Consider the following 57671-nt stretch of genomic DNA (forward strand, 5'->3'; position numbering starts at 1 on the left):
CGGTAGGTGAACTTCCTCCAGCTCTCCGCGTGGTCGTTGCCCGCCGGAGGGCCCCATTCGGCATAGGCGCCGGTGCCGGCGAAGGGCCCCATCTGCTCGGTCAGGTCGCGGCCGTTGTGGGCGCGGAAGCCCGGCTCGCCCGGCGTGCCGGGGTGGAAGAGGCCGTTGTAGTAGGCCGGCGTGGAGCCGTCCCAGCCGCCGAAGACCTGGCCGCCCCGGTCGGTCTTCTTGTCGCGGCTGAAGCGGCCGCCCAGCGTCGCCGTCCAGGTCGGTGCGAATTTCCAGTCGGCCTGGGCGAAGACGGCCTTGGCGTCGATCTGGCGGTCGGGCTGGTGATAGAACTGGCTGGTCGGGAAGCCGTAGGGCGCCGTGACGAGCTGTTCCTGCGCATAGTCGATGGCGTTCTTCTCGTGCATCCAGAACAGGCCGGTGACGAGTTGCAGGCTGTCGTTGTGGTGCTTGAACTGCAGCTCGTGCACGCTGGACTTGTAGGTCGAGCCCAGCGTGATGGAGGTCTCGTCGCGGACAGGCCAGGTGCCCCAGTCGCCGTCCGGGCCTATGGGCTGGGTGACCGTCACCTGGCGGGACAGCGGGTGGTAGCCGGCGTCGTCGTCGGACTGCTGGGAGCGCTTCTGGTTGGCCAGTGCAAAGCCGTATTCGATGCTGCTTCGCGGGCCGAGGTTCCAGACCAGGTTGGAGCGCAGCGTGGCGATGGACATGTCGGTCTTGCCGGGCACGTTGATCTTCACGTCCCATTTGCCGCCGGTGCAGGCCCAGTCGGTGCCGGCGGCCTGGTCGCAGTCCTTCAGCGCGATGTCGCCGGCGCTGTTGTTCTGGAACTTCTCGTAGGCGAGCAGCCATTCGACATCGTTCGTCAGCTTCAGCCGGCCGGCGATGCGCGCCGCCCACTCGTCACGGTTGTAGTAATAGCGGCTCTTGGACACCAGAGTGTTGCGGCGCTGGTCCACGTCGGGAATGCCGTCGGCATGGAAGCCATGCTCGGGCATGTCGACGTCGGTGAAGTCCTGCTGCTGGTTGATCCAGCCGTCGCGCTTGATCTTGCTGACCGTGGCCCGCAGCGCGAGCTTGTCGTTGATCGCGATGTTCTGGATGAGGTTGAGTTGCCGCTTGCGGTAGTTGCCGAAGTCGACCTCGGCATTGCCGTAGGTGGCGCCGAATTCGGGCTTGGCCGGGATGATGTTGACGCTGCCGCCGGTGGAGTTGCGGCCGAACAGCGTGCCCTGCGGGCCGCGCAGCACCTCCACCTGTTCCAGGTCGAACATCAGCGCCAGCGCGCCCTGCGGTCGCGGCGAATACAGGCCGCCCACGTGCAGGCCCACGGCGGGGTCACCGATCTCGGTGAAGTTGGTGGAGCCGACACCGCGGATGTTGATCTGTATGCCCGAGTCGGCGCCGGAAGAGATCTGCAGATTTGGCACGGTGCCCGACAGGCCGCGCATGTCGTGGATGCCCTCGCGGCTCAGGGCTTCCTGGGTGATGGCGGTGACGGCCACGGGCGTCTTCAGGAGGCTGGTACTGACACGGGTCGCGTTGACGACCACGGTGGGTAGCTCGTTCTTGGCGTTGTCCTTGTCACCGGCGGCTTCCTGGGCCAGTGCGGGACCGCAGGCCATCAAGGCGGCGGCCGCCGCGGTCATGGTTCGGTGGCATCCTGCTCGGTTCGATCTCTTCACGCTTGGCTCCTTGTTTGTAGTTTGGGCGGCCGCCGTCCTGGCATGGCCGCCATGACGGGGTTGAGTCGGGAAATCAGGCGCCCGGTCTGGGCTTGGTCGGGGACAGCAACTGCGCCAGCGATACCGTCTCGTTGCGCACGAGAGGCCTTGCCCAGCCGCTGACGCCGAGGATGTAGGCGAGGGTCAGGAAGACCGTGGACATGGCGGCGCGCAGGCCGAACTGGTCGCCCAGCACGCCCACGAGCAGCGGCATGACGGCGCCGCCGAGGATGCCTGTGCACAGTACCCCGGAGAGCGCGCCGTGATGGCGTGGCACGGAGTTCAGCCCCAGCGACGAGACGACCGAGAACATCACGGACAGGAAGAAGCCCGACGCCGGGAAGGCCCACAGTGAAACGCCGGCCGGCCCGAACAGTGCCAGCCCCGCGCAGGCCAGGGCCAGCGTCGTGAAGGCGGCCAGCACGACGCGCGAGTCCAGCAGCTTCAGCAGCAGCAGGCCCAGCAGGCAGCCCAGCGACATCAGGCCCCAGAAGCCGCCCACCGCGTCGGCGCCGTCGCCGGTGGCCGAGATGCCGTGGTAGGTGGCGAGGAACTGCGACATCCAGTTCGCCAGCGTCTGTTCGGTGCCGACATAGGCCATGACGCCGAGGAAGAACAGGCGCACGTCGCGGCGGGCCAGCAACTCCTTGTAGGCGGCCCAGCCGCCGCTGCGTTCTTCGTCCGTCAGTTCGACCTCGGGCAGCGGCAGGGTCTGGTTGGCGACGACCAGCGCGATGAAGCCCGCCGCGAACACCCAGTAAAAGGGCACCCAGGCCAGGCCTTGCGCGGCGGCCCCGGGCCGCTCCATCAGCAGCTTGAAGGCCAGCGGGCTGAGGAAGGACGCCAGGCCGAAGATGAGCTGGCCCATCACCGAGAAGAAGGCGAAATGCGCCTCGCCGCCTGCCGTGCGCATCAGCGGGATGATGACGACCTGCAGCAGCGCCATGCCCAGGCCGATGACGAACAGGCCGCCGATGGCTGTGGCATAGCCGGGCCACAGCGCGATAGCGAGCGAGCCGCTGAAGTTCAGCGCGAAGGCGACCAGGATGGTCAGCCGCGAGCCCCTGGCCTCGACCAGCATGCCGCCGGGGATGGATACCAGGCCGTAGGCCAGGAAGAAGGAGAAGGGCAGGAAGCCCGCCATCGCCAGGCTGAGCTTGAAGTCCTGGATGATGATGGGCATCAGCGGCCCGATCAGGTTGGTGACGAACGAGATCACGAACCAGATCACCAGGATGTAGCCGACGATGAGGGCGCGGTGCTTCATGTTGGGCTTCAGGCGGCGACGCAGTCGGCGAACTCGCCGGCGCGTATGGTCTTGCGCGGGAAGCGCGACAGGATGGCGCGGGCCGTGCGGCAGCCGGCGGCCAGGCCCTGGTCCAGCGTGCCGCCGCGCAGGCGGGCACTGAGGTAGCCGGCATTGAAGGCGTCGCCCGCGCCGATGGTGTCGAAGATGTTGGCCGGCTCGGCGCCATGCTCGGTGCGCCGGCCGGCCTCGAAGCCGATGGCGCCGCGGGCGCCGACTTTGACGACGAGGCTGGCGCCGGGCTTGAGCTCGCCGGCGATGAGCGCCAGCGCCGCGTCCAGGTCCTCGGTGCCCGCAATGCTGCGCGCCTCCAGCTCGTTGATGAGCAGGTGGTCGCAGTGCTGCAGCCAGCCGCGCACCTCAGCGAGGGTGTCCGCATCCCAGCCCTCGGGTGGCCAGCCGGTGTCCAGCGCCACCCGGTAGCCGCGCGCCGAAGCCTCGGCGAGCAGGTCTTCATAGCGGGCGCGCAGGCCGGTCAGCAGGAAGGGGGCGGTGAAGAGGGCGATGGCCGGCACCTCGGCGGGCTGCAGATGCTTCAGCACATGCTGGGCCGACAGCTGCTGCAGGTGGCCGTGGGTGGTGAAGAAGTTGCGGTCGCCGCAGGCATGCATCAGGCCGACGGAGATGGTCGTCTCGACGTCGCAGACCTCGAGGTGGGTGCGCAGGCCCGTGAACTGCTCGGCCAGCCAGCGGCCGAAGTGGTCGTGGCCGACGGCGGAGATGAGCTGGGTGCGCTGGCCGATGTGGCGGCTTGCCAGCGCGGCGTTGGCGCCGGAGCCGCCGGCCCGCAGTTCGCTGCGGGGCATCAGCAGCTCGGTGCCGATGGTGGGCCAGCCGTCCAGGGAGCCGAGTACGAGGTCGGCGCCGACGTCGCCGACGATGCTGAGCTGGGGGCTGAAAAGTGCGCGATCCGTGTCCATGGGCGGCGACTATAGGAGCCCATCGGACGGTGTGTCAATAAATAAATCCAGTGGATTGAAATATTTATCCGGCCCGCTTTGGCGGTGGCCGGTGGCCCAGCAGTTCGGCCACGTCGGCGTCGCCGCGGCGGTCCTGCTGTAGCACTTCCAGACGTGGCGACAGCATCTCGTAGATGGGCAGCACGGCGGCGCCGAGGAGGGAGCTGTCGTCCTGGCGGTCGGACAGCACGATGCGGGTCTCGGGCGCCGCCATCCCGCCGCGCACCGAGCGGTGCCAGGGCAGGGCCAGGCTCACCAGGTGCTCGACGAGGATCTTGGGCGCCGAGCCGCCGATGACGATAGAGCGCGGGTCCAGCATGTTCTCGATCATGCAGACGGCATCGCGCAGGCGGTCGGCGGCCTGGCGGCACCAGCGGTGCAGCGCCGTGTCGCCGGGCTGCTGCAGGCGCTGTGCGAGGTCGACGGTCCAGACCTCGTGGTCGCTCACACCGATGGCCTCGGCCAGCGAATGCATGGACAGGTAGCGCTCAAGGCAGCCGCGGTTGCCGCAGTAGCAGGGCGTGCCGCCCGGCATGACCGGCACATGGCCGATCTCGGTCGCGTTGCCGTCGGCGCCCGGGTATGCCGAGCGGCCGATGACCAGGGCGCCGCCCAGGCCCAGGCCCAGGTGGAGGTAGAAGAAGTCGTCCAGGTGCCTGGCGACGCCGAACAGCGTCTCGCCCAGGGCGCCCGCAACGCTGTCGACGCGGTAGAAGAGGGGCAGGCCGGTGGCTTCGTGGAGTTCGTCGAGGACGGACAGGTCGTGCCAGCCCTCCAGGGCCGTCGGACCGACGAAGCTGATCTCGGTATGGCCGAGCGGGCCGGGCAGGGCCACGCCTATGCCCCACAGCCGCTCGTTCGACTCGCGCCGCAGCCGGGCCACCAACTGCAGCATGGCGGCCAGCATCTGCTGGCGATCGCCGGTGTCCATCTCCACCTCGCAGCGGTGGCGGATCTCGCCGACGAGGTTGACGAGCGCGGCCGACGCGCGACCGGGCTCCAGGCTGATGCCGATGGCGTTGCCGGCCTGGGGATTGAGCTCGAAGGCGATGGGCGGCTGGCCCCGGGATTTGTCGACCTTCTGGCGCCTTGACACGATGAGGCCGATGGACTCCAGGTCGTTGGTGATGTTGGCCACCGTCTGCGGGCTCAGCGACACCATGTCGGCGATGTCCTTGCGCGAGGCGGCGCCCTGCTGGCGGATGAAGTCCAGCACCACGCGGCGGTTGTAGGGGGCGCTGGACTGTTGGGTGGCTCCTCGGCCGGTGGTTCTCATGCGTGCGGATGGCGCCCTGGATGGCGCCATGATGATAGTGGGCAGGCTGCTGCCGGGTCGGTGGCCGCGCGTGGACGGCCGATGCCGGCATTGTGTCCGAGCCGCATGTCAGGGCTTTGAAATAAATATATATAGCCACTGGATTTAAGTATTGACGACGCCGGGTGAGCCCTCCTACAGTCGCGCCGCTCGTGGGCACGACCCTCCCGTGGCGCCAGCCACTGACTTCTGTCGAGGCGAACATGCAATCTCCCCGTCTTTCCCGGATCGGCTCCTGCACGCTGCTGGCGTTGCTGGGCGCTTCATCGATGGCCCTGGCGGACGGCAGTGCCCGCCACGCGGAGAAGGCCACGGCCTTCGTGCGCGACGGCTGGCTGTACACGAACACAGAGACCGCCAGTGGCCAGGCCCTGGTGACGGCTGTCCAGCCGGCGGTCGCCAGCGGTGTCATCCCGGTGGGCGATGCGCGCGTCTACGGCAAGGTCTTCGACAAGAACCGCAAGCTGACGGTGGCGCAGTGGCAGGCGGTGCTCAGCATGGACGCCTACCCCGAGAACGGCACCACCAACTATCAGGACGTCGGGCCCTGGCGCTACTGCGAGGTGGACTACGAGGCCAGTGTCGGCATCTCCGACTACCGCGGCAACACCTTCGGGCCGGTCGGCGTGACGACGGTCGGCGACTTCCCCGCCTACTTCAAGAACGCCTTCGCGCCCTATGTACTGGGCAAGATCGGCGCGACCAACGCGGACATGAAGAACTGGGGCGTGCAGGTCACCGGCGTGTCGGCCGGCAATTTCAAGGCCGACGACACGGCGCTGGACCCCTATCCGAATCTGAGCCGTGGCAACGCGACCAAGCGCGCGGCCCTGACCAAGATCTGCAAGGCTCTGCAGTCGACCTTCGACACCCAGCAGGACCAGTATGTGATGAGCCACTACGCGCACATCAACAACGACAAGCTGCTGCCGGTGCTCGACGCGCTCAAGGGCCTGGGCTTCACGGCTTTCGACAAATACAACCTCGTCGGGCTGGCCTTCCAGGTCCAGGTCAACACCGGCTCGATCGCCAGCGTCTCGTCGTTCGGCGCGGTCCGGTCGGCAGGCAACTGCGGCAGCCTGAGCGCGGAGACCTGCCTGGCCACCTATCTGACAGACCAGTACATCCGCTGGCTCAAGTCCGCGAGCCTGGGCGACGATGCGGGCAACTGTTGGCGCGCCAGCATGGCCCTGGACATCTACAAGAAGAATCCGGCCATGGACAGCGTCGGCGTGGTCAATCAGGTCATCAACAGCAGCTACCCGAACAACAGCGGCAAATGCCCGACGTCGGGGATCAAGTGGTCCAGGAACATGGCATGGCAATGAAGCGACATCCCATCAACAGGCGGCAGGCCGTCGGCCTGGGCGCGGCGCTGCTCTCGAGCGCCCTGCAGGCCCAGGCGCCCACGCCGGTGACGACGGTCTCGGTGCAGCTGCCGACGCAGCCGCTGCTGGTGCAGATGAACCAGGTGGCGTTGGAGCGTGCCGGCCCCAAGCGCGCCATCGTCGAGTACACGGGCCCGGCCCAGGCCGGGCGCTACCGCGTGCTGGCCGGCGGCCGGGTCGTCGCGCAGGGCGAGCTCAGCGCCTTGCCGGAGTTCTCTGCCTGGGGAGGCGGCAGGCGCTACTTCGAGGTGGACTTCTCCGCCTTGCAGCAGGCGGGCGTCTACCGCGTCGAGGCCACGCTGGGCGGCGCCCGCGTGCTGTCCGCGCCGGTGCGCGTGCAGGACCAGGCGCTGTTCACCACGATCGCCGACAAGACGCTGGACTACTTCCGCCGCAGCCGTCACACCGGTGCCGGCGACAAGCGCATCCGCGTCTTCGAGACCGATCGCTTCGTCAACGTCTGGGGCGGCTGGAAAGACGCCGGCGGCGACGCCGGCAAATACCTGTCCCACCTCGGCTATGCCAACTTCTTCAACCCGCAGCAGACCTCGATGGCGGCCTGGGTGCTGGCCTATACGGCGCAGACCTCCGGCGATCTCTACCGGCGCGCCGGTCTGCTCGGACGGGTCCAGGACGAGGCCTTCTGGGGTGCGGACTATCTGCACCGCATCCTCGACGCCGACGGCTATTTCTACACGACGGTGTTCGACAAATGGGGCGACGAGAAGGCCGAGCGCATGGTCGTCGGCTACGAGGGCGAGGAGGGCACCTACACCCGGCTCTACCGCTCGGCCTACCGCGCCGGCGCCGGCATGGCCATAGCATCGCTGGCCCGGGCCTCAATGCTGGCGAAGCAGTCGGGCCGGCAGGGCGAGTTCGGCGGCGCCACCTATCTGGCCGACGCGGTGCGTGCCTTCGAGCACCTGGAGCAGGTCAATGCGCAGTACACCGCCGACGGCGTCGAGAACATCATCGACGACTACACGGCGCTGATGGCCGCCGTCGAGCTGTTCCACGCCAGCGGCGAGCCGCGTTTTCTCGAGGCCTCGCGGCTGCGCGCCGGCCGCCTGATGGGCCGGCAGGGAGCCGACGGCGGCTTCATCAGCGATGGCGGCAAGCGCCCCTACTACCATGCCGTCGAGGCTGGCCTGCCGGCGCTGAGCCTGGCCCATTACCTCGCTGTCGAGCCTCAGCAGGAGCGCCGCGACCGCGTGGCCACCGTGCTCGCCGCGGCCCTGAAGCATGAGCTGGACATCACCGGGCGCGTAGCCAACCCGTATGGCTATGCGCGCCAGGCCTTCCAGCTCGCCGGCAAGGACGGCCGCGCCGAGGGCGAGGTGATGGAGGGCTTCTTCATCCCGCACCGCAATGAGACCGGCTACTGGTGGCAGGGCGAGAGCGCCCGCTTGGCTTCTCTGAGCGCGGCCATGGTCGTCGCCAGCCGCCAGCTGGGTGCGGCCATGCCGGTCGGCTGGGCCGGCTATGCACAGAGCCAGCTCGACTGGACCCTGGGCCGCAACCCCTATGGCATCTCCATGCTCTACGGCTTCGGCAAGCGCAACCCCCCGGCCGTGCCGTCCAGCGCTGGCGACATGTTCGCCGGCGGCATCTCCAACGGCATCACCGGCGCGGCGGACAGCGACACCGGCGCCGGGATCGCTTTCGGGCCGGGGCCGGACGACGCCCAATGGCGCTGGGTGGAGCAGTGGCTGCCGCATTCGTCCTGGATGCTGCTGGCGGCGGTGGTGACGGCGCGCTGATGTCACAAACGCGCGAGCCGTTGCGTCTGGCTGAGGATGCCACCCGAAACTCCCGCCATGACCGACGACCTCTCGCCCGCGGCCCGCGCCCGCCGCTTCGACTCGGACCATGCCCGCCGGCTGCGGGCGCTGGCCTACCGCATGCTCGGCTCGCGCGCCGAGGCCGAGGACATCGTGCAGGAGGCCTGGCTGCGCTGGGCCGAGGTGGACGAGGTCACGGTCGGGCAGGCGGGCGCCTTCCTTTCGCGGCTGGTGACCCACCTCTGCCTGGACCGACTGCGCTCCGCCGCCGCGCGGCGCGAGCAGTACGTGGGCGTCTGGCTGCCAGAGCCGCTGCTCGAGGACGAGTCGCTGTTTGGCTGGGCGCCCGATCCCGAGCAGCAGGCCGAGTTTGCGCAGGACCTGTCCATCGCCTTCCTGCTGGCGCTGGAGCGGCTGTCGCCGCTGGAGCGCGCGGCCTTCCTGCTGCATGACGTCTTCGACCTGGATTACGGCGAGATCGCCCGCCACCTGGACCGCGGCGAAGCCGCCTGCCGCCAGCTCGTCAGCCGTGCGCGCAAGAACGTCAAGGCCGACTACGCGCGGCGCGAGGTGGCGCGGGAGGAGGGCGAGCGTCTCGCCGAGGCCTTCATGCAGGCAGTGCGCAGCCGGGACGTGACGGGCTTGGCGCGCCTGCTGGCCGCGGACGCCGTCATGCTGGCCGACGGCGGCGGCAAGGTCAGCGCCGTGCCGCGCCCCTTGCAGGGCGGCGCGCTGATCGCGCGGACTTTCATCGGCTTTGCGCAACTGCCCACCAGCCGCGGCTGGCGCCTGCTGCCGGCCACGGTCAACGGCCTGCCGGGCCTGCTGGTCGTCGACGCCGCCGCTGGCGGCCGCCTGGTGCAGACCATTGCGCTGGCGCCAGGCAGGCAGCCGGGTCAGGTCGCTGCCGTCTACATCCAGCGCAATCCCGACAAGCTGGCCGCGCTCGAGGGCCGTGTCACAACCGGTGCGGCCGATTCGTCTTGAGGGTGAGGCCGGCGTTTCCGCCGGCCCGCAACTCCAAGGATCGCCATGAGCACCCACCCCTCCCGCCTCGACTACTCCCGCCAGTCGCCCGAGCTCTTCAAGAAGTACCTCGACTTCGGCATGGCCTTCAAGATGGACGAGGCCCTCGCGCTGCTGGTGGACATCCGCGCCTCGCAGCTCAACGGCTGCGCCTTCTGCCTGGACATGCACGTCAAGCAGGCCCGGATCCATGGCGAGCGCGAGTTGCGCCTGCACCATGTGGCCATCTGGCGCGAGTCCCCGCTGTTCACGCCTCGCGAGCGCGCGGCCCTGGCCTGGACCGAGGCACTGACGCGCGTCGCGCCCGAGGGCGTGTCCGACGCGCTCTACGCCGAGGCGCGCGAGCAGTTCTCCGAGGAGGATCTGTCCACGCTGACCTGGCGCGTCGCCGCGATCAATGGCTGGAATCGCATGAACGTGGCCTTTCGCAATCCGCCTGGTTCCAAGGACAAGATGTTCGGCCTCGACAAGGCGGGGCTGACCTGAGGCGGTGGGCGGGGTGGCTGGCCTATGCTGGTGCCATGAGACCCACCATCTTCTCCCTGCTGCTTGCCGCCCTCTTCGCCGCGCCGGTTGCTGCCCAGGACGCCGACCCCGTCGCCACCCTCGTCGACCACCTGGAGCTCGAGAGGTACAAGGCCACCATCAAGGGTCTGACGCAGTTCGGCGACCGACGCCAGGGCACGGCGCGCAACCGCGCGGCGCTGGACTGGATCGAGGCGCAGCTGAAGAGCTACGGCTGCAGTAACACCGAGCGCCTGCGCTATGACTTCACCGAGCCGGCCAAGCGCGGCCCGGTGCAGTTGCAGCCGCGGCGCGCCGGCGGCCCTGCGGCCCAGGGCGGCGGCACGCTGTTCGGCCGGCGTGCGCCCACGGGCGTCAACACCGACCCCATGGCCCAGCCCGACGAGAGGCTGCGCGCACTGAACGCGGAGCCCACGCCGCTGGGCACGTCGCCGCGCGAGAGCCTCTACTGCACCAAGGTCGGCGCCACCCGGCCCGACGAGATGTACATCGTCTCCGCCCACATGGACGGCATAGGCTTCGGCGAGGCGGCCAACGACGATGGCTCGGGCACGGCCCTGGTCATGGAGTTGGCGCGCATCTTCAGTGGCCCCGGCGTGACGACCGAGCGCTCCATCCGCTTCATCCTCTGGAACAACGAGGAGACCGGCCTGAACGGCGCCTATGCCTACGTGGCCCAGCGCCAGGACCTGCAGGGCATCGAATCGCCCAAGGGCTCGGGCCGCTACCCCGAGCCCAGATGGCTGGGCATGATCCAGCATGACATGCTGCTGTTCGACCATGGCATGCCCGTGCCCAAGCTGGACGAGGCCGGCAGGCCCGTGCTGGATGCTCGCGGCCAGCCGGTCTATACGGCGCCCAAGGAGCAGCGCGCCGAGGCCGACGTCAACATCGAGTTCCAGGCCAATGCCAAGCAGGCCGATGGCGCGGCCAAGCTGGCCTGGGCCCTGCGCGCCGCCAATGAGAAGTACGCGACCGACTACCCGGCCGCGGTGGGCAATCGCATGACCAACACCGACTCGACGCCCTTCATGGACCTCGTGCCGGCCATCTCCGTGCGCGAAAACGAGCGCGGCATGCAGATCGGCGCCGGCTGGAACCCGCACTGGCACCAACCCACCGACCTGTACTCGAGCTATTCGGACAAGGATTTCCTGCTGGGCCTCAACGCCGCGCAGACGACGCTGGCGGCTGTCGCGCAACTTGCGGGTGCGCGCATAAAACCTTGAGTTCGTGACGTATTTCCGCCCGCATCTGCGGGGATGCATTTCTGTTTCAACTAGATACAGTTATGTCCATCGCGTAGTTGCCAACGGCATTTCTGCGCGGACATAGATGTCGCCGAACAGGTCAAGTTCGAAGCGCACGCAGGAGGAGCATGGCTGGTGGATCTCAATCCGTCGGCCAATAGAGGGCCCATCACCGTCGGTGGGCTCATTCAGTTTCCCTGCCGTGCGGACATCCGGTGCCGGGCGCTTCAACAGCGCCACGCCTCGTCCGTTGCGGCGCCTCGCCTGTTCGCAACGTGGATTCCAAGACTGCCCTCGCTCTCGCCCTTGCCCCGGACCTGACGCCTGAACCGGCCCGTGATGCCGCCGACCTGCTGGTCGAAGCGCTCGCCGCGCTCGGCGTCGAATATGTCTTCGGCGTGCCCGGCGGCGCCATCGAGCCGCTGTACAACGCGCTGGCACGCAGCGCCCGGCGGGGCGGCCCACAGGCCGTCGTGGCTCGCAACGAGCAGGGCGCGGCCTACATGGCCGATGGCTATGCCCGCGAGACGGGGCGCCTGGGCGTCTGCATCGCGACCTCGGGGCCTGGCGCAACCAACCTGATCACCGGCGTGGCCTGCGCCTACGACAACAACGTGCCCATGCTGGTCATCACCGGTCAGCCGCCGATCAAGAACTTCGGCAAGGGCGCGCTGCAGGAGTCCAGCTGCACGGGCATCAACACGATGGCGATGTTCCGCCCCTGCACGCGCTACAACTCGCTGGTCTCGCATGCCGAGCAACTGCCCACCAAGCTTTTCAACGCGCTGATGCAGGCCCAGCGCGCGCCCAGCGGCCCCAGCCACCTGTCCATCCCGGTGGACATCCTGCGCCAGCCGCTGCCCGACGACCTGGAGATGCCCGACTTCGGCGGCCTGCTGCGCCGCGCGCCGGCCCTCGTCGACCTGCCGGCCGCGCGCGAGCTCGCGCGTCTGCTGTTCTCGGCCCGCCAGCCGGTCTGGCTGATCGGCGACGGCTGCGGCGACGCCGTCAGCGAGCTGATGCAGCTGGTGCAGCGCACCGACGGCCACTTCATCACGACGCCTGACGGCAAGGGCCTCGTCAACCCGCGCCACCCGCGCTATCGGGGCGTGTTCGGTTTCGGCGGCCATGGCAGTGCGGCGGCCCTGCTGCGCGACGAACCCGACCTCGTCATCGCGCTGGGCACGGGCTTCGGCGAGTTCAACAGCGGCGGCTGGTCCACGGCGCTGCTGAACAGCCGCCTCGTCCATGTGGACGACAGCGACGAGAACCTGATGCGTTCGCCGATGGCGCGGCTGCATGTGCGCGGCCACATCAAGTCGGTCTGCGAGCAGCTGATCGCGCTGTTGGCTCCCGCGCGCCAAGTGCAGGATGCGCAGTTGCTGCCCTTCCTGCACCCGCAGGTAGCCCGCCAGGCCTACGAGGCCATGGTCGACCACCCCCAGGCCTTGCGCGACAACGGCGCGCCGGTGAAGCCGCAGTGCTTGATGGCGACGCTGGGCGAGCGCTGCCCGCCGCAGACGCGTTTCGTCGCCGACGCCGGCAACAGTGCCGCCTGGGCCGTTCACTACCTAGCGCCGCAGGACCGGCGCCGAGCGCCCGCCGGCGACCGGCCGGCGGCCGGCCAGGACAGGCGCCAGCGCAACGCCAACTGGCTGCGCGTGACGATGGATTTCGCCCCCATGGGCTGGGCCATAGGCTCTGCCGTGGGCATCGCGATGGCGGACAGCCGCTGCCCGGTCGTCTGCCTGACGGGCGACGGCAGTTACCTGATGAACGGCCAGGAGATCACCGTGGCCGCCGAGCTGGGTCTGCCGGTGCTCTATGTCGTGCTGAACGACGGCGCGCTGGGCATGGTCAAGCATGGCCAGCGCCTGGCCGGCGCCGAGCCCATCGGCTTCCAGCTGCCAAAGGTCGACTTCGCCGCGATGGCAGCGGCCATGGGCATCCCCGGCCATGTCGTGCGTTCGGCGCAGGACCTGGAGGCGCTTGACTTCCCGGCCTTGCTGTCGCGCCGCGGGCCGACGCTGCTGGACGTGCGCATCGATGGCGAGGAGGTACCGCCGATGAACCTGCGCATGAAGACGCTGGGGACGGCGCGATGACGGTGCCCCGCGAGCGCGTGCGAACGCGCATCTGGCGGGAGGAGGCCGAGCCCGACAACGCCTTCGCCACGCGCAGCGCGCTCTGCCATGGCTACGACGTCTACGGCGAGATGCTGGGCCGGGCGCGCTGGGTGGAAATGCTGTTCCTGCTGTTCCGCGGCGAGGCGCCAGCGCCGGCAGGGGCTGCGCTGCTGGACGACCTTGCGCTCGCGCTTGCCAATCCGGGGCCGCGCGACCCATCCGTGCATGCGGCCATGTGCGCCGGTACCGGCGGCTCGACGGCCGCCGCCAGCCTGATGGCCGCACTTGCCGTAGGGGCCGGTCGACAGGGCGGCGCGCGCGAAGTCTTCCACGCGATGCAGCTCTGGCAGCGCTGCGGGACGGATCTGGCGCTATGGGTCCTGGCCTTGCAGGAGCGCGGCGAGGCCGTCGCCGGTATCTGGCCGGACGGCGACCATCCGGCGGGCTTCGACGCCCATGCGCAGCGCATGGCGGCGCTGGCGCTGCAGACACTGGTCCACCTGGCCGCCAGTCCCGCGAGCCGGCGACTGGCCTGGCTGGCTGGCCAGCGGCCCGCGCTGGAGGCCGCTGCCATGGCGCCGCTGGCCATGACGGGTGTCGCCGCCGCCGCGCTGGCCGACCTCGGCTTCACACCGGAGCAGGGTGAGATGCTCTACCTGCTGCTGCGCCTGCCCGGCGCCGCCGCGCATGCGCTGGAGCAGCGCGCGCTGGGGCCTAAGCAGTTCCCGTTCTTCGAGTTGGACCTGCTGAACGATCCGTTGGCCGAGGTGGCCACATGAACGGCCCGCAACGTTTGCGCGATGGCGCCGACTGCCTCGCCACTCGCGCCGGCAAGGCCTTCGTCGGCACGCGGGCGGTGTTCCTGGGCCATAACCTGCACGAAGACCTGCGGCATGCGGACTGGGTCGAGCTCTACCTTCTGTCCATCACGGGCCGCCGCTTCGGCGCGCGCGAGCTGCGCCTGCTGCACGCGATGTGGGTCTGCACCAGCTACCCGGACGCGCGGCTGTGGAACAACCGCGTCGCGGCGCTTGCCGGCAGCACGCGCAGCACGCCGGGGCTCGGCATGTCGGCGGCGTTGGGCATGTCCGAGGCGGTGGTCTATGGTGGCCATCCCTGCGTGCGCGCCATTGACTTCCTCAGCGGTGCGCAGCGCCGCGTGACGGCCGGCGAGGCACTGGTGGACATCGTGGCGCAGGAGTTGGCGCAGCGGCGCATCTACGGCTACGGCCGCCCCATCCACGCGACCGACGAGCGCCTGCCCTGGCTGCTGGACATCGCGCGCGAGCAGGGGTTGGATGGCGGCCCGCACCTCGCACTGGCTCATGAGGTAGAGCGCCTGCTGGTGGCGCGCGACGCACGGCTGAAGATGAACTACGCGGCCCTGACGGCCGGGCTGGCGGCGGACCTCGGACTGTCGGTCACCGAGTTCCACCACTTCCAGTTGCCCATGCTGCTGGCGGGCATGACGCCCTGCTACATCGAGGCCGCGGGGCGCCCGGCCGGCACCTTGTTCCCACTGTCCTGCGAGCACATCGCATACGAGGGCGCAGCCAAGCGGCGCTGGGGCGTCTAGAACTTGTAGCTGGCCTGGGCCGCCAGCGAGCGCCCGGCCATGGGCAGGTCGCCCGCGATGTTGGTGCTTGGCAGGCTGGGCTCGCGCGCGTCTGCATCGAAGGCGTTCAGCAGCGTGACGGACAGCTCCCAGCCCGTGCGCGCGAGCAGCGTCCTGAGTGTCAGATCCAGCGTCGTGTAGTCGGGCGTGGGCGGCCGGGTGTCGCCGAAGGCGCGCAGGCGCGAGCGCACGTGGTTGATTCGCCCGCTGAACTGCGAGGCGTTCGCGAACGCCCAGTCCAGCCGCGCGTTGAGGTGGTGGCGGGGCGCGTAGCCGGCATCGGTATGGTGCAGCTCGTCGATGGAGCGCTGGTAGGCGTAACTGCCGGCGAGACGCAGATTGCGCCGCGCGTCCCAGACCCATTCGACCTCGCCACCCTGGCCGCGCTGCGAGCCGGCATTGCGGAACGTGGCGCCGGGCGCGGGTGCTGGGTTGGACGTGGTCTTGATAATGTCTCCCATCGCGTAGCGGAAGACGTTGACGTTGAGCTGCAGTTCCCGCGAGGCATGCCATTGCAGGGCCGCCTCGACAGTGCGCATGGTCTCGGGCTGGATGGCCGCGTTGCCGCTGGCCACCGGGTTGACGCCGTACTGCTCGTTGAACGATGGTGCGCGGAAGGCGCTGCCGTAGAGCAGCTTGACGGTGAGGTCCAGGCTCGCGTCCCACACAAGCGCGACACGCGGGTTGGTCGTACGGCCAAAGTCGGAGTAGCGGTCCTGGCGTACGCCCGCAGTCAGCGTCCAGTCGCGCGCGAAGCTCCACTCGTCCTGCACATAGGCGTAGTGCACGCGGCGGCGGTGCGGGGCGAGGAAGGAGTCCGCCACTGGCGCCTCGATCAGTTGGCCGCCAGGTAGAGGGACCGGCAGGCCCGTGAGGGGGCCGGAGGTGATGACGTCGAAGTTCTTGAACTCGCGCGTGCGGTAGAGGTCGAGATCGTCGCGGCCCAGGCCCACGCGCCACTGGTGCCCGGCCCAGCCGCTGTAGGTGACGGCGGTGGACAGGCGAAACTGCCGCTCCCAAGTGCTGGGTGAGCCCAGCACGCCGTTCGGGAACGTGCCGCCGAAGGCCCCGCGCGGGAACAACTGGACCGGCACGGACAGCTTCTGCGTGTAATGCAGCCAACTGCCGCTCATGCTCAGCCGCCAGCCCGGCGCCAGGTCGACGTCACCGACGCCCGTGTCCACTTCCACGCGCTGCGAACCCATGCGGCCCACGGGATCGAGGGCGCCGGCGATGCCCGCGCCTGTGCCCATGTCGCTACGCCTCTTCAGGCCGGCATGCAGCCGCCATTTGTCCAAGCCCAGTTCTAACCCGCCGTCGACGGCGTGGTAGCCGGTGTTGACTGGCCCTGGCGCCAGGCTGGCATGGGTGCCGAACAATGCATCCATGGCGGTCTGTGCGTCCGAGCCGATGGACTCCCGGAAGCCGTCGCTGCGGCCCGTGCGCAGGAAGGCTGCCATCGCCAGCGGCCCCAGCCTGCCGCCGTGCTGGAGCCACGTGTCTACGCTGCCAAAGGAGCCGGCGCGCAGGCCCAGTTCTGTGTCGGGGAGGTCCTGCGGCCCCTTGGTGATGATGTTGATGACGCCCGCGTAGGCGTCGGCCCCGTAGAGCGCCGAGCCTGGCCCGCGGATGACCTCGATGCGCGCGATGTTCTGCACCGGCAGCCCACCCCAGATGAGGCCACGGTTGCCGACGTACAGCGTCGTCATCGGCACGCCGTTCTGCAGCATCAGTACCTGGGGGTTGAAGTCGCTTGCGACGCCGCGGATCTGGTAGAGCGGCGAGTAGGCACCGCTGCTGCGGCTCACGTGCAGACCGGGCACCGTCTCCAGCACTTCGTCCAGGTCGGCCGCGCCCATGGCCGCTATGTCCTGCGCCGTGATGACCGTGGCTACGGCCGGCGCGCGGCGCAGCGCCTGCGGTGCGCCTGTGGCGATGGAGACGGTCGTCTTGTCGCCATAGACCTGGGCCAGCTCTTCCTCTTCGGTCGGTGGCAGCGCGAAGGCTGCCGGCTGCATCGTTGCCCAGCAGGCGCCTCCCAGAATCGCCAGGCCGAGGATAGATCTCATGTGCTGCGTCCCCGAGGTGGAGAGTGATGGGCGTGTATTGTGCTGTCAGTGGGGCGTCGCCGAGACGTTCGGCGCAGGTGTGCGCCAGGTTCGTGAACTCCGCCCGCGCGACTTTGCGCATGGAACGAGGAAGGGAGGGGGCGTCTGCATAATGCGCCACTCCGCGCACAGCGTCGCATCGACCCGACACCACTTTGATCTCCCACGGCCGAACCCCGCAAGCCACGCGCCGCGCACTGCTGCGACAGGCCCTGGGTGGCGTGGCCTCGCTGGCCGGCGGCGACGTGATGGCGGCCGAGTCCGGTCGCGGCGTGGCCGTCGTCTACCCTGACCTCGGCGAGCCCTTCAAGCAGATCTTCACGGCCATCATCGAAGGCATAGAGGAGAAGCTGCGCGGTAGCGTCGCCAGCGTCGCGGTGAGCAACAGTGCCAAGCCGGCCGAGGTCGCCGAGGACCTGCGGCGGCGTGACGCGAAGGTGCTCATCGGCCTGGGCCGCGGCGGTATGCGCATCGCGACTGCGCTGGCAGGCGAGCTGGCGGTGCTGGTCGGCTGCGTGGTGTCGGTGCAGGAGAGCGAGGCGCGGGCTTTTCCCGTCTACACGCTGGCGCCAGATCCGGCGCTCCTGTTGGCGCGTCTGAAACGGCTGATGCCCGGCGTGCGGCGCGTGCACCTGGTCTACGACCCGCGGCTGAACGGCTGGTTGGTGCGGCTTGCGCGCGAGGCCGCCCGCGCCGAAGGCCTGGAACTGCTGGCCCAGGAGGCCGGCGACCAGGCCGGTGCGCTGCGCCTATATGCCCAGCTGCTGGCCACGGCCGATCCGGCGCGTGATGCGCTGTGGCTGCCGCAGGACCCCACGACCGTGGACGACAACATCGTGCTTTCGATGGTGCTGAAGGACGGCTGGAACCGCTCCATCGCCGTGTTCTCCAGCCACCTGGCCCATGTGAAGCGGGGTGCACTGTTCTCGCTCTACCCCGACAACACCGAACTCGGGCGCAGCCTGGCCGCCGCGGCGCAGCGCCTACTGGGCAACCCACGGGCGCTGGCCGCCGGCGTGGCGCCGCTGCGCGACACCCGGGCTGCCATCAATATCCGCACCGCCGCGCATCTGGGGCTGGACGTGGCTGCCGCGCAGGCCGGATTCGATCTGGTCTACCCTAACGGTTGAGACGCTGTGAACGACTCCCACACGCCACCCCGCAGCCCGACGCCCGCTCTGCCGCCGGACGCGGGCGCGGGCGCCACGCCGCGGCGCTGGCCCTGGCCGTTGCGGATGTACGCGCGCCATGCCCGCGAGTCCTCGTTCCGCCGCCAGCTGAGCCTAGGCGTCGCGCTGGGTGCGCTGTGCCTGGCCCTGATGGTGGCCGCGGTCAACGCCTGGCAGGGCGGCCGCGAGGTGCGGGCCATGCTCATGGAGCAGGGCGGCCGTGTCGCCACCAATCTCGCATCCAACAGCTCGCTGGCGCTGCTCTATGCCGCGGCCGACAACGCCGAGGAGGCGGTACGCGCATCGCTGGCCTTTCCTGACGTCATGGCCATCGAGATACGGGACACGCGCGGTCACCTGCTGCTGGCGTTGGGGCCGGAGCGCGATCGCCTGCCCACGGCGGGCGCCCCGCCGGCGCCGGCCGCCAGCGAGGCCTGGCTGGACCAGGAGACCGAGGAGAGCTGGGCCTTCTCTGCGCCGGTCTGGACCCGCCCCGAGCCCACGCCGTTCGACGTCACGCTGAGCCCGGCCCAGCTGCTGGGCCATGTGCGCGTGGTCCAGAGCAAGGCCACGCTGCATCGAACCCAGGCCTCGCTGTTCGTCACCAATTTCGGCGTGGCGCTGCTGTTCTCGTTGATCTTCCTGGTTGCGGTGCGCTATCTGGCACTGCGCCTGACGCGGCCGCTGGCGGCGCTTTCCGACGCGATGGCGCGGGTCGAGCATGGCGAGAGCGATGCCCGCGCACCCGCCGGCGGGCCGCACGATATTGCGCTGATGGCGCACAGCTTCAACCGCATGATCGCAGCGCTGCAGGAGCGCGAGGCCGAGCTGGGCGCCCACCGGGACCACCTGGAGGACCTGGTGCGCGAGCGCACGCTGGAGCTCAGCGACGCCAAGGAGCGCGCCGAGATCGCCAGCCGCGCCAAGAGCCAGTTCCTGGCGCGCATGAGTCACGAGCTGCGCACGCCGCTGAACGCCATCATGGGCTATGCCCAGATCCTGAAGATGGACAGCGGACTGACAGCCAAGCAGCGCAGCGGCCTGGACATCATCCACAGCAGCGGCCAGCACCTGCTGACACTGATCGTTGACATCCTGGATCTGTCGCGCATCGAGGCCGGGAAGGCCGAGCTGCGCATCGCGCCCGTGGAGCTGGTGCCGCGCCTGCAGGCCGTCGTCGACATCGTGCGCGTGATGGCCGAGGACAAGCACATCGCGCTGGACCTGGAGCTCGGCCCGCAGCTGCCGGCCGTCGTGTTGGCTGACGAGAAGCGGCTCAACCAGGTGCTGTTGAACCTGCTGGGCAATGCCGTCAAGTTCACGCATGTGGGGGGCGTGACGCTGCGCGTGCAGGCCCTGGCCTCAACCGGCGCGGAGGTGGGTCATGCGTTGCTGCGCTTCGAGGTGCAGGACAGCGGCGTCGGCATCGCCGAGGACCAGGCCGTGCGCCTGTTCGAGCCCTTCGAGCAGGCCGGCAGCGCCGAGCAGCGCGTGGGCGGCACTGGCCTCGGCCTGGCCATCAGCCGTCAGCTGGTGCGCATGATGGGCGGCGAGGTCCGTCTGGAGAGCCGGCTCGCCCAGGGCAGCAGGTTCTGGTTCGAGATCAGCGTGCCGGTCGTGGCTTGAGCGTGTAGTCGGCCAGGTGCTGGCCGGTCAGCGTCGATCGCGCGTTGACCAGCGCGGCCGGCGTACCCTCGAAGACGATGCGGCCGCCCTCGTGGCCGGCGCCGGGGCCGAGGTCGATGATCCAGTCCGCGTGGGCCATGACGGCCTGGTGGTGCTCGATGACGATGACGGACTTGCCCGCGTCGACGAGCCGGTCCAGCAGGCCAAGCAACTGCTCGACGTCGGCCAGGTGCAGGCCAGCGGTGGGTTCGTCGAGCACGTAGGTGTCGCCCTTCTCGGCCAGTTGCGCCGCGAGCTTGAGGCGCTGGCGTTCGCCGCCGGACAACGTGGTCAGTGGCTGGCCCAGACTGAGATAGCCCAGGCCCACGTCGGCCAGGCGCTGCAGGATGGCGTGTGCCGATGGCGTCCTGGCCGGGCCCGCGCCCAAGAACTCGCTGGCCTCGGCGACGGACATGGCCAGCACTTCGCTGATGTCGCGGCCACCGAGCTTGTAGTCCAGCACGGCGGCCTGGAAGCGCTTGCCGCCACAGTCCTCGCAGACGGTCGACACGGTGGCCATGGGCCCCAAGTCCGTGAAGATCAGGCCGGCGCCATTGCAAGTGGGGCAGGCGCCCTCGGAGTTGGCGCTGAACAGCGCGGGCTTGACGCCGTTGGCCTTGGCGAAGGCGCTGCGTATCGGGTCCAGCAGGCCCGTGTAGGTGGCCGGGTTGCTGCGCCGCGAGCCGCGGATGGCCGCCTGGTCGATCGTGACGACGCCGTCGAGCCGGGACACCGAGCCGTGGATCAGCGAGCTCTTGCCCGAGCCGGCCACGCCAGTGACGACGCAGAGCACGCCCAGAGGAATGTCGACGCTGACCTTTTGCAGGTTATGCGCATCGGCGCCGCGCACCTTGAGCGCGCCCTTGGCCTTGCGCACCGCAGGCTTGAGCTGGGCGCGGTCGTCCAGGTGCCGGCCGGTCAACGTGCCGCTCTTGCGCAGGCCGGCGGCGGTGCCCTCGTAGACGATCTCGCCTCCGGCGGCGCCGGCGCCGGGGCCGAGATCGACGACATGGTCGGCGATCGCGATGACCTCGGGCTTGTGCTCGACGACGAGGACGGTGTTGCCCTTGTCGCGCAGCCGCAGCAGCAGGCGGTTCATGCGCTGGATGTCGTGCGGGTGCAGGCCGGTGGTCGGCTCGTCGAAGACGTAGGTCACATCGGTCAGCGCCGAGCCCAGGTGGCGGATCATCTTCACGCGCTGTGCCTCGCCGCCAGACAGCGTGCCGGCGGGCCGGTCCAGCGACAGGTAGCCCAGGCCGATCTCGGCGAAGGCGTCCAGCGAATGCACAAGCGCCTGCAGCAGCGGCGCGACGCCGGGCTCCTTCAGGCCGCGCACCCAGTCGGCGAGGTCGCTGATCTGCATCGCGCAGACGTCGGCGATGCTGAGCCTGGCGATCTTGCAGGAGCGCGCCGTCTCGCTGAGTCGCGTGCCCTGGCACTCGGGGCAGGTCTGGAAGGTGATGGCGCGGTCGACGAAGGCGCGGATATGTGGCTGCAGTGCATCCACGTCCTTGGACAGGAAGGACTTCTGGATGGAGGGGATCAGGCCGGCATAGGTCAGGTTGATGCCGTCGACCTTGATCTTGGTCGCTTCCTTGTGCAGCAGGTCGTGCAGCTCGCGCTTGGTGAACCTGGCGATGGGTTTGTCGGCGTCGAAGAAGCCGCAGCCGCGGAAGATGCGGCCGTACCAGCCCTCCATGCTGTAGCCCGGGATGGTGATGGCGCCTTCATTGAGGGACTTGCTGGCATCAAACAACTGGGTCAGGTCGAAATCCGACACCGCGCCCATGCCCTCGCAGCGCGGGCACATGCCGCCGGTGCGCGAGAAGCTCTGCTTGACGGCCTGGCTGGCGCTGCCCTTGTCCACCGTGATGACGCCGGTGGCCTGCACCGACGGCACGTTGAAGGCGAAGGCGCTGGGCGGGCCGACGTGGGGCTTGCCGACGCGGCTGAACAGGATGCGCAGCATGGCGTTGGCGTCCGTAACCGTGCCGACGGTGGAGCGGGCGTTGGCACCCAGGCGCTCCTGGTCCACGATGATGGCCGTCGTGATGCCCTCAAGCACATCGACCTCGGGCCGCGCCAGCGTGGGCATGAAGCCCTGTACGAATGCGCTGTAGGTTTCGTTGATGAGGCGCTGAGACTCGGCCGCGATAGTGCTGAAGACGAGGGAGCTCTTGCCCGAGCCCGACACGCCGGTGAACACCGTCATACGCCGCTTGGGGATGTCGACGCTGACGTCCTTGAGGTTGTTCTCGCGCGCGCCCTGCACGCGGATGCGGTCGTGGAGGTCGGGGGGGCGCATCGTTCAGCGACGCTCCTGGATGCGGAGCAGGTTGCCAGCGGGGTCGCGCACCGCGCAATCGCGCACGCCATAGGGTTGCAGCGTTGGCTCCTCGACGATCTCCGCGTCCCGGGCCTGCAGCCTGGCAAAGGTCTCGTCGAGGTTGAGCGTGGACAGGATGAGCATGCCGAAGGTGCCCTTGGCCATCATCTCGCTGATGGTGCGGCGCTCGTCCTCGGTGATGCCGGGCGTGACGGCCGGCGGGTGCAGCACGATGGACGTGTCGGGCTGGCCCTTGGGGCCGACGGTGATCCAGCGCAGGCCGTTGTAGCCCACGTCGTTGCGCACCTCGAAGCCCAGGGTGTCTCGGTAGAAGGTGAGCGACGCCTCGGGATCGGTCTGGGGCAGGAAGCTGGCGTGAATGCAGATGTTCATGGCGGGGTCTCCGTCGGATCGTTGAGCCATGACGGGCAGTCTATGTTTCGCTCGATTCAGGCGCTTCTCGATTCCTGATCGGTTTGGTGACCTGGCGCGCGACGCAGGCCGGCATGCCCTGGGTTGCCTGCGCCTGCTCGCGCTTGTAGACGCTGGGTGACTGGCCCACCAGTTCGCTGAAGCGCGTGCTGAAGCTGCCCAGCGATGAGCAGCCGACCGTGAAGCAGACCTCTGTCACGCTCAGGTCGCCACGGCGCAGCAAGGCCATCGCGCGCTCGATGCGACGCGTCATCAGATAGCTGTAGACCGACTCGCCATAGGCCAGGCGGAACTGCCGGCTCAGGTGGCCGCCCGACATGTGCACCCCGCGGGCCAGCGCGTCGACGTCCAGCGCTTGCGCATACTCGCGGTCGATTCGGTCGCGCACGCGACGCAACCGCGCGAGGTCGCGCAAATGGACGTCGGTGCCCGGCGGGCAGGTCATGCCGGCATGCTCCCGGCCGGGACCGCCCGCGGTGAACGGGCCAGCCGGTCGCGCAGCCGCAGCCCGGGCTGCTCGACGAGGTGGTGCAGGGCGGCGCCCACCGCAAGGATGGCGGCGGCGTAGACCGGGAACAGCGCAGGCCCTTGCAGCGGCAGCGCGGGGGCGATCCAGGCGTGGACGGCGTGCATCGCGATCTTGTGGCTCAGGTAGAGGCTGTAGGAGATGCCGGCCAGCCAGCCCGCGCCTGGCAGCGCGCGGCGGCCCAGCCGACCCCTGGGCGCACAGGCGGACGCCACCAGCAGGCCCAGGCCCAGCGACAGCAGCGGCCAGCCGATGGCGTTGGCGGCCAGGCCGGTGCGGTCGCGAAACAGCCAGAAGGCGAGGGTGACGGTGGCCAGGCCCGCCAGCATCAGCGGTGTCGGGCGCGCCAGCAGCCTGGCCCAAAGCCCGGGTCGGTAGACGCGCAGGGCCGCCAGCATGACGCCCGCCAGCAGGCCGTCCAGGCGCATCCAGGTCGGGTAGTAGATGTCCTCGATGAACCAGTTGCGCGAAGGCTGGAGGGCGTTGTCGTGCAGCCAGACGCCCGCGCGCAGGGCAATGCCGCCCAGCACCAGCACCACGCACAGCGCGGCCAGGCGTGCAGCCGACGGCCGGCGCGCAAACCACCACGCCAGCAGCGGGAAGAACAGATAGAAGTGCTCTTCCACGCACAGGGACCAGGCATGCGAGAAGGCCTGGTTGCGGCCGTAGTCGATGAGGAGATTCAGCGTGAAGCTGGCGAACTGCCACCACGCTTCGAGGCTGGGCGTCTCGCGCAGCACCGGGAAGGCGACGTAGACCGCCAGCACGACGGCGAAGGCCGGCAGGATGCGCCAGGCACGGCGCCAGTAGAAGTCGCCCAGCCGCAGCGCCTCGCCGCGCCGGAGGGAGCTCAGCAGCTGCGAGCCGATGAGAAAGCCGCTGAGCACGAAGAAGATGTCCACGCCGGCCCAGCCAAAACGCGAGAGCCACTCGAAGCCCGGCCCCAGGCCGCCGACAAGGAAGGCGTGGAAGAGCATCACCCAGACGATGGCGATGCTGCGCAACAGGTCGAGGCCGGGAAGACGGTGCATGGGTGCGGCGGGTGGCGTAGCGGCCGCAAGCCTAGCCTGTACGCCGGCCCGTGCGCATTGGGAATGCGACGGGGCGGCGTAGGTCCAGGCTCAATCGACATTCAAGGGTGACCGGGAAGGGATGGGACGATGCGGGCAGGGGGAGCCTTTCCGCATGTCACCCCCAGGCCGCTACGAGCTGGCCGACGTCCAATGGCAAGGGCTGAAGGATCCGGTGCTAGGCAAGGCGGGCTTCAGGGCCCTGATGGGTCAATACTCGACCTTGTAGTCCTTGTGCAGCGGCTTGCCGGTCCAGGCCTTGCGCGCGGTCCAGTCGGCCGGCGGGTCGGTCCAGAAACGGTTGTCGGCAGGCAGGCCCAGCGCCAGGAAGCCGAGCGTGGCCATGTACAGGCTTCCCGTCGAGGTGTAGATGTCGGCGACACCGGGCTGATGGCCGCAGAAGCCCAGCACCAGCCAGCCCTTGTCGTCGAAGTTGGCGCAGCCGTCGAACATGCGGCGCATCACCGCGGTGAGCGCGCCGCGCACCTGCGCCGGCGCCACGTGGGGCGGCAGCTTCTCCATCAGGGCCGCATGGGCCAGGGCCTGGAAGGCTCCGGTGCGATAGGTGATCGAGCGCCCGAACGCGGGATAGCTGCCATCCGGCGCGATCAACCGCTCGGTGAACTCCGCATACCGGACCAGGCGCTGCACGGCGGCTTGGTGCTCGGCGGGGTCTGCCATATGGTGGGCGACGAGGATGCCGAGGAAGTCGACCAGCATCGAATGCATGACGTAGCTGTTGTAGTAGTCCATGCTGAACTTCGGACCGTCGCTGTACCAGCCGTCGCCCACATACCACTCGGCCATCTTCCGCTTGGCGAACTCGATGCGCACCGGATCGGCTTGCTCGCCGATCGACAGCAGGAAGGCCTCGTTGATGCCGGCGAAGAGCAGCCAGTTGTTGTAGGCCCCGGTCCGGCTGCGTAAGGCCTTGAACTCGTCGATCAGCCGCTGCCGGGTGGTCTTGTCCAGCGGCTCCCACAAGGCTTTCGGTGCCCGGATGAAGGCCTGCGCCAAGTACGCGGCATCGACGATGGGCTGCTTCTCGGTCCTGAAGTTCAGGTAGTCCGGATGGGCGGGATTCACGCCGTTGGCGATGCCCTTCAGGAATGCGCCGCGCAGTTGTTTGCGCAGCTTGCCTTCGGCCGTGTCGTCGTCGGGCAGGGCCAGCCAGGGGGCAACGCCTGCCATCGTGCGGCCGACTGCCTCCAGGTGGGTGACCTGACGGAAGAACGCGTCGCCTTGGCCGGGCGGTACCTCGACCGGCATGTTGGCCTTCAGGCTACCGCCGGCCAGGTTCAGGATCACCGGTGCCGCAATCCGGTAGAGCGTCGCAGCCCAGTATTGCCTGTCCTGCGATCCGTCGGCCGCGGTTATGGGTGCCTGCGCTGACGCGTTCGCGTGCAGCGCGGTGATGATGACGAACGCCAGCAGGCGGTTTGCGATGGATAGTCGACTCGAGGTGATGTGGGCGGCCATGTCGTTGACTTTCAAGGGATGTATTCGAAACGGGTGCGGCTGCCGATTCGCTGGATGCGGCGCCTGCGTCTCAAGAGCAGCCGGGAACGCCGTCGCCCGCTGCGTTGGGGAACAGCGTCATCAGCTGGAGTTGGGCCCGCCGCGGAAGTCGTTGGCACTGCTGCCATCCAACTTGCAGGGCAGGGCGCCACCGTCCACCTGGGGCAACACCGGTTCGCGCCAGCGCATGACCGCCGCGCCCATGTCGGAGTCGTTGCGCTGGTCAGCAGCCGCCGGCTGGTCGGACAGTGTTCCCCAGTGGGGGCGGCTGCCTCGGGTGGACTGCACCGAGTGCTGCTTCATCCACCCGATCCGGTCGATGAAGGACTTGTCGTTCCAGCCGCCTGCGTCCCGCGCCCTGCGGGCTTCCAGCAGGAAAGGCGGCAGGCCGAAGCCCGTGCGGCGCGGTGCGCCGCAAAGAAGAGGGCGGGGCTCATGTTCAGCGTGAGTCGGATGCATTGCTTCTTCAGGAGGGCGCCTGAGAAGCTGCCGGTCTTCAGCCCGGAGCCTGGTAGTTCCTGGTGCCGCCCAGGGCGTTGAAGGGGCGCAGCAACCAGGCGAAGATCAGCGCCGATGCCGCGGCCAGCAAGCCGCTAGCCAAGAAGGTGTGGCGGTAGTTCTGCCCGGTCAGGTCGAGCCAGGCGCCGACCAGTGGCGGCACCAACGTGTAGCCGAGTGCGGCCAGGATATTGGCCGCCGACTGGAACTGCGCGAACCGTTCCTGCGGGTACAGGTACTGGCCGATGGCCGCTGTGCCGGTAACGAACAGTCCCGAGAACACCCCGTGCAGCACGAACGCGGCCTGGAACTGCGCCGCCGTCTGAACCAGCAGGCCGGCCGGCAGCATGGCGGCCGCGTACAGCAAGATGCAGCCCAGTCCGACGCGCAAGGGGTGCAGGCGGTCGGCCAGCCAACCGATGGGCAGGGCCAGCAGCAGCGAGCAGGTATAGGTCAGCGCCAGCGCCTTTCCGTAGCCGTCCAGCCCCAGACCGATCTGCTTCGCATAGAACACACCAAAGCTGTTGACGGGGTTGAAGGAGATCAGCCCCAGCATCATTGCAAGGAAGACGCCGACGTAGAAGCGGTGGCTGAAGCACTCACGCATGTAGCGGCGGATCTCCGATTCAGAGCCTCCGGCCCGGGGCTCGGGCGTCTGCGGCGGCGGCGGATAGGCGCCTTCGCGCACGAACCAGCACATCGTCGCGAAGCCGAGGCCGTAGACGAGCGCGATGCCGATGAAGATCTCGGCGTAGTAGCGCTCGGCCTGACCCACGATCTGGTAGGTGAAGATGATGCCCGCCATGAGGCTGACCGCGCGGAACATGCCGTAGAAGCGGCCCGTCAACTTGCTGGGCACGACGTCGGCCACCAGCCCGCCGAAGACGGCATTCGCGATCACCGAGCCGACCTCGAAAGCGATCCACATCAGGCTGAACCAGGCCAGCTTGCAGGTGCGCAGGCCCGGTGAAGCGCTGCCCAGAAGCCCGTGCAGGAAAGCGCCGCCCTCGGGAGCGAAGGCCATGCCGATCAGGCCCAGCATCAGCAGCGGCGTGGGCGCCAGCAGGAAGGGGATGCGTCGGCCCCAGCGACCGCGATGACGATCGGAGCGCACCGCGATGAAGGGCGCAAGCACCATGCTCAGGCCCCAGGGCAGCGAGCCGACCACCAGCGCGACGAACAGGTTGCTCGCCTCCATCTGTTTGAGCAGGACCTGCGCGACGGGAATCGCGGCGCGCTCCTTCACGCTCCAGGCGAAGTCGCCGATCAACAGGAAGACGAAAAGTGCGAGCAGGCCGCCCGCGGTATAGGTCAGGCTGCCCTGGTGCCAGCGGCGCGCCGACAGCTTTGGACTGTCGGGCTCGGCGGAGTGTGGTGTCGTGGGTACTGCTTGAGACTGCATCGCTCTTCGGTCCTTGGCGCTTTGCGCCGTGGCGCCAGGCGTTGGCAGCATGCCGCCGTATGGACCTGGTTCGCATAGGGTAACGTTTCCCTATTTGTCATCGTTACCGGGATTTCACGGGGGCGTTTCGCTCGCGAAATGCAGCATGCAGTGCTCTATCTTCCCGAATGCAAGGGTAAACACATAGGGAAACGTTTCCTGAAATCCGCATATCATTTGGTCAACGAAAGACGCCGGGGGCTGGAGGCTCCAAGACTGGCTCCGGTGTCGCAGCAACTCCAAGGGCGGCGTGCAGCCGTGCGGGTGGCAACACAATCCCGCCCGTCAGCAAGCCAGCAGAGGAAAGCGAATGTCCAAGAACTCCGTCACCCTGATCGACGTCGCCAAGCAGGCTGGCGTTGCGCTGGTGACCGCGTCGCGAGCGCTGAACGGCACGGGCTTCGTCTCCGACGAGACGCGCAAGAAGGTGGTCGCGGCGGCGAAGGCGCTGGGCTATTCACCCAATCTGTCGGCAAAGATCCTCAAGGGTGGGCGCCCCAACTTGCTGGGCCTGGCGGTCAGCAACCTGCAGTCCAGTGTGATCAACGAGATCATCAGTGCCGTCAGCCTTGCCGCCAAGCAGGCAGGGCTGGACCTCATCATCTACAACGCCAGCACCGAGCTGGGTGCGCCCAAGCAGCAGGACATCAACCGTGTGCTGGGCGGGTTGTGCGAGGGCATTCTGCTGGTGCTGCCCACTGCGCAGGAAGGCCTGCTGGCCGAGTTCGAGTCGAGCAGCGTGCCGGTGGTGCTCATCAACTACTGGCGCAACGAGACCCGGCTCCCCACCGTGCGCGGCGACAACTACGAAGGCTCGCGCGCCGCAGTCGGGCATCTGATCGGGCTGGGCCACAGCCGTATTGCCTTCATCACCGGCTCGAGCTACACCGGCCAGAGCCAGGAGCGCCAGCGCGGCTACCAGGACGCCCTGAAGCAGGCCGGCATCCGGCCCGTCAAGAGCCTGGTGGTGCAGGGCGACTTCACGCAATCGGGTGGCTTCGAGGCAGCGCAGCAACTGCTGGCCCAGCCCAAGCGCCCGACGGCCATCTTCGCCGCCAACGACGCCATGGCCATCGGCGCCATGGATGCGCTCAAGGAGAAGGGTCTGCAGATCCCCGGGGACGTCTCGGTCGTCGGCTTCGACGACAGCCCGGCGTCAAACCATGTCTACCCCCGACTCACGACCGTGCGCCAGCCGTTGTCGGATATCGGCGAGCAGGCCGTGCGGCTGATCCTGCAGCGCATCCGTGGCCAGTCGCCGGCAGATGGGGTGGACGACGCGCCGATCGAATTGCCCAGCGCGCTCGTCATCCGCGACTCCTGCGGTCCCTCGCCCGAAGCGGTCCTGGGCTGACTCTGCAACGGAAGCAACCGACACCATGGCAGCACAACTCTTTTCACTGGCGGGTCGCACCGCTTTGGTGACCGGCGGCGCCAGCGGCATCGGCCAGGCGATTGCTGTGGCGCTGGCGCAGGCAGGGGCGCAGGTCGCTATCACCGTAAATCGCCAGCCCGCCGCGCTGCGGGCCGACGAGGTGCGTCACCGCCAGATCCTGGAGCGCATCCCCGCCGGCCGTTGGGGGCGGGCGCAGGACCTCGGGGGCGCGGCCGTCTTTCTCGCGTCCGACGCCTCGGCCTATGTGCATGGCCAGGCGCTCGCCGTGGACGGGGGATGGCTGGCGCGCTGACTACGTCACGATTTATTTGGCTCGAAATGGAAACGTTACCCTGTATTGATAGGAAGTAGGTCTTCGAACCTCCCGTGCAAGGGAGATTTCTTTGAAAAAGAATGGAAACGTTTCCTCATGATCATGCAAACAACCACTGAAACGACCACCGCCGCCAGCTTCGATGTGCCCCTGTCGCAAGCCCTGGCGCAGGTGCGCCGCCTTCGCGACGAGTTTCCTGAAGGATTCCCTCACGGCTGGACGCAGGACAACCGCTATCTGGCGCGCGACCTGTACGGCTTCGCGCCCGGCTCGAACGTCGGCTGGACGACCGGCTTCTGGACGGGCCTGCTGTGGCTTGCCTTCGAGCTCGCCGATGACGCGGCCTGCAAGGCCTCTGCCGCCGAGCACGTGAGCAGCTTTGCCACCCGTATCAGCAACCGCGTCAACGTCGACCACCACGACATGGGCTTCCTCTACACGCCCTCCTGCGTGGCCGCGTGGAAGCTGACGGCAGACCCGCTGGCGCGCGACGCTGCACTGGCCGCGGCCGATTGGCTGCTGCAGCGCTATTGGCCGCAGGCCGGCATCATCCAGGCCTGGGGCGACCTGACCGATCCCGAGCAGCGCGGCCGCATCATCATCGACTGCCTGCTGAACCTGCCCTTGCTCTTCTGGGCAAGCGCCACCAGTGGCAACGAGGCCTACCGCGAAGCCGCGCGCAGCCACCTTGTGAAGTCGCGCGATTTCCTGGTGCGCGAGGACGCATCGAGCTTCCATACTTACCACTTCGACGTCGCCACAGGCGCGCCGCTGCGCGGCAGCACCGCCCAGGGCGCCGCGGACGACTCCTGCTGGGCGCGCGGCCAGGCCTGGGGCATCTACGGCTTCGCGCTCAATCACCGTTTCGCGCCTGACCTCGACCTGCTCCCCGTCGCGCGTCGCCAAGCTGACTACTTCCTGGCCCGCCTGCCCGGCAACGGCGTCGCTTACTGGGACCTCGCCTACGGTGACGGCAGCGGCGAACCCTGGGACAGCTCGGCCTCGGCCATCGCCGCGTGCGGCCTGATCGAACTGGCCTCACACCTCCCGGCGAGCGAGGGCGAGCACTACCGCCAGGAGGCGCTGCGCATCCTGGCCGGCCTGGCCCAGCACTGCAACGGCGCCACCGCCGGCTCCAACGCCCTGCTGCTGCACGGCGTCTACAGCAAGCCGCACGGCAAGGGCATCGACGAAGCCTCTCTGTGGGGCGACTACTTCTATCTCGAAGCGCTCGCCCGGGCGGCTCGTGACTGGAAGGGGCATTGGTAGGCACACACCGGCGCGACCAGCTCCCACTCAGATGAACCACCGAACCCAATCGCATTGACCAAACCCTAAGAGGAGACAAGAGTGAAGGTTGTTCAATTTCCGCAACGCCATCGGATGAGTCCATTGGCATACGCCGTCGCCCTGGCCGTTTCGGTCCCGGTCTGCATGGCACAGGCTCAGTCCGAGGGCGCCTCGTCCGCTGGCGAGGCACAGAAGGCGTCGCTCACGCGCGTCGAGATCACCGGTTCGAAGATCAAGGGCGTCGACGCCGAGTCCTCGGTCCCGGTCCAGACGATCACGCGTGCGCAGATCGAGGCCACCAGCGCCACCACGCTGGATGAGGTTCTCCAGTCGATGGCAATCTCGGGAGATGCCCGCAACCGCACGACGGGGGCGGATCAGATCTCCTACGCCAACCTGCGCGGCATCGGTTTCGGCCGCACGCTGGTGCTGGTCAACGGCCATCGCTGGGTCGGCAGCTCCGACCTCAACGGCACGGCCGACCTCAGCTCCATCCCGCTGGCATCCGTCGAGCGCATTGACGTGCTGAAGGATGGCGGATCGGTCCTCTACGGCGCGGACGCCATGGTCGGTCTGATCAACATCGTGCTGAAGGACAAGTTCAGCGGCGCCAATCTCCGCGCCTATTACGGTAGCTACTCGGAGGGCAAGGGCGCCCAGAAGAGCGTCGAGCTGACCGTTGGCCACACGACCGAGAGCTTCTCCGGCCTCCTGTCGTTCCAGTACAACCAGGGCGACGGCGTCCACTTCAGTGATTACGAGCTGACGCGGCAGCGCGCGCCTTACGGCTCGGGTAGCTTCAACTACACGGACTTCACGCCGGCTGGCAGCTTCAAGCTGTGCAAGGGCGCGGTTCTGCCCACGGGCGGGTGCGTCGCAAGCACTCTCGCCGACCCTAACGGCGTCAAGACCAACTTCTTCACCTACGACCCCGGCAAGACCGGCACGAGCTGGCGCGTCTACGATAAGCCGTCCGACAGCTACAACAACGTTGGCGTCAGCAGTCTGATCGTGCCGCTAACTCAAAAGTCGGTGGTGGGTGACATGTCCTACCAGATCACCGATCGCATCAAGCTCCGCGTTACAGGGCAATTCATGCAAGCCTCGGCGACGTCTGACGCGCCGCAGGACTTCAACCTGGGTGCCGGCGGTTCGGTGGGCGGAGCCGGCATCTTCATTTCGCCACAGAGCTACTACAACCCGTTCGGCGTCGCTGTCGGGCGCGTCCAGCGAGCGGCCGTCGAAGCGGGCCCGCTGCAGCGAGCTGCCGACACCAAGACCCGCGCCATTTCGCCGACGCTGTCGGGCGACTTCGATCTGTGGGGTCGCAGCTTCGACTGGGAAGTCGGCGCCGTGCATGGCTCGACCCACCAGGTGACCCATCTCAACAACGACTTCAGCATCAGCCGGCTGACGAACGCCTTGGGCCCGTCCTTCAAGGACGCCAACGGCAACATCGTCTGCGGCACGCCGGGCAATGTGATTGCAGGCTGCGTGCCCATGAACCTGCTCGGCAGCGGCACGATCACGCCGGAAATGCTGAAGTACGCCCAGCTGGATCCCAAGGATGTCGGCTGGACGAACAACTTCTACGACCACGACTACTTCGCCCAGATCAGCTCCCCCGACCTGGTCAAGCTGCCGGCTGGCCCGCTGGGATTCGCGGGGGGCATCGAGCGCCATACCGTGTGGGGTGATACGGGGCGATTCATCGCCTTCGACAACAACGATGCGCTGTCGCGAACGCGTGGCATCACCGGTGGCGGCTATGGCTCGACCGACGTCTTCGGCGAGTTCTACGTGCCACTGCTGAAGGGGCTGCCTGGCGTCCAGAAGCTGGATCTCAGCGTGGCCGGCCGTCAATCGTCTTACGGCGGCGGCATCAACGTCAACAACAAGAAGTTCGGTCTGAAGTGGAAGGTCATCGACGACCTGGCGTTGCGCGGCAGCTTCAGCACGGGTTATCGCCTGGACCTCTCCGGCATCATCCAGAACACCGTGACCTCCACGGTCGTCGTGACCGACCCCTGTTCGTTCACCACCAACACCAACGGCACCATTGCCTCCAACCGCTACGCACAGCTCACACCCGAGCAACAGGCGCAGTGCCGCGCCGCCGGCGTTCCCGCAGGTGGCTATGACACGCGACTCGCGGCTCCGACGACGCAATTGAACACGGCCAACCCGCAACTGGGCCCCGAGCGAGACATCTTCCGCACCATCGGCTTCGTGTACAGCCCCCACTACGTGCCTGGGTTGGAGTTCACCCTCGACTACTGGGATGTCGTCTTCCGCGACAGCATCGTCAAGCCGAACATGAACCAGATGGCGCTCAACTGCCTGTCCAACCCCGGAGACCCTCGGATGTGCCCGGACGGCTGGATGCAGCGTGACGCCGGTGGTGCGATCACCTTCGTCCGCGTCGGTGCGCTCAACGGCCCGGGCGGCGAGCGCTTCAAGGGCTTCGATCTCAACTGGCGCTACGCCCCGAAGGCCACGAGCTTCGGCAAGTTCAGCTTCGATATGACCAACGCCATCCTCACGAAGGTCATCGATACCCCGACAACGCCTGTCAACAAGGTCGGCGTTCTGACCAGCGGCACCCTGTCCTCCGGCGCGCACTATCGCCTGCGGTCCAACCTCAACCTGAACTGGAGCCGCGGGGCCTGGGGTGCCCGCTGGGGTGCGCGCTACTTCTCGAGTCAGACCGAGAACTGCAAGCTGACCGGCACGAGCGTCGTGGGTCTGTGCAATGACCTTGGCCCGGTGCAGTCCCAGACGGATCCGAACAACCCCGCCACCGCCAAGTACCTGCCCTTCCTGGCGGGCGGCAGCGCCAACCGCATTCCGGCGTACACGCTTCACGACCTCAGCGTCTTCTACCAGCCGACGTCGCAGAGCCGGGTCAAGCTTGGCGTCAACAACGTCTTCAACAAGCAGCCGCCATTCGTCGTCAACTCGGACCGCAGCTTCAACCCCGCCTTCGGTGTCCCCGATCGGTACGGCTACATCGAGTACACGCAGAAGTTCTGAAGCTGGGCTGGCCTCGGGTGTTGGCGGCCTTTCGGGGGCTGCTGGCAGCCACTGATTGGGATCCCGTCCACGCCCGCGGCCAGCGATCCACCTTTTCCGACCGGGCTTCTCATGCCCGACAGGCGCTCTCCCTTCCTCACGTTGACTTCATGAAAGCCTTGCTCGATTTCGTCAATCGCCACCGTCGCGGCGCCACTGTTGGCATCGTTTCGGTGTGCTCGGCTCACCCGGACGTGCTGCGCGCCGCGATGACGCATGCCCAGACGGGCACCCAGCCGCTGTTGATCGAATCCACATCAAACCAGGTGAACCAGTTCGGCGGCTACACCGGCATGCGGCCCGCAGACTTCCGCGACTTCGTGTATCGCCTGTCCGACGAGGTGGGCCTGCCCCGCGAGCGGCTCATCCTCGGCGGCGATCACCTGGGTCCCAACTGCTGGCAGGCTGAAACGCCGGACGAGGCCATGGCCCGCTCGGAAGTGCTGATCGCCCAGTACGTCGAAGCCGGTTTCCGGAAGATCCACCTGGACTGCTCCATGCCCTGCGCCGGAGACCCGGCCGTGCTGAGCGATGAGGTGGTGGCCGCGCGCGCGGCGCGGCTGGCCCACGTGGCCGAAACGGCCTGGGCTCGCGTCGGTGGCGAGGCGCCGGTCTATGTGGTGGGTACCGAAGTTCCCGTTCCCGGCGGCGCCCACGAAGAACTCGACAGCCTCGCCGTGACCCGACCGGCGGCTGCGCAGCGCACGCTGGCCGTGCACCAGGAGGCTTTCGCCGCAGCCGGCGCGGGCGCAGCCTGGGCACGAGTGATCGGCCTGGTGGTGCAGCCTGGCGTGGAGTTCGATCATGACAAGGTGATCGACTACCGCCCCGATCTGGCGCGCGAGCTGAGCGCCGCCATCGCGGACCATCCGGGACTGGTGTACGAGGCGCACTCGACCGATTACCAGACCCCCGGCGCGCTCTCGGCCCTCGTCCGCGACCACTTTGCGATCCTGAAGGTCGGCCCCGGCCTGACCTTCGCGCTGCGCGAGGCGCTCTGGTCTCTCGTCGACATCGAGCGGGAGTGGCTGGGGCCTGACGAATTTCCCGACCTGAGGCAGACGGTGCTCTCGGTGATGCAGGAGCAGCCCGTCCACTGGAAGAAGTACTACCAGGCAACTGACCGCCTCCGGCTGGACCTGCAGTACAGCCTCAGCGACCGCATTCGGTACTACTGGAGTCACCCGCGTGTGGTCGAAGCCGCCCGTCGCCTGCTGGACAGGCTGGAACGCGCCTCGCCCTCGGGCATCCCCATGACCTTGATCAGCCAGTGCATGCCCTGGCAATACGAGCAGATCCGTGCAGGACGACTGAAGAACAGCGCGGCGGCCTTGCTCGATTCGAGCGTGCATCGCGTGCTTCAGCAGTACGCCCTCGCATGCAACCCCATGAACCTGAATTGAGGGAGCAGACCATGCCGCTTCTTGACATGACCGATGCCGAGCTCGAACAGCGCGGCGCCCGTTGGACCGTGCGCGAGATCATGCAGCAGCCGGCCGTGTGGGCCGAGGCGTTGCAGGCGCTGGGCGACAACGTCGGCATGCGCCGCTTCATCGAAGCCCAACTCGCCACGCCCAATCTGCGCATCGTCCTGACCGGCGCAGGCACGTCCGCCTTCATTGGCGAATGCCTGGCGCCGGCCATCGGTGCCGCCACCGGCTTGCGCGTCGAGGCCATCGCCACCACCGACATCGTCAGCGGCCCCGGACTGTGCCTGGCCGAGGACGTGCCGACGCTGCTCGTATCCTTCGCCCGCTCCGGTAACAGCCCGGAGAGCGTGGCTGCCGTGCAGCTTGCCGACCGCTTCGTCAAGGACTGCCGGCAACTGGTCATCACCTGCAACGCCGATGGTGAGCTGGCGCGCGAGATGGCCCGGCGCGACGAGGCCACGTGCCGCGCCGTGGTGCTGCCCGATGCCACCCACGACCGCAGCTTCGCCATGACCTCCAGCTTCACCACCATGTTGCTGGTGGCGGCTTGGTGCTTCGGCGTCGCGGAGCGTGCCGACGTGCTGGTGGCTGCCGCGCGTCGCCTGATGCCGCAGGTGCCGCAGCAATGCGCGCAGTGGGTTGGCCACTTCGACCGTGTCGTCTATCTCGGTTCCAACGAACTCAAGGGCCTGGCACGCGAAGCTGCGCTCAAGCTGCTGGAGCTGAGCGACGGCCGCATCGTCAGCCTCTTCGACTCGCCGCTGGGCTTCCGCCACGGTCCCAAGACCATCATCAATGGCTCGACGCTGGTCGTCATCTTCCTGTCGTCCGATACCTACACCCGCAAGTACGACCTCGACCTGCTGCGCGAGCTGCGCGCCGACGGCCGCGCCGGCAAAGTGCTGGCCATCGGCATGCTGGGCGATGACCTGAAGGCGGACGGCGATACCCTGGACCTGGCCGACGCACAAGGCCTGACGGACGTCGAGCTGGCGCCGCTGTACATCCTGTTCGCGCAATGGTTCGCGCTGCAGCAGTCGCTGGCGCTGGGCCTCAAGCCCGACAGCCCCAGCGTCTCCGGCACGGTCAACCGCGTCGTCCAGGGCGTCATCATCCACCCCGTCCACTGACGGCTACCGAGCATGACCCGGATCATTCACGGCATCGACGTTGGCGGCACGAAGATCGAGCTTGTCAGCTATGACGAGGCTCTGCAGCCACTGCATCGGCGCCGCATCGACACGCCGACCCAAGGCATCCTGGCGTTCATCGAGGCCGTTGCCGGCCTGGTCGAGGAGGCAGATGATCGGCTGGGGGCAGCAATGGCGGTCGGGGTCGGCATTCCGGGCTTCGTCGATCCGAAGACCGGCTGCCATGTCAGCGCCAACATCCCGGCGCTCCGCGGGCAACGGGTTCCCAGCATGCTTGAGGCGAGCCTGAAGCGGCCCGTCAACGTTGCGAACGACTGCCACTGCTTCGCGCTGTCCGAGGCGCATGGCGGCGCGGCGGCGCGTTTCGACTCCATGTTCGGGTTGGTCATCGGCACGGGTGCCGCGGGCGGCTACTGCGTGAACGGCCGGCTGCTGAAGGGCCGCAATGGCGCGCTGGGCGAAACCGGGCACACGCCCATCTCCGCCGCCGTCCTGGAGCGGCATCGCCTGCCCATCTTCGACTGTGCTTGCGGGCTGCGTGGCTGCCTGGAACGCTATGTGTCGGGCTCAGGGCTGCAAGCGATCCACACGCATCTGAGCGGCGAGCAGTTGGACGGGCGGGGCATCATGGCTCGAGCCTCTGCCGGCGATGCGACGGCGCGGCAGGCGCTGGTGGTGCATCTGGACGTCCTGGCGAGCAGCCTGGCCAGCCTGGTGCTGCACCTGGATCCCGACGCTATCGTGCTCGGCGGGGGGCTGTCGAAGTTGAGCCATCTGTATGAGGAATTGCCAGGCCAGGTGACGCGCCACCTGGTGCGCGGCATGGATTCGCCGCCCATTCTGCCGCCGGTCTTCGGCGACGCCGGCGGCACCCGCGGCGCGGCCGTGCTGGCCCTGAGCCTGCTTCAGTCAGAGGACACCCGCGCATGTTGAACAGGGTGCGAGGACGCGTGCTGACGGCTGAGGGCTGGCGGCTTGCCGAGGTGAGCATGGCGCAGCGCATCGAGTCGATCCGCGAGCTGTCGGATTCCGAGCTGGCGGGCTTCGATCCGGCCGAACTGCCCCTCGTGCTGCCAGGCTTCATCGACCTGCACGTGCATGGCGCCGTGGGGCGGGATGTGATGCAGGGCGGCGATGCGGCGCTCGAGGTTGCCCGCTTCCATGCCCGGCACGGCACCACCACCATGCTCGCCACCACCATGACGGCCTGCGAGGCCGACATCGAGCGCGCACTGCGCGGCGTGCGTCGCGGCATGGACGCCCTTGCGCCGGATGGCGCCCGGATCCTGGGCGTGCACCTGGAAGGCCCGTTCATCAGCGAGCAACGCCTGGGTGCCCAGCCGCCGCAGGTCATGCGCGGCGATATGGAGCGCATCCGGCGGTGGCAAGCGATAGCGCCAATCCTCGCGCTGACGCTTGCGCCCGAGATTGAAGGCCACCTGGCGCTCATCCCGGAGCTGGTCGCCCTGGGAATGCGCGTGCAGCTCGGTCACACGGCCGGCAGCTACGATGACGGCGTGAAGGCCTTGCAGGCAGGTGCGACGAGCTTCACCCACTTGTTCAACGGCATGACCGAGATGTCGCATCGTCAGCCCGGCATTGCCTGTGCCGCACTGGCTCATGCCGAGTTCGCTGAAATCATCCCGGATCTGCAGCACGTGCAGCCGGGCGCCATCCTGGCTGCTCTGCGTGCCATCCCCAAGGCTTACGGCATCACCGACGCCACGCCAGCCACGGGCATGCCCGATGGCGAATACACGCTGGGCACCCAGCGCGTGTTCAAGTGCATGGGTTGCGTTCGCCTCGTACTCGGCGACTCGTTGGCGGGAAGTGCGCTGACCATGGACCAGGCGCTGAGGAACTTCGTCTCCCTGGGGTTGGACCTGGCCGACGCGTCCAACCGCTTGTCACGGTTTCCCGCTGAATACCTTGGCCTCGCGGATCGAGGCCGCATAGAGGTTGGCGCCTGGTCCGACGTGGTCTCGCTCGATGCTGAGCTCAACGTTCAGAGCGTGTGGGTGGAGGGGCGGAAGATCCTGCAGATGTCGTGTCCGACCCAACCTGAGATCACCGCGAGGGCGCCTGCATGAAAGCCATCTCATCCCTCGCGGCGAGCCGTGCTTTGCTGGCATTGCTCGCCGCGCTGACCGCGGCATGTCCGGCCGCGCAACTGACGACGGCCGAGGCTTCGACGACGCAGGTGGCCGCCAGGGCAGCAACCGCCGAGGCATTCAATGCGCTGCGCCAGCGCTGGCTGCAGAAGCTGGTTGGCCCGGCATCGCTGGACCGCCGGGAGCCTCAGGTGGCGAGCCGACTGCGCAGCCAGTCCGACGCGGCGCTGCGAGCATTGCAGCAGATGCACCGTGAGCCCGGCGCCAAGGCGCTGTGGGACGACATCGGCGACTTCAAGAACCCCGACACGCTGGCAGCGTCGGCATTGGTGACCAGCAATGCCGTGCGCCTGCTGGCGATGGCGCAGGCCTATGGCACGCCCGGATCGCCGACCTATCGAGACGTCCGCCTGGCCGCGGGCATCTCTGCCGGCCTGGACTGGCTGGTACGTGAGCAATACACCGCCGGCCGTCGCGAGTGGGGCAACTGGTGGCACTGGCAGATCGGCACGCCCTTGCACCTGCTCGATCTCCTGACACTGGCGGGAGACGCCGTGCCTGCGGATCTGCGCCAACGCTGCCTGGACGCCATCAACTGGTATGTCCCGGATCCTCGGACAAAGACTCGTGCAGACGGGACGCTTGTCCATGAGACCGGTGCCAACTTGCTCGACAAGTCGCTGGTGGCCATCCTCAGCGGCATGCTGGGCCAGGACGGCGCTCGTATCGCGTCCGGCCGCGACGCCATCAGTGGTTCGCTGGACTACGTGACCACGGACGACGGCTTCTACCGCGACGGCTCGTTCATCCAGCACCACTATTTCGCCTATGCCGGCAGTTACGGTGTGGTGGCCCTTGAGGACTATGCGCGGCTGCTGTACCTGTTGCACGGCTCCTTCTGGCCCGTCACCGATCCGCGCGTTGCCAATGTCTACGCGTTTGCGCGGGAGAGCTTCGCGCCGCTGCTGATCGATGCCGCCATGCCTGACGCATTTCGCGGCCGCAAGCTCAGCCAGCCGAGCCATACCGACCGCAGCGCTGGTCGCGCCGTCATCGGCGCGTTGGCTTCGCTGGCCGAGCAGGCGCCGCCTGCAGACGCAGCCGCGCTGCGCAGCGCCATCAAGGGATGGATGGCGCAGGATCGCAACCTTGTGGCCTCACTGTCAGGTGAGGGCGGTGGCGCCAACGTGCCTTTGCATGAGCTGAGCCTGCTCAAGGCCATTGCCGCCGACTCGAGCGTCCAGCCCGTCATGGAAGCTCCGGGTGCACGGATCTACCCCGCCATGGACCGCGCCGTGCTGCGAGGGAGCGGCTTTGCCGCCGTGCTCAGCCTGACGTCGCCGCGCACGGGTGCCTTTGAAATGGGCAACGGCGAGAACCTCAAAGGCTGGTGGACCGGCATGGGCAGGCTGGCGCTTTACGACGCCGACGTGGCGCAGTTCGCTGACAGCTACTGGCCCACAGTGGACATCCTGCGCCTGCCCGGCACCACCACTGACCGGTCGGGTGCAGGTCGGCCCGAAGCCTGGAGGCAATATGCCAATCCCGAAGCCTGGGTTGGCGGTGTCGCGCTGGGGAGGTGGGCGGCTCTGGGAATGGCCTTCTCGATGCGCGAGGTGACCGGCTCGCCCCTGAGGGGGCGCAAGGCCTGGTTCCTGCTCGGTGACCGCATCCTCGCGCTGGGCTCAGGCATCGCGCCGGGGGCGGTTGCGGCCGAGACTATCGTCGAGAACCGCCGGCTGTCCGATGCGTCCGGCGCCCGATTGCTGGTCGACGGCCAGGATCTGCCCAACGGCAGGCGCAGCGATGTGCACTGGGCCCATCTGCAGGACGACAAGGCTGGCAGCAGCATCGGCTATGTCTTCCCGCTGGGCACCGACCTCGTGACCGAGCGGAGCGAACGCCACGGCACTTGGCACGATCTGCATGCCTACGCCAGCAAGCAAGACCTGAAAGGCAGCTACCAAGTGCTGGCCATCCCGCATGGCAGCCCGGCGTACGCCTACCTGCTGCTGCCCAGGGCCGGTGAGGCCGAAACGCGAGCTGCAGCCGCCGAGCCCGGGCTGCGCATCGAAGCCAATGATGAACAGGCTGCGGTGGTTCAGGTGCCGAGCGCGGGTGTCTATGCGGCCAATCTTTGGACGGCGGGCAGTGCGGCCAAGGATGGCAAGCCCTATGTGTCGAGTTCGAAGCCGGTGGCGCTGCTTATCCAGCGCAGCGGTGATCGGATGAAAGTGGTCGTGGCCGAGCCGACGCAAAGAGAGGCTGCCCTGGAGTTGACGCTCGAGCAGCCGGTGATATCGGTCGGGCAGATGGACGCCGGAGTGACGGTCCTGGCAACCGCGCCGAAGCTGCGTCTGCGCGTGAATACCGCCGGAGCGGCCGGTGCGAGCTTCGCGGCCGAGTTCATCCTTCCCGCGGCAATGTCCAAGCCCTGAGCGCTGCGCTTGCGCCCTATTCTTCGGAGAATCCATGTCCAGTTCTCGTCGCAACTTCGTCAAGCAGGTGGCTACCGGCGGCGGCCTGCTGTTGTCCGGCAAGGCGTCCCAGGCCGCGGCCGCGGCGTCCTGCTCGACAGCAGGGCCTGCCGCCAAGCCGCTGAATCTGCTGCTGGTGTTCCCGGACGAGATGCGTGCCCAGGCCCAGGGTTTCATGCGCGCGGATCCGGTGCTGACGCCCCGTGTCGACCTGTTCGCCCGGGAGTCGCGCGTGATGACGCAGGCCGTCTCCAACTACCCGCTCTGCACGCCGGCACGCGGCATGATCATGACTGGCCAGTACCCGATACGGAACGGGATGACCGGCAACTGCCATGACTACGGGGCACTGGTCGGCATTGACCTTTCCCGGCATGCGATCTGCTGGTCGGATGTGCTGAAGGCCCAGGGCTATGCCCTCGGCTACGTCGGCAAGTGGCATCTGGACGCGCCGCACGAGCCCTACGTTCCCAGCTACAACAACCCCGTCAACGGTACGAAGTGGAACGAATGGACGCCGCCGGAGCGCCGGCATGGCTTCGATTTCTGGCATGCCTACGGAACCTACGACCTGCACCTGACGCCCATGTACTGGACGAACAGCGGTGACCGCGACCATCCCATCCATGTCAGGCAATGGGGGCCTGAGCACGAGGCCGACGTCGCCATCCAGTACCTGCGCAACGAGGGCGGCAAGCTGCGCGACCCCGCCAAGCCCTTTGCGCTGGTGGTGTCGATGAACCCGCCCCACTCGCCCTACGACCAGGTGCCGAAGAAGTACCTGGCCCGGTACGAGGGCATGAGCAGCCGCGACCTCAATCGGCGCGAGACCGTCGACTGGGCCAAGAAGTACGAGGAGGGCTACGGCCCGGAGCACGCCAAGTCCTACTTCGCCATGGTCAGCGGTGTAGACGAGCAGTTCGGGCGCATCCTCGATGCCCTCGACGAATGTGGCCTGCGCGACGACACCTTGGTGGTGTTCTTCTCCGATCACGGTTGCTGCCTGGGCGCCCACGGCGAGCCCACCAAGAACAATCCCTTCGAAGAATCCATGCGGATTCCGATGATGTTCCGCCTCCCCGGCCGGATCGTTGCCGGCACGGATGCGTCGCTGATGTCGCTGCCCGACCTGTATCCCACCGTGCTGGGGCTGCTCGGCCTGGCCGACAAGATTCCGGCAACGGTGGAAGGTTCCGACTGGTCAGCCAGGGTGCAGACGGGGAATGGCGCTGCCGCCAGCTCGCAGCTCTATCTCTCCGTCCCCTACGGCGCCCAGTCGTTCGGCAAGCGAGGGGTCAGAACGGAAAGCCACACGCTTGTGATCCAGCGAGCCGACAGGCAGGCCCTGCGCTACACACTCTTCGACAACGTCGCTGATCCGCTGCAGAAGCGCGACGTTGCGGCACAGCATCCGGCCCTCGTGAAGGAACTGATCGAGCGGGAACTGCTGCCCTGGCTGGAAAAGACCGGCGATCCCTGGCGGCCGGCCGAGTTCGATACGACTTCGCGGTCGGTCAGAGCGTTCCGGATGAACGCCGCGCAGGGCCCGGAGCGCTGATTCGGCGCCCAGCCAATCGCAGTCGGTAAATAGTCTCCTGGTCCGGCCCTGGTCAGTGCACCTTGAAGGCACGATTGGGCAGACCTTGCGGCCCCTGATTTTCCAACAGGGGCCCTTTTTGTACCGACCGCCGGCCGAGGGGTTGCGTCCGGCCCGTTCCAGGCACCGACTTGTGCCAAGGCCCGCGCCTTGCGGCATTCGTCACCGATGCAGACCCAGGGGTCTCCCGGACGGTCGCCACTCCCACCCAAGGCTCTCCCAGACACACGATGACAAATACCACCGGTGATTTCGTGTCAAGAATTTCGTTGCTGCTGGCAGCAATGCTGCTGAGCGAACCTCTGCTGGCGGCCAATCCGACGGCCCACGCCGACGACCGCACTCCAGCACGGCTGGAGCGTTTCGAAGACGGCGTTCCGGCAGGGTTCTCGACGCTGAAAGGGCAGCTCAGCGTGTCCGGCGAGCACGTCAAGGACGGCAGCCACTCGCTGAAGTGGGACTGGCGTGAGGGCGACAGCCTCGTCATCCGGCACCCGTTCGCATTTCGTCCCTTCGTTGCCAACGGCGCCGATCAGCGGCGTGATGGCATCACGGTGTGGATCTACAGCTCGAGGCCTTTCGAAGGGCAATATCGCTTCCAGTTCCACAAGGGTGAGCAGGCGGCTTCGTCGTTCGTGATGAACGCGAACTTCACGGGCTGGCGCGCTGCGGTCGTTTCGTTCGAGATGGACATGGAAGGCCAGCCGCTGGTGGGCATGGACCGCTTGACGATCACGCCCCCGGTCGGCGCGGCAAGCGGCACCGCCTGGATTGACCAGCTCGGGCTGGACATGCGGATCGACATGCGTCATCCGGCCGCCGACTATCAGCTTCCGTACCTGAACAAGACCGCGCTCAGCTCAGCCAACCGGCACTGGACTGCGTTGATCCACTTCGATCGTTGGCTGCAGGAGGCGCAGGCTCGCCGCGTAGCGGTTGCAGCACCGGAGCCTGTGGCGACTGAACCCATCAGCGCGCTGATCGACGGCGAGCTGCTTGAAGGCAAGCTCGGTTCGGGTGATGCGCTGGAGATCGCCAGGCGTCAGGTGCTGATGCCGAACGGGGCGATCAAGGCGCTGGCAGAAACCGCCCATCAGTGGGAGATGTACACCACCAGCGGCGTCGACAAGAACTCGATGGCTGCATTGCGCGCCAGCACTGCCACCTGGAAGGAATTCGGCGCCGCGATGCGGGTGCTTGCCGTGGCCTACCGCCGTGGCAAGGACGGCGCCACGCGCGACAAGCTGCGTGACCTGTTCCTGCAGCTGAACTCGAACCTGGCCGACCAGGGCCTCGTGCGCGGCAGCGGCCAGGGGCTGATGCATCACCAGGGCTACATCTTGCGCGACTGGGCAGATGCGGTGTTCCTGATGCGTGACGAACTGGGCGAGCAGCGTGCCCAGACCATGCAGGCGCTGGCCTACTACGCGGGCCTGGGCCGCGTCTATGAGCCGACTTCCGAGATCGTCGAGTTCAACGTCGATGTGATGAACACGATGATCCAGCCTGCGCTGTACGCGATCCTGATGGATACCGATGCTGCGCGACGCGACGCCTTGCTGGGCGACCTCTCGGCATGGATGTCGGCCTCGACGTTGAAGTCGCAGGGGCTGGCCGGCGGGATCAAGCCTGACGGAAGCGTCTTCCATCACGGCCAGCACTACGTGGCCTACGGCAACGGCGGGTTGACGGGCGTGACAGCGGTCGTTCGCTACCTGGAGGCGAGCCGATTCCCCATCACCGAGCAGGCCTATGCGCGCATTCGTGACGCGGTGTTGCGCACCCGCGTTTACTCCAGCGACGGGTTGATTCCAATGAGCCTGACCGGCCGACACCCGGACGGCTTCCAGTCGATCGCGATCGCGCCGTTTCGCTCATTGGCGCAGGCAAGGGGGGCCGCAGACCCGGAACTTGCTTCGGCCTATCTGCGGCTGGTGCGTGATGATTGGGCGGGAAAGAAGGCTTCGGGCCCGACCGAAGTCGACCAAAAGTTGGCGCGCGAACTGGCTGCCAAGGGTGTCAAGCCCGAGGCCGACCCGCAGGGCAGCTGGACGATGAACTACTCGTCGATGGCGCTGCACCGGCGCGATGGCTGGCTGGCGGCCGCGCGCGGCTACAGCCGCTACCTGGCGGGCAACGAGTCGTACTACAAGAAGAACCTTTACGGGCGCACCATCAACTATGGTGCTCTTGAAATCATGCCCGCCGATGGGGCCAAGCGCGGATTTGCTGCGGACGGTTGGAACTGGAATCGGTGGCCTGGCACCACCGCGATCCAGCAGCCGCTGGCCCGTCTCGAAGCCAAGGTGCTGAACGTTGAGCCGTCGGCCGGCGTCGAGGAGATGCTCCTGTCGGAAGAAAGCTATTCCGGCGGGCTCGATTTCCGCGGCTGGCAAGGAATGTTTGCGATGAAGCTGCAAGGTCACCCGAAATACGGTGACGACCTGGTTGCGCGCAAGTCGGTCTTCATGTTCGACGGGCGCATCGTCGCCCTGGGTTCAGGCATCAGCGCCAGCGATCGGCAGTCTCCGGTGCAGACAACTCTGTTCCAGGACCGGCTGCTGCCGGGCGAAGAAAGCGCAGGCATGGACGGCGTTGGCGCGCCTTGGAGCGCCAACGAGACGCGTTTGCGCCTGGATGGCTCGCGCTTTGCTCGCGACGAGCGTGGCAACGGCTGGTGCCTGGCGCCGGGCCAGACGGTGGCATTCAAGCGCGGCACACAGGCATCGGTGGACGAGACGGGCAGCACTGCCACGCGCGGAGATTTCGCCAGCCTGGTGATCGACCACGGCGTTGCACCTGCCAACGCCGGCTACGAGTACGCAACATTCGTCGGCATGCCCGGCGACACCGGCCGCAAGATGTGCAGCGAGTTGGGCACGGCCAAGGCTGCGTATGCCGTCATTGCCCGCTCGCGTCGCGCGCACATCGTTCATGACCGCGCCACGGGGCTCATCGCCTATGCCTTGTTCGAGCCGGGGGCCGTGGAGAGCGGGGGGCTGTTGCAGGCGGTGTCCAGCCCCGCGATGCTGATGCTGCGCGGGGAAAAGGACAAGCTGTCGGGATCGTTCGTGAACCCCGACCTGAACCTCTATCAGGGCAGGGATCCGGAGCAGTACGACGCCTCGGGCGCGCGCCGCGAACGAATCGTCTACGGCCTGTCCTGGATGGAACAGCCGTCTCGGCCGATAGACACGGTGGTGACATTGCGAGGGCGCTGGAAACTCGCCAGCCCGGTTGATGGCCTGGCGATCCGTGTCAACGGACGGACCAGCGAACTGATGTTCCGGACCAGGCACGCGACACCAGTGCAGTTCGACCTGGTCAGGGACTGAGCAATGCTCGAGAAGCGCCGGTAGTGGTTGCCCCGATCATTGACCGGCATTGCAAGCGCCCTGCCCAGACCCCAGGCGCAGCCCAGCGGGTAAAGCGCTTGTGCGCGACCTTGTACTTGCCGAAGCGCTCAGGCAGGCCGCTGCGGCGCACCCGAGCGCAACACCCCTGGCACTGGGCTGACGAAGCTGCGACCGTCACTGCCGCCACGCCCCGGGATCGCCCGCCTCCTTGCCGGGCAGCGAGCCCTCCAGGCTTGCCATTGGGCGTCAGTCAGCTCGTCACGGCTTGGACATGACATGCGGGCTGACTTGCACCGCCTCATCCCTTCCTGGTCGCCCTGGAATGTCGATTCAGCCTAGGCCGTCCGGCGGGCGTCGAGCTGGGCGCGCAGTTCCGCCACTTCTGCGGCCAGGTTGTCGCGGGCCGTGGTGGCGCCCACCAACTCCATCTCGGCGGCCAGACGCGCGTCGGACTCGGCCGCCGACGTCGCGACATGTCGCTCCAGCTGCTGGCGCAGCTCGGCCAGCTGGGCGTCCTTGCCCTCGATGGCCAGGTGGTCCTTGGCCTTGCCGACCAGCGCGTTGGACGCGATGTCGCGTGCGTGGCGCAGCTCCACCGTCAGCCGCGCCAGCGCCTGCTCGTGCTCGGCGGTGAGCCGGGCCAGCCGGGCATCGAGCTCGTCGCGCTGGGCCTCGGCCTGCCCGTTGGCCTGCAGCAGCGCCGCCAGGTCGGTCTCCGTCTGTGCCAGGCGCTGCTGCACGCGGCCGGCCGCTTCCTCGGCCAGCTGCCGCGCCCAGCTGCCCAGCGCTGCCGTGACGGCCGCCGGCGGCGTCGTGTCCAGCGCCGGGTCCGGCTGGGCCTGGGCGTCGCGCCAGGCCGCCAGATGCTGGTGGAGAGCCTGCGCGGGGGCCGCGCCCAGCGCGCCGCGCAGGCCGTCCATCGTCACCGGCTTGCCCTCGTTCGCCAGGCCCTGGGCCGCGGCGGCTACTTCGTCGAAAGTGATGTCTTGACCTGCCATGTTGTTTTCCAATTCGGGCGTGGGCGGCCTGTGCCGCGAACCTCCCGAGGGGAGGGCGACCGCCCCGGGAAGTTCCTTAAATGCCGCCTGCGGGTCAGGTCGCCCGCAGCCGGAGCAGCTCCTCGACGTGCGGTCGCGCGGCAATCAACATGGCAGCAGGCTTGCCTGCGTGCTCAGGCAGCGAGAAGCTGCCTGAGTACAAAAGGCAGGATGCCGCCGTGGTGGTAGTAGTCCACCTCGATGGCGGTGTCTATGCGCAGTGTGAGCGCCACCTGCTGCGTCGAGCCATCGGGGCGCGTGATCGTCATCGTGGCGTCGCCCTGGGGCTTGATGTCGCCGGCAAGCGCGATGTCGATGAGCTCGGTGCCGGTCAGGCCCAGGCTCTCCCAGGAATCGCCGGCCTTGAACTGCAGCGGCAGCACGCCCATGCCGATCAGGTTGCTGCGGTGGATGCGTTCGAAGCTCTTGGCGACGACGGCCTTGATGCCCAGCAGCTGCGTGCCCTTGGCGGCCCAGTCGCGGCTGGAGCCGGTGCCGTACTCCTCGCCAGCGAAGACGACGGTGGGCCGGCCCTCGGCGATGTAAGCCATGGCGGCGTCGTAGATGGTGGTCTTGACGCCGTCCTTCAGCGTGTATCCGCCTTCCTCGCGCGAGCCGTCGGGCCGGGCGGGCAGCATCAGGTTCTTCACGCGCACGTTGGCGAAGGTGCCGCGCACCATGACGTCGTGGTTGCCGCGCCGCGCGCCATAGGAGTTGAAGTCGGCCTTCAGCACGCCGTGCTCGGTGAGGTACTGGCCCGCGGGCGTGGTCTCCTTGAAGGAGCCGGCCGGGCTGATGTGGTCGGTCGTGATGGAGTCGCCGAACAGCGCCATGATGCGCGCGCCCTTCACGCCGGGCTCCAGCGCCGGCGGCGTCATCGCGAAGCCCTCGAAGAAGGGCGGTTGGGCGATGTAGGTGCTCTTGGGCCAGTCGTAGACCTGGCCCTTCACGCCCTTGATGGCGTCCCACAACTTGCCGGGCTTGCGGCCAACCTGGTCGTAGTTGTCCTTGAAGGCCTTGGGAGCCATCGCGAACTTCATCAGCCGGTGGATCTCGTCGCTGCTGGGCCAGATGTCACCGAGGTAGACCGGCTTGCCCTTGCTGCCGACCCCGACGGGCTGGGTCATCAAGTCCCTGGTCACGTTGCCGGCGATGGCGTAAGCCACCACCAGCGGCGGGCTGGCGAGGAAGTTTGCCTTCAGGTTGGGATGGATGCGGGCCTCGAAATTGCGGTTGCCCGACAGCACTGCCGCGCAGACCAGGTCGTTGTCCTGTATGAGCTTGTTCAGCTCGGGCGTCAGGTCGCCGGCGTTGCCAATGCAGGTGGTGCAGCCGTAGGCGGCCAGGTTGAAGCCCAGCTTTTCCAGATAGGGCAGCAGGCCGGCCTTCTCCAGGTATTCGGTGACGATGCGCGAACCCGGGGCCAGCGAGGTCTTGATGTGCGGCTGCACGCGCAGGCCCGCCTCGACGGCCTTCTTCGCCAACAGGCCGGCGGCCAGCAGCACGCCGGGGTTGCTGGTGTTGGTGCAGGAGGTGATCGCGGCGATCAGCACGTCGCCGTTGCGGATCTCCAGGCCGGACTCGGTCTTGTAGGTCTGCGCCAGCTTGGTCGAGGGCTGGTTGAAGCCGTTCTCGGCCACCGGCTTGCTGAACAGCTCCGCGAACTGGCTGGAGAGGTGGGTGATCTCGATGCGGTCCTGCGGGCGCTTCGGGCCGGCGAGGCTGGGCGCCACGGTGCCGAGGTCCAGCGTGACGACGGACGTGTAGTCGATGTCGCCGGCCTTGGGCACGCCGAACATCTGCTGTGCCTTCCAATAGGCCTCGAAGGCCTCGATCTCGGACTTGCTGCGGCCTGTGCCCTTGAAGTAGTCGACCGTCTTGCCGTCCACCGGGAAGAAGCCCATCGTCGCGCCGTACTCGGGCGCCATGTTGGCGATGGTGGCGCGGTCCGGTACCGACAGGCTGGCCGTGCCTTCGCCGAAGAACTCGACGAACTTGCCCACCACCTTGTGCTTGCGCAGCATCTCGGTGACGGTCAGCACCAGGTCGGTGGCAGTGACGCCCTCGCGCAGCCGGCCGGTCAGCTCGAAGCCGACGACGTCGGGCGTCAGGAAGTAGACCGGCTGGCCCAGCATGCCGGCCTCGGCCTCGATGCCGCCCACGCCCCAGCCGACCACGCCGATGCCGTTGATCATGGTCGTGTGGCTGTCGGTGCCGACCAGGCTGTCGGGGTAGTAGGTCGCGAGCGCGCCGCCCTTGGTCTTGTGCACGCCGCGCGCCAGGTACTCCAGGTTCACCTGGTGCACGATGCCGAAGCCCGGCGGCACGACGCCGAAGGTGTCGAAGGCCTGCATGCCCCACTTCATGAACTCGTAGCGCTCGCGGTTGCGCTGGAACTCGAGTTTCATGTTCAGGTCCAGCGCCTTCTTCGTGCCGTAGTGGTCGATCATGATGCTGTGGTCCACGACCAGGTCCACCGGCACCAGCGGTTCGATGGCCTTGGGGTTGCGACCCATGCCGGCGGCCACGTTGCGCATCGCCGCCAGGTCGGCCAGCAGCGGCACGCCGGTGAAGTCCTGCAGCACGACGCGGGCCACGACGAAGGGAATCTCGTCGACGCGGGCGGCGTTGGGTTTCCAGTTGGCCAACTGCTCCACATGCTCGGTCGTCACCTTCTTGCCGTCGCAGTTGCGCAGCACGCTCTCCAGCACGACGCGCACGGACAGCGGCAGGCGCGCCACGTTGGGGAAGGCCTTGGCAAGCTTGGGCAGGGAGAACAGCTGGCCGGACTTGCCGGAGGCGGTCTTGAAGGTGGCCTGGGTGCTGGCGAACGCATGGGCGGCGGGTTTCGGCATGGTTACTCCTTTAGGATGCCCGCGCATTCTGGCGAGCTTGTCGTGACTTGTGTGAATCCCGGCCTCTGGACCCGGCCATGACGGCCCGGTTGGCTCGCCCGCGCCTCTTTCCGCTGACCTGGCCGCTGCTGCTCGAGCTGCTGCTGGGCATAGGCATAGGCGTCATCGGCACCGCCCTGGCAGCGCGGCTGTCGGACAACAGCGGCGCGGCCTTCGGCATCGCCAACCAGGTCTTCGCGGCCCTGTTCGTGCTGTTCCGTGTCATCGGCGCGGGCGTCAGCGTGGCCGTGACTCAGGCTCTCGGCGCAGGCCGGCGCGAACAGGCGGACGCGGTGGCCCGGGCCGTCGTCGGCGCCAGCACCTGGCTGGGGCTGGCCGGCGCCGGCGTGGCGCTGGCGGCGGCCGGGCCGCTGCTGAGCCTGGTCAACACGCCGGCCGAGGTGGCGCCGCTGGCCCGCACGCTGCTGCAGGCGCTGGCCCCGGCCCTGCTGCTGGATGCCTTGAATGCCAACATGTCCAGCGTCATGCGCGCCCATCTGCGCAGCCGTGAGGCGCTGCTCGTCGTCGTCGTCATCCAGGTGGTGACGCTGGCGCTGGCCTTGCTGGTCATGCCCCACCTGGGCCTGGTCGGTTATGCGCTGGCCTGCGTCGTCGGGCGCGGCATGGGCCTGGGTCTGCACATCACGCTGTGGCGCGCGCGGCTGGGCCTGCGCCTGCGCGCGCCGGACTGGTGGCGCCTGGTGCGCGCGCCCCTGGCCACGGTGTTGCACATCGGCATCCCCGGTGCGGCCGAGAACATCGCCTGGCGGGCCGCCTTCATGATGAGTCTGGCGGCCGTGGCCCAGCTGGGCGCCAACGCGCTGGCTACCCATGCCTACACGATGCAGCTGCTGCACGTGATCCTGATGTTCAGCCTGGCCACGGGTTTCGCCGTCGAGATCCTGGTGGGCCACATGATTGGCGCGGGGGAGTTGCACGCAGCCCACAGGCTGGTGCGCAAGTCGCTGGCCCTGGGCTTCGCCGTCGCCCTCGTCGTGGCCGGCGGCTTCGCGCTGGCCGGACCCTGGCTGCTGAGCCGCTTCACGTCCGACCCCGAAATCATCGCGCTGGGCTGCACGCTGCTGTGGTGGACGGTGTTGCTGGAGCCCGGCCGCACCTTCAACCTCGTCGTCATCAACGCGCTGCGCGCCGCCGGCGACGCGCGCTACCCCGTAGCGGCCGGCGCCGCCTCCATGGCCCTGGTGCTGGCGGGCGGCAGCTGGTTCCTGGGCCTGCACCTGGGCTGGGGGCTGGTGGGCGTCTGGATTGCCTACGCGGCGGATGAGTGGATTCGAGGCCTGCTGATGTGGCGGCGTTGGGCGACACTGGGGTGGTTGCCCCATGCCCGCGCCGCACACCGCAAGTTGCGCCAAGCCGGGGTCGGGTGAATCGGTATTTTCCTAGCCAGTAAAACTTGAGGGATGTTTTCTACAATGCGCCCCTTTCGCCTTGCCCAACGCCACTCCATGAAGTTTGCTCTGCACAGCCTCTCCCTGGCCCTGTTGCTCGCCTGCGGCGCCGCCCAGGCGGCCCAGCAGCCCGCGGTGATCTTCGACATGGGCGGCAAGTTCGACAAATCGTTCAACCAGGCCGGCTACCAGGGCGCCGAGCGCTGGAAGAAGGAGTCGGGCAAGGCCTATCTCGAGTTCGAGATCAGCAACGACACCCAGCGCGTGCAGGCCATCCGCCGCATGGCTGAGCGTGGCGCCAGCCCCATCATCAGCATCGGTTTTGCCCAGGCCTCTGCGCTGCAGCAGGTGGCCAAGGACTTTCCCAAGACCCAGTTCGCCATCATCGACGCCAAGGTCGACATGCCCAATGTGCAGTCGGTGCTGTTCAAGGAGCAGGAGGGCAGCTACCTCGTCGGCGCGATGGCGGCCCTGACCAGCAAGACCGGCAAGGTGGGCTTCGTGGGCGGCATGGACATCCCGCTGATCCGCAAGTTCCAGTGCGGCTACGAGCAGGGCGCCAAGGCGACCCTGCCCAAGATCGAGGTGTTCTCGAACATGACGGGCACCACGTCGTCCGCCTGGAACGACCCGACCCGCGGCGGTGAGCTGGCCAAGGCCCAGTTTGCCAAGGGCTCGGATGTGGTCTTCGCCGCCGCCGGCGGCACCGGCGTAGGCGTCTACCAGGCCGCCAAGGACGCCGGCAAGCTCGCCATCGGTGTGGACAGCAACCAGAACCACCTGCAGCCCGGCACCATGCTGACCTCCATGGTCAAGCGCGTGGACGTGGCCGTCTACAACGTGTTGAAGGAATGGAAGCCGGGCGTGCAGGTGCTGGGTCTGAAGGAGGCCGGCGTGGACTACGCGGCCGACGAGAACAACGCCAAGCTGCTGACCCCGGCGCTGAAGGCCAAGGTCGACGCCGTGAAGGCCGACATCATCGCCGGCAAGGTGAAGGTGTCGGACTACATGGCCGGCGACGCCTGCAAGTTCTGAGCGGCAGCGTGAGCACGCCCGCCGTCCGCCTGCAGGCGATTTCCAAGCGTTTCGGCGCCGTGCAAGCCAACCGCGAGGTGTCGTTCGACATCGCCGCGGGCAGCGTGCATGGCCTGGTCGGCGAGAACGGCGCCGGCAAGAGCACGCTGATGGCCATCCTGTATGGCTACTACCACGCCGACTCGGGCTCCATCGAGGTCAACGGCCAGCCCGTCCACATCGCCAACTCGCAGCAGGCCATACAGCTGGGCATAGGCATGGTCCACCAGCACTTCATGCTGGTCGACACGCTGAGCTGCCTGGAAAACATCATGCTTGGCGCCGAAGGCGGCTTCTTCCTGACGCCGTCCAAGGCCAAGGTGCGCGCCAAGCTGGAAGCGCTGATGGCCGAGACCGGCCTGCAGGTGCACCTGGACGCGCTGGTCAGCGACCTGCCGGTGGGCGAGCTGCAGCGGCTGGAGATCCTGAAGGCGCTGTACCGCGGCGCCAGGATCCTGATCCTGGACGAGCCCACCGCGGTGTTGACGCCGCAGGAAACCGACCAGCTCTTCGTCACGCTGCGCAAGCTGCAGCAACTGGGCACCACGCTCATCCTCATCACTCACAAGCTCAGGGAAGTCATGAGCCTGTGCGGTGCCGTCACGGTGATGCGCCAGGGGCAGGTCGTCGAGACGCGGCCCATTGCGCAATGGAGCGAGGAGGCGCTGGCCGAGTCCATGGTTGGCCGCAAGGTCACGCTGGGCCGGCCCGAGGGCATGGAGGTGCAAGCCGGCGAGGTCCGGCTGCAGGCCAACGGACTCAACCTCAAGCATGCCAACGGCGTGGCGGCCTTGAAGGATGTCAGCCTGACGCTGAAGGCCGGCGAGATCGTCGGCGTGGCCGGCGTGTCGGGCAACGGCCAGAGCGAGCTGCTGGAGGTGTTGTCGGGCCTGCGCGCGCCAGAGGGCGGGCAGATGTCGCTGGGCGGCAAGAGCTTCACGCCCGAGGCCTGGCTGGACACGGTCCAGGCCCGCCCGCTGCGCCTGGCCCATGTGCCCGAGGACCGGCATGCCGTCGGTCTGGTCATGAACTTCCCTGCCTGGGAGTCCGCCGTGCTGGGCTACCAGGGCCTGCCCAAGTACCGCAAGGGCGCATCCATGAACCACGCCGCAATGCGTGAGGCCACGCGGCAGATGCAGGAGCGTTTCGACGTGCGCCCGCGCGACGAGAATCTGGGCTCCAGCAAGTTCTCCGGCGGCAACCAGCAGAAGCTCATCCTGGCCCGCGAGATCGGCGAGCAGCCCACCGTGCTGCTGGTGGGCCAGCCCACGCGCGGCGTTGACATCGGCGCCATCGAATTCATCCACCACCAGTTGCGCGCGCTGCGCGACGCCGGCTGCGCGGTGCTGTTGGTCAGCAGCGAACTGGACGAGATCCTGGCGCTGGCGGACCGTGTCGTCGTCATGAACTGCGGCCGCATCACCGGTGAACTCGCCATTGAAGACTGCGACGAACGTCGCCTCGGCCTGCTGATGGCCGCGCAAGAAGAACGGGCCGCTGCATGAGCCAGCCTTTGCAACTCCCCCGCTGGATCGACATCGGCCTGCTGCCGCTGTGGAATCTCGCCATCGCGCTGGTCGTGGCCGGCCTCGTCGTCATGGTCATTGGCCACAGCCCCTGGCAGGCACTGACCGTGCTGCTGGATGGGGCGCTGGGCAGCGTGCGCGGCCTGGGCTACTCGCTGTACTACGCGACGACCTTCATCTTCACGGGCCTGGCCGTCGCCGTGGCCATCCACGCGGGCCTGTTCAACATCGGTGGCGAAGGCCAGGCGACGCTGGGCGGCGTGGGCGTGGCGCTGGTCGCGCTGTGGCTGGGTGCCAAGTTGCCGGCCATCATCATGCTGCCGCTGCTGGTCGTCGCGGCCGCCGGCTTCGGCATGCTGTGGGCGGCGCTGCCGGCCTACCTGCAGGCCTGGCGCGGCAGCCACGTCGTCATCACGACCATCATGTTCAACTTCCTCGCCGCCGGCCTGAACGGCTATCTGCTGGTGAACTGGCTGCGCCCGGCCGACAGCATGGCGGTGGAGTCGGCCGAGTTCGCCGACAGCGCCCGCATGCCGGCGCTGCACCAGATCGCCGCCGCATTCGGCGTCGAGCTGCCGTCCTCTCCGCTCAACCTCAGCCTCGTCATCGCGCTGGTGGCCTGCGTCCTGGTCGGCTGGTTCCTGTGGAAGAGCGCCGCCGGCTATGCGGTGCGCGCCGTCGGCAGTGCGCCGCGTGCTGCCCACTACGCCGGCATCCGGCCGCGTGCCCAGATCATGCTGGCCATGGCCATCTCAGGCGCGCTGGCCGGCATGGTGGGCATCAACGAGATCTCCGGCGTGCAGGGCAAGCTGACGCTCGACTTCGTCGCCGGTGCCGGCTTCACCGGCATCGCCGTGTCGCTGATGGGACGCAACCATCCCTTCGGCATCGTGCTGGCCTCACTGCTGTTCGGCGTGCTCTACCAGGGCGGCGTCGAGGTGTCGTTCGAGTTGCAGGGCTTCTCCCGCGAGATGGTCGTCACGGCGCAGGGCCTGATCGTGCTGTTTTCGGGCGCGATGGCCACCGTCAGCGCGCCGCTGTTTGCGCGCCTCTACGCTGCCGTGAAGGGAGGCCGCTGATGGATGAGGTACTGATTGCCTCGGTGCTGGCGTCCACGCTGCGCGTCAGTGCGCCGCTGCTGCTGTGCGCAATGGCGGGTGTGCTGTCCGAGCGCGCCGGCGTCATCGACCTGGGCCTGGAAGGCAAGATGCTGCTGGCCGCCTTCGCCGCGGCGGCGGTGGCCTCAGTCACGCATTCAGCGGCCTGGGGCCTGCTGGCTGCCGTGGTCGTGGCCAGTTTCGCGTCCATGGTGCATGGCTTTGCCTGCGTGACGAACCGCGGCGACCAGGTCGTTTCCGGCGTCGCGCTGAACATGATCGCCGCCGGACTGACGGTCGTACTGGGCATCGCCTGGTTCCAGCAGGGCGGCCAGACGCCGCCCATCGAGCCCGACGTGCGCCTGACGGCCCTCGCCCCGGGCTTCGCGGAGCCGCAGCCGGGCCATTGGTTCTCATCCGTCTTCGGCCATGGCCTGCTGAGTCACAACGCGCTGGTCTACACGGCCTTCCTGATGGTCGCGGCGGTGTGGTTCTTCCTGGAGCGCACGCGCCCTGGCCTGCGCCTGCGGGCAGTCGGCGAGAACCCTGCCATGGTGGAGGCGGCCGGCATGTCCGTGCAAGGCCTGCGCTACCAGGCGCTGCTGATGAACGGCGCGCTGTGCGGCCTGGCCGGCGCCTACCTGACGCTGGCGCAGAACGCCTCTTTCTCGCCCAATATGACGGCCGGCCGCGGCTACATCGCGCTGGCCGCGATGATCTTCGGCAAGTGGAAGCCGCTGCCCACGCTGGGCGCCTGCCTGCTGTTCGGTTTCCTGGACGCGATGGCCATCCGGCTGCAGGGCGTGCAACTGCCGGGCATCGGCGAGGTGCCGGTGCAGCTGATCCAGGCGCTGCCCTATATCTTGACTGTGGTCCTCTTGGCTGGCTTCATCGGTTCTGCCATCGCGCCCAAGGCGCTGGGCCGACCCTACGTGAAGGAACGCTGATGGACCTCTCCCAAGACCTGCTGGACCGCCTGCTGGCCGAGTCGCTGCGCGCCCGCGAGTTCTCGCATTCGCCGTACTCAAGGTACAAGGTTGGCGCAGCCATCCTCGACGAGCAGGGGCGCATCCACATCGGCGCCAACATGGAGAACGCCTCCTACCCTCAGGGGTGGTGCGCCGAACCGTCCGCGCTGACGGCCATGATCATGGCCGGAGGCAAACAGGCCAAGGCGGTGCTGGTCACGGGCCCGGGGCCGGACATCATCACCCCCTGCGGCGGTTGCCGCCAGAAGCTCCGCGAGTTCGCCGTGCCCGAGGAGCTCATCGTCATCGCCGGCGACCCGGGCGGCATCCGCCAACGCTGGACCCTGGCCGAACTGCTGCCCCACAGCTTTGGGCCCTCCCATCTGAATTTCTGAGGATTCCCATGATCGACAACAACAAGCTCGACGTCGCGATCACCGCGAGCGTCGACAAGCTGCAATCCCTGTTCGGCAACGCACCCGAAGTCGCCGTCGTGCTCGGCTCCGGCTGGGCCGGCGCCGTCAGCCATGTGCAGGACGCGAAGAACCTGCCCTACACCGAGCTGCCGGCCTTCCCGCAGCCCAAGGTCGAAGGCCATGTCAATGAGATCGTCGTCGGCCAGATCGGCGGCCAGCGCGTCATCTTCCTGCGCGGCCGCGCCCACACCTACGAGAGCGGCGACTGCACCGGCATGGCCGGCGCGCTGCGCACGCTCAAGCGCTGGGGTGTCAAGGTGGTGGTGCAGACGAATGCCTCGGGCTCCCTGCGCAGCCACATGCCGCCCGGCAGCCTGATGCTGATCGCCGACCACATCAACGCCCCGCAGCGCAGCCCGCTCGTCGGCGAGCAGGGCAGCCACCGCTTCGTCGACATGGTCAACGCCTATGACGCCGACCTGCGCAAGCACGCGCTGGCGCTGGCCAAGCGCGAGAACCTGATGCTGGGCGAGGGCACCTATTGCTGGGCGTTGGGCCCGCAGTTCGAGACGGCTGCCGAGATCCGCATGTTCGCGGCCTGGGGCGCCGACGCCGTCGGCATGAGCACAGTGCCCGAGACCATCCTGGCCCGCCACGCCGGCCTCAAGGTCATGGGCATCGCTTTGATGACCAACATGGCCGCCGGCCTGTCCGCCGAGGCGCTGACGCATGACCTGACGCTGAAGCAGGCACAGATGTCCGGCGAGCGCGCCGCGGCTTTCCTGTCCGCGCTGGTGGCCAGCTTCAAGGACGTGCCGCTGTGACCATCGACCTGCAGTCCGCGGCCCGCACGGCGCTGGCCTGCCTGGATCTGACCAGCCTGAACGACGCCGACACGCCGGCCGACATCGCCACGCTGTGCCAGCGCGCGCAGACGGCGTACGGCCCCGTGGCCGCCGTCTGCGTCTGGCCGCGCTTCGTCGCCCAGGCGCGCGCCGCGCTGCCGGCCGCCATCAAGGTCGCAGCCGTGGCCGACTTCCCCGACGGTGCGCTGGACCTGCCGCGCGCGCTGGCGGACGTCGCCGAGATCGCGCAGGCCGGCGGTGACGAAGTCGACGTGGTGCTGCCCTGGCGCGCGCTGCTGGCCGACAAGGTCACCGAGGTCTCCGAGTTCCTGGCCGAGGTGCGCCATGCGAGCCGGCCGCTGACGCTCAAAGTGATCATCGAGTCCGGCGAGCTCGGCACGGCCCAGCGTATTGCCCAGGCCACGCGCCTGGCGC

Annotated in this window: 43 protein-coding genes (2 of these 43 cut by a window edge); 29 read left to right on the forward strand and 14 right to left on the reverse strand. The window is 68.0% G+C overall.

The window, feature by feature from the left end; translation table 11 throughout:
• The 4 genes from JOY88_RS08660 to JOY88_RS08675 form a co-directional block, all read right to left on the reverse strand.
• Window positions 1-1658 carry the 5' portion of a TonB-dependent receptor gene (locus tag JOY88_RS08660; protein ID WP_293501861.1) on the reverse strand. The gene continues 949 nt to the left of window position 1, outside the view, so 1658 of the gene's 2607 nt are visible here — the first part of the coding sequence; the start codon lies at window positions 1656-1658; its stop codon lies off the left edge, out of view.
• Between the two features lie 109 nt (window positions 1659-1767).
• The gene (locus tag JOY88_RS08665) at window positions 1768-3000 is read right to left on the reverse strand and encodes an MFS transporter (RefSeq protein ID WP_293501862.1); all 1233 of its coding nucleotides are present in this window, start codon (window positions 2998-3000) and stop codon (window positions 1768-1770) included.
• 8 nt (window positions 3001-3008) lie between these two features.
• Window positions 3009-3959: a carbohydrate kinase family protein gene (locus JOY88_RS08670; RefSeq protein ID WP_293501863.1), complete on the reverse strand. Its 951-nt coding sequence runs from the start codon at window positions 3957-3959 to the stop codon at window positions 3009-3011.
• A 64-nt stretch (window positions 3960-4023) separates the two neighbouring features.
• Window positions 4024-5274 carry an ROK family transcriptional regulator gene (locus JOY88_RS08675; RefSeq protein ID WP_293501864.1) on the reverse strand — a complete coding sequence of 417 codons (1251 nt, stop codon included), beginning with the start codon at window positions 5272-5274 and terminating at the stop codon, window positions 4024-4026.
• A 242-nt stretch (window positions 5275-5516) separates the two neighbouring features.
• Here JOY88_RS08675 and JOY88_RS08680 point away from each other — a divergent pair, with 242 nt between their 5' ends.
• The 8 genes from JOY88_RS08680 (at window position 5517) to JOY88_RS08715 (ending at window position 14985) form a co-directional block, all read left to right on the forward strand.
• Window positions 5517-6641 carry a hypothetical protein gene (locus JOY88_RS08680; RefSeq protein ID WP_293501865.1) on the forward strand — a complete coding sequence of 375 codons (1125 nt, stop codon included), beginning with the start codon at window positions 5517-5519 and terminating at the stop codon, window positions 6639-6641.
• A complete protein-coding gene (locus JOY88_RS08685) occupies window positions 6638-8461 on the forward strand; it encodes a glycoside hydrolase family 9 protein (protein ID WP_293501866.1) in 1824 nt (607 codons plus the stop codon). Before JOY88_RS08680 ends, JOY88_RS08685 begins: the two co-directional genes overlap by 4 nt.
• A gap of 57 nt (window positions 8462-8518) precedes the next feature.
• A complete protein-coding gene (sigJ, locus tag JOY88_RS08690; RefSeq protein WP_293501867.1) occupies window positions 8519-9469 on the forward strand; it encodes an RNA polymerase sigma factor SigJ in 951 nt (316 codons plus the stop codon).
• Window positions 9470-9514: 45 nt separating this feature from the next.
• Window positions 9515-9994: a carboxymuconolactone decarboxylase family protein gene (locus JOY88_RS08695; protein ID WP_293501868.1), complete on the forward strand. Its 480-nt coding sequence runs from the start codon at window positions 9515-9517 to the stop codon at window positions 9992-9994.
• 35 nt (window positions 9995-10029) lie between these two features.
• Window positions 10030-11262: a M28 family peptidase gene (locus tag JOY88_RS08700; protein ID WP_293501869.1), complete on the forward strand. Its 1233-nt coding sequence runs from the start codon at window positions 10030-10032 to the stop codon at window positions 11260-11262.
• 296 nt (window positions 11263-11558) lie between these two features.
• Window positions 11559-13388, forward strand: coding sequence for a thiamine pyrophosphate-binding protein (locus JOY88_RS08705; protein ID WP_293501870.1), 1830 nt, complete (start codon window positions 11559-11561; stop codon window positions 13386-13388).
• Window positions 13385-14188 carry a citrate synthase family protein gene (locus tag JOY88_RS08710; protein ID WP_293501871.1) on the forward strand — a complete coding sequence of 268 codons (804 nt, stop codon included), beginning with the start codon at window positions 13385-13387 and terminating at the stop codon, window positions 14186-14188. Before JOY88_RS08705 ends, JOY88_RS08710 begins: the two co-directional genes overlap by 4 nt.
• The gene (locus JOY88_RS08715; RefSeq protein WP_293501872.1) at window positions 14185-14985 is read left to right on the forward strand and encodes a citrate synthase family protein; all 801 of its coding nucleotides are present in this window, start codon (window positions 14185-14187) and stop codon (window positions 14983-14985) included. Before JOY88_RS08710 ends, JOY88_RS08715 begins: the two co-directional genes overlap by 4 nt.
• Here JOY88_RS08715 and JOY88_RS08720 read toward each other — a convergent pair.
• Window positions 14982-17093: a TonB-dependent receptor plug domain-containing protein gene (locus JOY88_RS08720; protein WP_293501873.1), complete on the reverse strand. Its 2112-nt coding sequence runs from the start codon at window positions 17091-17093 to the stop codon at window positions 14982-14984. The two genes, JOY88_RS08715 and JOY88_RS08720, sit on opposite strands and share 4 nt — an antisense overlap.
• Before the next feature lie 194 nt (window positions 17094-17287).
• On the opposite strand from JOY88_RS08720, the gene JOY88_RS08725 reads away from it, so the two are divergent.
• Together JOY88_RS08725 and JOY88_RS08730 are read left to right on the forward strand one after the other, a co-directional pair.
• The gene (locus tag JOY88_RS08725; RefSeq protein WP_293501874.1) at window positions 17288-18262 is read left to right on the forward strand and encodes an ABC transporter substrate binding protein; all 975 of its coding nucleotides are present in this window, start codon (window positions 17288-17290) and stop codon (window positions 18260-18262) included.
• Window positions 18263-18268: 6 nt separating this feature from the next.
• Window positions 18269-19927 carry an ATP-binding protein gene (locus tag JOY88_RS08730; protein WP_293501875.1) on the forward strand — a complete coding sequence of 553 codons (1659 nt, stop codon included), beginning with the start codon at window positions 18269-18271 and terminating at the stop codon, window positions 19925-19927.
• On the opposite strand, the gene JOY88_RS08735 is transcribed toward JOY88_RS08730, so the two are convergent.
• From JOY88_RS08735 to JOY88_RS08765, 7 genes are all read right to left on the reverse strand, one after another.
• Window positions 19905-22271 carry an ATP-binding cassette domain-containing protein gene (locus JOY88_RS08735; RefSeq protein ID WP_293501876.1) on the reverse strand — a complete coding sequence of 789 codons (2367 nt, stop codon included), beginning with the start codon at window positions 22269-22271 and terminating at the stop codon, window positions 19905-19907. The two genes, JOY88_RS08730 and JOY88_RS08735, sit on opposite strands and share 23 nt — an antisense overlap.
• A 3-nt stretch (window positions 22272-22274) precedes the next feature.
• The gene (locus JOY88_RS08740) at window positions 22275-22685 is read right to left on the reverse strand and encodes a VOC family protein (protein ID WP_293501877.1); all 411 of its coding nucleotides are present in this window, start codon (window positions 22683-22685) and stop codon (window positions 22275-22277) included.
• Window positions 22686-22725: 40 nt separating this feature from the next.
• Window positions 22726-23169 (reverse strand): helix-turn-helix transcriptional regulator, encoded by a 444-nt coding sequence (locus tag JOY88_RS08745; RefSeq protein ID WP_293501878.1) that lies wholly within the window; start codon window positions 23167-23169, stop codon window positions 22726-22728.
• Window positions 23166-24281: an acyltransferase family protein gene (locus tag JOY88_RS08750; RefSeq protein WP_293501879.1), complete on the reverse strand. Its 1116-nt coding sequence runs from the start codon at window positions 24279-24281 to the stop codon at window positions 23166-23168. Before JOY88_RS08750 ends, JOY88_RS08745 begins: the two co-directional genes overlap by 4 nt.
• Before the next feature lie 249 nt (window positions 24282-24530).
• On the reverse strand, window positions 24531-25814 hold the full coding sequence (locus tag JOY88_RS08755; RefSeq protein WP_293501880.1) for a DUF2264 domain-containing protein: 1284 nt from the start codon (window positions 25812-25814) through the stop codon (window positions 24531-24533).
• 105 nt (window positions 25815-25919) lie between these two features.
• Complete coding sequence (locus JOY88_RS08760) at window positions 25920-26297, reverse strand: hypothetical protein (RefSeq protein WP_293501881.1); 378 nt, start codon at window positions 26295-26297, stop codon at window positions 25920-25922.
• A gap of 37 nt (window positions 26298-26334) precedes the next feature.
• On the reverse strand, window positions 26335-27738 hold the full coding sequence (locus JOY88_RS08765; RefSeq protein ID WP_293501882.1) for an MFS transporter: 1404 nt from the start codon (window positions 27736-27738) through the stop codon (window positions 26335-26337).
• Between the two features lie 349 nt (window positions 27739-28087).
• On the opposite strand from JOY88_RS08765, the gene JOY88_RS08770 reads away from it, so the two are divergent.
• The 11 genes from JOY88_RS08770 to JOY88_RS08825 all read left to right on the forward strand — a co-directional run bounded on the left by JOY88_RS08770 (window position 28088) and on the right by JOY88_RS08825 (window position 45949).
• Window positions 28088-29131, forward strand: a complete 1044-nt coding sequence (locus tag JOY88_RS08770) for a LacI family DNA-binding transcriptional regulator (RefSeq protein ID WP_293501883.1) — start codon at window positions 28088-28090, stop codon at window positions 29129-29131.
• 25 nt (window positions 29132-29156) lie between these two features.
• Window positions 29157-29465, forward strand: coding sequence for an SDR family oxidoreductase (locus JOY88_RS23185; protein WP_524539202.1), 309 nt, complete (start codon window positions 29157-29159; stop codon window positions 29463-29465).
• Window positions 29466-29588: 123 nt separating this feature from the next.
• Window positions 29589-30755, forward strand: coding sequence for a glycoside hydrolase family 88 protein (locus JOY88_RS08785; protein WP_293501884.1), 1167 nt, complete (start codon window positions 29589-29591; stop codon window positions 30753-30755).
• A 123-nt stretch (window positions 30756-30878) separates the two neighbouring features.
• A complete protein-coding gene (locus tag JOY88_RS08790; RefSeq protein ID WP_293501885.1) occupies window positions 30879-33809 on the forward strand; it encodes a TonB-dependent receptor domain-containing protein in 2931 nt (976 codons plus the stop codon).
• Between the two features lie 149 nt (window positions 33810-33958).
• The gene (locus tag JOY88_RS08795; RefSeq protein ID WP_293501886.1) at window positions 33959-35251 is read left to right on the forward strand and encodes a D-tagatose-bisphosphate aldolase, class II, non-catalytic subunit; all 1293 of its coding nucleotides are present in this window, start codon (window positions 33959-33961) and stop codon (window positions 35249-35251) included.
• A gap of 11 nt (window positions 35252-35262) precedes the next feature.
• On the forward strand, window positions 35263-36408 hold the full coding sequence (locus JOY88_RS08800; protein ID WP_293501887.1) for an SIS domain-containing protein: 1146 nt from the start codon (window positions 35263-35265) through the stop codon (window positions 36406-36408).
• Between the two features lie 12 nt (window positions 36409-36420).
• Window positions 36421-37362: an ROK family protein gene (locus JOY88_RS08805; protein WP_293501888.1), complete on the forward strand. Its 942-nt coding sequence runs from the start codon at window positions 36421-36423 to the stop codon at window positions 37360-37362.
• Complete coding sequence (locus JOY88_RS08810; RefSeq protein ID WP_293501889.1) at window positions 37356-38519, forward strand: N-acetylglucosamine-6-phosphate deacetylase; 1164 nt, start codon at window positions 37356-37358, stop codon at window positions 38517-38519. The genes JOY88_RS08805 and JOY88_RS08810 overlap by 7 nt, the downstream gene beginning before the upstream one ends.
• Entirely contained in the window at window positions 38516-40978 is a 2463-nt protein-coding gene (locus tag JOY88_RS08815; protein WP_293501890.1) for a polysaccharide lyase 8 family protein, read from the forward strand. Before JOY88_RS08810 ends, JOY88_RS08815 begins: the two co-directional genes overlap by 4 nt.
• A 67-nt stretch (window positions 40979-41045) precedes the next feature.
• A complete protein-coding gene (locus JOY88_RS08820) occupies window positions 41046-42575 on the forward strand; it encodes a sulfatase-like hydrolase/transferase (protein ID WP_293501891.1) in 1530 nt (509 codons plus the stop codon).
• Between the two features lie 269 nt (window positions 42576-42844).
• Window positions 42845-45949 (forward strand): chondroitinase family polysaccharide lyase, encoded by a 3105-nt coding sequence (locus tag JOY88_RS08825; protein WP_293501892.1) that lies wholly within the window; start codon window positions 42845-42847, stop codon window positions 45947-45949.
• 356 nt (window positions 45950-46305) lie between these two features.
• On the opposite strand, the gene JOY88_RS08835 is transcribed toward JOY88_RS08825, so the two are convergent.
• Entirely contained in the window at window positions 46306-46968 is a 663-nt protein-coding gene (locus JOY88_RS08835) for a DNA-binding protein (protein WP_293501893.1), read from the reverse strand.
• A 173-nt stretch (window positions 46969-47141) separates the two neighbouring features.
• Window positions 47142-49862: an aconitate hydratase AcnA gene (gene acnA / locus JOY88_RS08840; RefSeq protein ID WP_293501894.1), complete on the reverse strand. Its 2721-nt coding sequence runs from the start codon at window positions 49860-49862 to the stop codon at window positions 47142-47144.
• Window positions 49863-49939: 77 nt separating this feature from the next.
• On the opposite strand from acnA, the gene JOY88_RS08845 reads away from it, so the two are divergent.
• The 8 genes from JOY88_RS08845 to deoC form a co-directional block, all read left to right on the forward strand.
• A complete protein-coding gene (locus JOY88_RS08845; RefSeq protein WP_293501895.1) occupies window positions 49940-51289 on the forward strand; it encodes an MATE family efflux transporter in 1350 nt (449 codons plus the stop codon).
• A 78-nt stretch (window positions 51290-51367) separates the two neighbouring features.
• Complete coding sequence (locus tag JOY88_RS08850) at window positions 51368-52345, forward strand: BMP family lipoprotein (RefSeq protein ID WP_293501896.1); 978 nt, start codon at window positions 51368-51370, stop codon at window positions 52343-52345.
• Between the two features lie 8 nt (window positions 52346-52353).
• Window positions 52354-53889: an ABC transporter ATP-binding protein gene (locus tag JOY88_RS08855; protein WP_293501897.1), complete on the forward strand. Its 1536-nt coding sequence runs from the start codon at window positions 52354-52356 to the stop codon at window positions 53887-53889.
• A gap of 8 nt (window positions 53890-53897) precedes the next feature.
• Window positions 53898-54989 (forward strand): ABC transporter permease, encoded by a 1092-nt coding sequence (locus tag JOY88_RS08860; protein WP_293501898.1) that lies wholly within the window; start codon window positions 53898-53900, stop codon window positions 54987-54989.
• On the forward strand, window positions 54989-55954 hold the full coding sequence (locus tag JOY88_RS08865; protein WP_293501899.1) for an ABC transporter permease: 966 nt from the start codon (window positions 54989-54991) through the stop codon (window positions 55952-55954). Before JOY88_RS08860 ends, JOY88_RS08865 begins: the two co-directional genes overlap by 1 nt.
• Window positions 55954-56370, forward strand: a complete 417-nt coding sequence (gene cdd, locus JOY88_RS08870) for a cytidine deaminase (RefSeq protein ID WP_293501900.1) — start codon at window positions 55954-55956, stop codon at window positions 56368-56370. Before JOY88_RS08865 ends, cdd begins: the two co-directional genes overlap by 1 nt.
• Before the next feature lie 8 nt (window positions 56371-56378).
• A complete protein-coding gene (locus JOY88_RS08875; RefSeq protein ID WP_293501901.1) occupies window positions 56379-57215 on the forward strand; it encodes a purine-nucleoside phosphorylase in 837 nt (278 codons plus the stop codon).
• A protein-coding gene (gene deoC, locus JOY88_RS08880; protein WP_293501902.1) for a deoxyribose-phosphate aldolase crosses the window boundary here: on the forward strand, window positions 57212-57671 show its 5' portion. The gene runs 305 nt beyond the window's last position; 460 of the gene's 765 nt are visible here — the first part of the coding sequence; the start codon lies at window positions 57212-57214; its stop codon lies off the right edge, out of view. The genes JOY88_RS08875 and deoC overlap by 4 nt, the downstream gene beginning before the upstream one ends.

Source organism: Roseateles sp. (assembly GCF_019237615.1).
GTDB lineage: Bacteria > Pseudomonadota > Gammaproteobacteria > Burkholderiales > Burkholderiaceae_C > Pelomonas.

What these genes read in the sequence shown, in the direction of transcription:
- JOY88_RS08665 (WP_293501862.1), bottom strand. Translation starts at nt 3,000, where the DNA reads ATGAAGCACCGCGCCCTCATCGTCGGCTACATCCTGGTGATCTGGTTC.
- JOY88_RS08670 (WP_293501863.1), bottom strand. Translation starts at nt 3,959, where the DNA reads ATGGACACGGATCGCGCACTTTTCAGCCCCCAGCTCAGCATCGTCGGC.
- JOY88_RS08675 (WP_293501864.1), bottom strand. Translation starts at nt 5,274, where the DNA reads ATGAGAACCACCGGCCGAGGAGCCACCCAACAGTCCAGCGCCCCCTAC.
- JOY88_RS08680 (WP_293501865.1), top strand. Translation starts at nt 5,517, where the DNA reads ATGCAATCTCCCCGTCTTTCCCGGATCGGCTCCTGCACGCTGCTGGCG.
- JOY88_RS08685 (WP_293501866.1), top strand. Translation starts at nt 6,638, where the DNA reads ATGAAGCGACATCCCATCAACAGGCGGCAGGCCGTCGGCCTGGGCGCG.
- sigJ (WP_293501867.1), top strand. Translation starts at nt 8,519, where the DNA reads ATGACCGACGACCTCTCGCCCGCGGCCCGCGCCCGCCGCTTCGACTCG.
- JOY88_RS08695 (WP_293501868.1), top strand. Translation starts at nt 9,515, where the DNA reads ATGAGCACCCACCCCTCCCGCCTCGACTACTCCCGCCAGTCGCCCGAG.
- JOY88_RS08700 (WP_293501869.1), top strand. Translation starts at nt 10,030, where the DNA reads ATGAGACCCACCATCTTCTCCCTGCTGCTTGCCGCCCTCTTCGCCGCG.
- JOY88_RS08710 (WP_293501871.1), top strand. Translation starts at nt 13,385, where the DNA reads ATGACGGTGCCCCGCGAGCGCGTGCGAACGCGCATCTGGCGGGAGGAG.
- JOY88_RS08715 (WP_293501872.1), top strand. Translation starts at nt 14,185, where the DNA reads ATGAACGGCCCGCAACGTTTGCGCGATGGCGCCGACTGCCTCGCCACT.
- JOY88_RS08720 (WP_293501873.1), bottom strand. Translation starts at nt 17,093, where the DNA reads ATGAGATCTATCCTCGGCCTGGCGATTCTGGGAGGCGCCTGCTGGGCA.
- JOY88_RS08735 (WP_293501876.1), bottom strand. Translation starts at nt 22,271, where the DNA reads ATGCGCCCCCCCGACCTCCACGACCGCATCCGCGTGCAGGGCGCGCGC.
- JOY88_RS08740 (WP_293501877.1), bottom strand. Translation starts at nt 22,685, where the DNA reads ATGAACATCTGCATTCACGCCAGCTTCCTGCCCCAGACCGATCCCGAG.
- JOY88_RS08745 (WP_293501878.1), bottom strand. Translation starts at nt 23,169, where the DNA reads ATGACCTGCCCGCCGGGCACCGACGTCCATTTGCGCGACCTCGCGCGG.
- JOY88_RS08750 (WP_293501879.1), bottom strand. Translation starts at nt 24,281, where the DNA reads ATGCACCGTCTTCCCGGCCTCGACCTGTTGCGCAGCATCGCCATCGTC.
- JOY88_RS08760 (WP_293501881.1), bottom strand. Translation starts at nt 26,297, where the DNA reads ATGCATCCGACTCACGCTGAACATGAGCCCCGCCCTCTTCTTTGCGGC.
- JOY88_RS08765 (WP_293501882.1), bottom strand. Translation starts at nt 27,738, where the DNA reads ATGCAGTCTCAAGCAGTACCCACGACACCACACTCCGCCGAGCCCGAC.
- JOY88_RS08770 (WP_293501883.1), top strand. Translation starts at nt 28,088, where the DNA reads ATGTCCAAGAACTCCGTCACCCTGATCGACGTCGCCAAGCAGGCTGGC.
- JOY88_RS23185 (WP_524539202.1), top strand. Translation starts at nt 29,157, where the DNA reads ATGGCAGCACAACTCTTTTCACTGGCGGGTCGCACCGCTTTGGTGACC.
- JOY88_RS08785 (WP_293501884.1), top strand. Translation starts at nt 29,589, where the DNA reads ATGCAAACAACCACTGAAACGACCACCGCCGCCAGCTTCGATGTGCCC.
- JOY88_RS08795 (WP_293501886.1), top strand. Translation starts at nt 33,959, where the DNA reads ATGAAAGCCTTGCTCGATTTCGTCAATCGCCACCGTCGCGGCGCCACT.
- JOY88_RS08800 (WP_293501887.1), top strand. Translation starts at nt 35,263, where the DNA reads ATGCCGCTTCTTGACATGACCGATGCCGAGCTCGAACAGCGCGGCGCC.
- JOY88_RS08805 (WP_293501888.1), top strand. Translation starts at nt 36,421, where the DNA reads ATGACCCGGATCATTCACGGCATCGACGTTGGCGGCACGAAGATCGAG.
- JOY88_RS08810 (WP_293501889.1), top strand. Translation starts at nt 37,356, where the DNA reads ATGTTGAACAGGGTGCGAGGACGCGTGCTGACGGCTGAGGGCTGGCGG.
- JOY88_RS08815 (WP_293501890.1), top strand. Translation starts at nt 38,516, where the DNA reads ATGAAAGCCATCTCATCCCTCGCGGCGAGCCGTGCTTTGCTGGCATTG.
- JOY88_RS08825 (WP_293501892.1), top strand. Translation starts at nt 42,845, where the DNA reads ATGACAAATACCACCGGTGATTTCGTGTCAAGAATTTCGTTGCTGCTG.
- JOY88_RS08835 (WP_293501893.1), bottom strand. Translation starts at nt 46,968, where the DNA reads ATGGCAGGTCAAGACATCACTTTCGACGAAGTAGCCGCCGCGGCCCAG.
- acnA (WP_293501894.1), bottom strand. Translation starts at nt 49,862, where the DNA reads ATGCCGAAACCCGCCGCCCATGCGTTCGCCAGCACCCAGGCCACCTTC.
- JOY88_RS08845 (WP_293501895.1), top strand. Translation starts at nt 49,940, where the DNA reads ATGACGGCCCGGTTGGCTCGCCCGCGCCTCTTTCCGCTGACCTGGCCG.
- JOY88_RS08850 (WP_293501896.1), top strand. Translation starts at nt 51,368, where the DNA reads ATGAAGTTTGCTCTGCACAGCCTCTCCCTGGCCCTGTTGCTCGCCTGC.
- JOY88_RS08865 (WP_293501899.1), top strand. Translation starts at nt 54,989, where the DNA reads ATGGATGAGGTACTGATTGCCTCGGTGCTGGCGTCCACGCTGCGCGTC.
- cdd (WP_293501900.1), top strand. Translation starts at nt 55,954, where the DNA reads ATGGACCTCTCCCAAGACCTGCTGGACCGCCTGCTGGCCGAGTCGCTG.
- JOY88_RS08875 (WP_293501901.1), top strand. Translation starts at nt 56,379, where the DNA reads ATGATCGACAACAACAAGCTCGACGTCGCGATCACCGCGAGCGTCGAC.